The following is a 55,504-nucleotide window of genomic DNA, read 5'->3' on the forward strand; positions in this document are numbered from 1 at the left end:
GCGATTCCCGCTGCAGGCGCTCGCTCTCGGCCTGGACGCGCGCCGCCTCGAGCCGGGCCTGCTCGCGCTGCTCTTCCTGCTGGACCACGAGTTCGGCGAGCCGGACCTGAAGCTGTTGCTTGGCGACCGGGTCTGCCTCGATGACCGCCTTGGCCTTGTCCGGCTCGCTGGTGCCTGCGGTCTCGGTCACGGCCTTGACGACCCGTTCGGCGACGGCTGCGGCTTTCTCGCCGACCAGCGCCTTGAGGATTTCCGGGAGCACCCAGGCGGCGATGGAAACGAGCGGGTTCACGAGCGTGGTACCGATCTTGAAGGCGGCCGAGGCCGCCGCCATGGCCACGCCGGCGAGGTTGATGCCGAGTGCGCTCGCGGTCTGTGGCCCGACCTCGCCGTCGACCACGAGCCCCGCCGACTTCTGGAAGGCGGCGACCGCCTGCGCGAGCGCGGCATCGAACACGCCGCGCGGCGACGTCACCGCGACGGATTTCGCCTGCAGCGCGTCCTGGATGCGCTCGATCACGCCGCGTTCCATGTTCGCCTGGTTCTGCGCATAGATCAGGGGCGGCGGCGCGACCGGGACATCGTGCGCGGCGTCGTAGTCGATGCCGTCGATCAGCACGCCGGTGTCCCAGCGACGGCCTGTGACCTTGCCGCGTGCGACGCCTCGGGCGCGGTCCATCGCCTCGACCGTGCCGCCCTGGCCGTCCGACACGGCGATATGGCCCATCTCGTCTGGCCCTTCGGGCGGATAACGCAGCAGGAAGGCGCCCTTGATGCCGGCCGCCTGCGCGACAGGGATCATGTGGCCCACCGTCCGCGCGTCGCGCTTCCAGTAGCCGGTATAGGCGTCTGCGGTGGCAGGCGAGGCGGCGTTGTTCCGGCAGCCATAGAGCTTCTCGGCTTCCTGATAGACGAGCCAGGAGGCGAATTCGGCGCAATCCCACGGGCCTCGGTAGCCGGCCTCATCCTTGGGGACGACGGCATGCTCGTATCGTTCGCCGATATGCTGTTCGGCGCGCGCGAACAGGCTGCTGCCGGTCGGCATGGCTTCGTCCCCCCAAGAACGTTATGCACTCATAGGTTGCATATCCTGTTGCGCTACGTCAATCGCGAGCGTTCGCTTTGCCTCCGAGCTTGCACGCCGTACCGCCGGCGGCTCGGGGAGGGCGGGGGCGTGCCCGGCCGGAGAAGCGGCCGATCAGCGCGCGCGTCCAGCGCAGGGGCATGACCGCCCGGCATGCGCAGCCCCTTCCACGTGCTCCATAGGCTGCTATGGTCGGGTGCATTCAATCGGTTTAGCCGGCAGAAACTTACGAGGAACGCCATGCCTGCGCACAACAAGGTCGCCATCATCACCGGAGCCGGATCGGGCGTCGGACGGGCTGTCGCCATCGCCTTCCTGAAGGATGGCTATCGCACCGTGCTGGCCGGGCGCCGCGCCGATGCGCTGGAGGAGACGATCACGCTCTCCGGCGTCGACAAGGCCCGCGCGCTCGCCGTTTCCACCGACGTCACCGACAAGGCCTCGGTCGCGGCGCTGTTCGCCAAGACGAAGCAGGCTTTCGGCCGGCTCGACGTGCTGTTCAACAATGCCGGCGTCAACGCGCCCGGCGGCATCCTGCTGGAGGACCTCTCGCTGGAGGACTGGCAGAAGGTCGTCGACACGAACCTGACCGGCCCGTTCCTCTGCACGCAGGAAGCCTTCAAGCTGATGAAAGCGCAGGAGCCGCAGGGCGGGCGCATCATCAACAACGGCTCGATCTCGGCCCATGCGCCGCGCCCGAACTCGATCGCCTACACCGCGACCAAGCACGCCATCACCGGCCTGACCAAGACCGCGGCGCTCGACGGGCGCAAATACGACATCGCCGTCGGCCAGGTCGACATCGGCAATGCGCTGACCGAGATGGCCCGCAAGATGACGACCGGCGTGCCGCAGGCCGACGGTACGAACAAGATCGAGGCGGTGATGGATGTCGATAACGTCGCGACCACGGTGCTGCACATGGCCTCGCTGCCGCCGGAGGCGAACGTGCTGTTCGTGACGGTGATGGCCACCAAGGCGCCCTTCGTCGGGCGCGGGTGACCAACAGACTGTTGGCTGCAACATCCCCGCCGTCATCCCGGACGTAGCGAAGCGGAGATCCGGGATCCATCATAGGGCTCGGTGCTCTACGATGGATCCCAGATCTGCGCGGCTGACGCCGCTTGTCCGGGATGACGCGCGGAGATGGGAATGAGTCAGGACAGCGAGACCGCGATCGCCACAGAACCCGCGGTCGCCCGGGCCTATACCCGCACCATCTGGGGCATCGCGCTCGGCATCCTGATCCAGGCGGCGGCGACCGTCGCCTGGGCGCTCGCCATCGGCAATGTCCAGCTCCTCAAGGACGGTGTCGACTGGGTCTATGACGTCGTGCTCTACGGCATCGCCGCGCTGGTCTTCGGCCGCGATGGCCGGGCGGAGCGGCTGGCGGCGATGGCGATCGGTGCCGTGCTGGCGGTCGCCGGGCTGCACACGCTCTACGACCTCTGGGACAAGATCGTGAATCCGCGGCCGATCGAGGTCTGGACGCTCGGTTTCGCGGCGGCCAGCGCCATCGTCATCGCGCTCATCGTCATCGCAGTGCTCTGGCGCTTCCGGCATGAGGAGAACCCGGTCATCAAGGCGACCTGGCTGTCCAGCCGCAACGACGCGATCTCGACGACAGGCTTCGCGCTGGTCGGCCTTGCCGCCCGCGTCGCGCCGGTGCGCTGGCCGGAATATCTGTTCGACATCTTCGTGGCCGGGCTCTGCTTCCAGGCGACATGGGCGATCTGGCGTTCGCTGCGGCGGGAAGCGACCCAGCCGGGTTTGCGCAACAACCCGCAGACAGGGGCAGCGGGCGGGCTATAAAGGCGGCAAGCCGTTCGAGGACGCTTCCATGACGATCGCCGCCAAGCTGCCCTCCATTCTGATCGCCAATCGCGGCGAGATCGCCTGCCGCGTCATCCGCACCGCCAAGCGGCTCGGCCTGCGCACCATCGCGGTCTATTCGGACGCCGATGCCGAGGCGCTCTTCGTGCAGATGGCCGACGAGGCCTACCATATCGGCCCGGCGCCGGCGCGGGAGAGCTATCTCGACGCCGCCCAGATCCTGGCCGTCGCGCGGGAGGCCGGGGCCGCCTGCATCCATCCAGGCTATGGCTTCCTCTCCGAGAACGCCGATTTCGCCGAGGCCTGTGCCAAGGCCGGCATCGTCTTCGTTGGCCCGCCCGCTTCCGCCATTCGGGCGATGGGGTTGAAGGACGCCGCCAAGGCACTGGTCGAGAAGGCAAACGTGCCGGTCGTGCCGGGCTATCATGGCGCGGAGCAGGATGCGGATTTCCTGGCGGGCGAGGCCGAGCGCATCGGCTATCCGGTGCTGATCAAGGCGGTCGCCGGCGGCGGTGGCAAGGGCATGAAGAAGGTCGACAGGCCCGAGGATTTCGTCGATGCGCTGACGAGCGCCCAGCGCGAGGCTTCGAGCGCCTTCGGCGATGCGCGCGTGCTGGTCGAGAAATACGTGCTCTCGCCGCGCCATGTCGAAATCCAGGTGTTCGGCGACAGCCATGGCAACGTCGTCCATCTCTACGAGCGCGACTGCTCGCTGCAGCGCCGCCACCAGAAGGTGATCGAGGAAGCGCCGGCGCCGGGCATGACGCCTGAGGTTCGCGCCGCCATGGGCAAGGCCGCGACGGAAGCGGCGAGGGCGGTCGGCTATGTCGGGGCGGGCACGGTCGAGTTCATCGCCGATGGGCGCGAGGGGCTGCGCGCCGACCGCTTCTATTTCATGGAGATGAACACGCGGCTCCAGGTGGAGCACCCGGTGACGGAGGCGATCACCGGGCTCGATCTCGTCGAGCTGCAGCTCAAGGTCGCGGCGGGTGAACCGCTCGGCTTCACGCAGGACGACGTCAGGGCGAAGGGCCACGCCGTCGAGGCACGGCTCTATGCGGAGGACCCGGAGAAGGGCTTCCTGCCCTCGACCGGAAAGCTCTGGGCGCTGACCTTCCCTCATCGCGAAGGCATCCGCATCGATACCGGCGTCGAGGCCGGCGATACGGTGACGCCCTTCTACGATCCGATGATCGCCAAGGTGATCGCCCATGGTGCGACACGCGACGAGGCGCTGGATCGTCTTGGCGATGCGCTGGGCGAAACTCTCGTCGCCGGGCCGCGGACCAATCTCGCCTTCCTCAAGAAACTGACCGAGGCGCGGGGCTTCCGGGAGGGGCCGTTCGACACCGGCTTCATCGAGCGCAACATCACGGCGCTGGGCGCCGAGCCGCAGCCGCTCGATGCGGCCGCGGTCGCGGCGGCTGCGCTGCAACTGGAAGAGGAGCGCCAGTCGGCCGGCATTCTCGAGTCCGCAGGCCGGGCCGAGAGCGAGACGCGCTCGCCCTGGATGGACCCCGATTCCTTCTCGCTGATGCCGCGCCAGCCGCTCGGCCTGCCGCTGCTCGTCGATGGCGAACGGGTCGAGGCGCGGATCGAATGGCATGGCGCCGATGCGCACGTCACGCTGCCGGGCCACGAGATCGGTGAGGGCGAGCATGAGGTCGCGCTGGCCGAGGGCGAGGGCGGCATATGGTTCGCGCTGCATCGCGGCCGGCAGACCGCCGTCTCGCTGTTTGACCCCTTCAGCGTCGATCTCGATGCCGCGGCGGGCTCGGGCGGCGTGATCAAGGCGCCGATGCACGGCAAGCTCGTCGCCCTCTTCGTCGCGCCCGGTGAGACCGTGACCAAGGGCCAGCGGCTCGCCATCGTCGAGGCGATGAAGATGGAGCATGTGCTGACCGCCCCGCGCGACGGCACGGTCAGCGAAGTCGCCGGCGAGCCCGGCATGCAGGTCGCCGAAGGCGCGAAGGTCGTGGTGCTGGGGGAGTAGCCGCGATCAGGGCTTGAACGAGTAGCGCTGGCCCTGGCGGTTGACCAGGAAGTATTGGCTGCCATCCGACACGATGCTGTCGCAGCGCGAGCCGCCGGCGTCGAAGTTGATGCAGATCCTGCCGTTCTCGATCCGGTAATTGCCGAAATTGCCGTTGTTGTAGGTGTAGCGGCCGTCGGCGCCGTAAGAAAGATAGGCATTTCCGGAGGTTACGGTCTTGCCGACTATCAGCTTCTGGAGCTCCGCCTTGGGCACTGGCTTTTCGGCGGCATGGGCGCTGAAGGAAACGAGAGCCGCGGCAGCGGCGGCAAGAAGCAGGGGACGCATAGCGAGGTCAATTTCTCCTGACGTTTGGTCAGGCTCCACCCTAATGCTGCTTCTGCGAACGTCAATGTAGCTTTCGATGCGTCGGCAGAAGCTTGGCCGCTCCTGCTGCGCATTTGCATCAAAAGCGGGATGTCTCAGCCGCGCCCGATCACCGGGAATTGCTCGGCCTCGTAGATCTGCCCAGAGACGGGGGCGCTGTCGTCCGAGAGCCAGAAGGCGGTGTGGGCCGCGATCTCCTCGGGCTGCATGATCCGGCCGGTCGGGGCGTGCCTCAGCGGCACATGGTTCTGCCAGCCCGGCTTCTGGCCTTCGCGCTGCTGCGTCGCATCCTCGTTGGCGGTCCAGGTCCAGCCGACATTGAGCTGGTTGGCGCGGATGCGCTCGGGGCCGAGCGTGTTGGCGAGATTGCGCGTCATCGTCATCAGCGCGCCCTTCGACATCGAATAGACGGTGAGGTTCGACAGGCCGCAATAGGCGTTGATCGAGCCGACCGTGACGATGGAGCCACCGGATTTCTGCGCACGGAAGGCGCGGATCGCCGCCTCGGCACAGAGCAGGGGTGCGCGGGTGTTGATCGCGAAGATATGGTCGAAGAAAGCGGCTGTGGTCTCGCCGAGGATGCCGCGCGGATAGATGCCGGCATTGTTGACCAGCCCGTCGATGCGGCCGAAGCCTTCGACCGTCGCATCGACGATGGCCTGCGCGGTTTCCGGTTCGGCGAGATCACCGGTCCTGCCTTTCGTCGCGAGGCCGAGATTGGTGACGGCGGCGTCGACCTCGGCCGGATCGCGGCCATGGATCATCACCTTCGCGCCCTCGGCGACCAGCCGCTCGGCCATCGCCCTGCCGATGCCGGTCGAGGAGCCGGTGACGAGAACGACCTTGCCTGCCAATCCGCGCATGATGGGACCCTCCCTAGGAAGCGCTGAATTACTAGCGCGCTCGGCCAGCGCCGTCATGCTCGCCCTTTTGGCGAGCATCCACGTCTTGAACACGACCTATGGTCAGCGAAGACGTGGATGGTCGGGGCAAAGCCCGACCATGACGGGGGAGGCTTGTGGAGAACAGGGACCGCCTCTGGCTCTGCATGGCGCGGAGGATTAAGTTCCCGGCCATGGCCTTGCACCTGCTGAAGCTCTGTGTCGGCGCGGAATCGATCACCGATCTCGAAGAGTGGATCGAGGAGAACATGCTGCTGCGCCGTCGCTCAGGCCGGCCGCAGGAACAGACGCATACGACCCGCATGGTGCCGAAGAAGATCGAGGAGATCCTCGACGGCGGCTCGCTCTACTGGGTGATCAAGGGCCAGGTCTCGGCGCGCCAGCGGCTGACCGACATCCGCCCCTTCACCGATGCGGACGGCATCGGCCGCTGCCATCTGGTGATGGACCCGGCGGTGATCCCGGTCGAGCCGCGTCCGTTCCGGCCCTTCCAGGGCTGGCGCTACCTCCAGGCCAAGGACGCTCCGCGCGACCTCGCAGAGCATGGCGGGGACGTCGGCGAGATGCCGGAGGAGATGCGACGGGAACTGGCGGGGCTGGGACTGCTCTAACTCGACGTCACGGTCGGGCTCGACCCGACCGTCTCGGAAATCCGCGCCCGCCCGTAACGAGATTCTTGGGTCAAGCCCGAGAATGACGCCCCCTCAAACCGCGATATTATCGATCAACCTCGTGGCGCCGATGCGGGCGGCCAGCAGCAGGCGGATCGGGCCGTCGGCGAGCGACGTTACCGGCGCCAGCGTCTCGGCATGGCGCGCTTCCAGATAGTCGAGCTCGAAGCCCGCGGTGATGATCGCGTTCTGGGCGTCCGCGACCGCCTTGAACAGGTCGTCGCGATTGCGCAGCTTTGCTGCCAGCTCTTGCATCACGCGATGGAGCACCGGGGCGAGCGCGCGATGCTCGGGCGAGAGGTAGCGGTTGCGGGAGGACATGGCGAGGCCGTCATCCTCCCGCAGCGTGGCGAGCGGAACGATGGTGATGCCGAGATCGAGATCGGCCGCCATGCGGGTCACGACCTTGAGCTGCTGGTAGTCCTTCTCGCCGAAGACGGCGTAGTCCGCACGCGACTGCGTGAAGAGTTTGCAGCAGATCGTGGCCACGCCCTCGAAATGCGTCGGGCGGAAGCGGTCCTCGAGCCCGACCGCGGCGGGGCCGAGCAGCAGCACGCGGGTGGCGAATCCGGCCGGATACATCGCCTCGACCGGCGGGAAGAAGACGGCGTCGGCCTTCGCGGCGACCAGCTTGGCGCAATCGTCGTCGAAGGTGCGCGGGTATTTCTTGAAGTCCTCATGCGGCGCGAACTGTGTCGGGTTGACGAAGATCGAGACGATGACGCGCTGCGCATGGCGCTGCGCCTCCGTGACCAGCGCGATATGCCCCTCGTGAAGCGCGCCCATGGTCGGCACCAGCGCGACCTTCTCGCCGGCGGCATGCCAGCCGGCGACGGCCTCGCGCATCGCGGCGACCGACTCGAATACCGTTATCCCGGCCACTCTCGTTTCCTCCGTTTGGCGGACGGGTAGCAAATGCCGCCGCGATGGCCAATATCAGGACGCAAGTGAATGATTCAGCCGGACCGCAGGGAGCGATGAGCGAGAAGAACGACCGGGCCGTGGGCAAGGCCGCCGCATCTGTGCCGGCCGGGCAATCGCAGCCGGGCGAGATCGACCGCTTTTTGGGCGCGGCGAAGCGGCTCGTGCCGCTGGCGACGGGGCAGGCAGGACGGCTCGTCTTCGCGCTCGACGCCACGATGAGCCGGCAGCCGACATGGGATCTCGCCTGCTCGCTGCAGGCGCGCATGTTCGAGGTGGCCGGGCAGACCGGCGGCTCGGGAGGAGGGCTCGCGGTCCAGCTCGTCTATTTCCGGGGCTTGGGCGAATGCCGGGCCTCCGGTTGGGTCGGCGAGCCGGAGCGGCTGACCGGGCTGATGCGGCGCATCGCCTGCGAGGGCGGGCAGACGCAGATCGCCCGGGTGCTCCGCCATGTCCGCGACGAGGCGAAGACGGTGCCGATCCGCGCCTTCGTCTTCGTCGGTGATGCGGCGGAGGAGGAGGTCGACGCGCTCAGCGCCCTGGCGGGCGAGCTCGGCTTGCGCGGCATCCGCGGCTTCGTCTTCCAGGAAGGACATGATGCGGCGGCGAGCGCCGCCTTCGCCACGATCGCTCGGCTGACCGGCGGGGCGCATGCGCGCTTCGACGTCAATGCGCCGGCCTCGCTGCTGGAGTTGCTGCGCGGGGCGGCGGCCTATGCCGCCGGCGGGCGCGAGGCGATGCTGCGGCTGGCAGGGGCAAGCCCGGCGGTGAAGGGATTGATCGCCGCCATGGACGGAGGACGATAGTGGCCCTGCTCTACGGCGTTGCCGTGCTCATTCTGGTCTGGTGGCTGGCGAAGCTCTTCGCCGGTGCGAATCCGAAGGCGCTGGCCCGGCTGGCGAAGACGGTCGGCGGCGTCGCCTCGCTCGGCGTCGCCGGGCTCCTGATGGTGCGCGGGCGCCTCGACATGGCGATCTTCCTCGGCGGCATCGGCGCCTGGCTGCTCGGCTGGAGCGCGACCGGGCCGGGCGGCATCCGCTTCCCCTGGGCCGACCGTTCGGGGCCGACGCCGGGAGCAAGCTCGAAAGTCGAGTCCACGCTGCTGGAGATGACGCTCGACCATGACAGCGGCGCCATGGTGGGCCGCGTCAAAGCCGGAGCCTATGCCGGGCGCGAGCTCGACGGCCTGAGCATCGCCGAGCTCGGCCTGCTCATGGGCGAATGCCTGGGGCGGGACCCGGACGGAGCCCGGCTGCTAGAGGCATATCTCGACCGCCGGTCGCCCGGCTGGCGTGAAGACGCTCAGCGTAATGGCGACGCGGGGCAGCGCGGCGCGCCGGGCACGGGCGCGATGACGCAGCAGGAGGCCTACGAGATCCTGGGGCTTCAGCCGGGGGCGGGCGAGGACGCGGTCCGGGAAGCCCACCGAGCCCTGATGAAGCGGATCCATCCGGATGCCGGCGGCACCAGCGGTCTTGCCGCTCGCGTCAACCAGGCCAAGGACGTTCTTGTGAAGCGTTAGCGAAGCGCCGGGGAACTGGCTCTGCGACATGGCGTGAACTCCTTCCCTGACGGTCAGCTACGGGTGGCGAAGCAGGAGAAGCCGCCGCGCTTCAGCTGGGCGCAGGCGTTCTGCGCGTCCTTCGAGTCGTCGAAGCCGGCGAAGCGGGCGCGGAAGAGGGTGGAGCCACCCTTCTCGACCTTCTCGGTGAAGGGCGAGGCGCTGGCGAGCGGACCGGTGGCCTTGGCGCGGGCGCGGGCCAGGATTTCCTTGGCCTTGCCCTCGTCGTCGGTGGCGCCGAGCTGGATCACCCATTTGCCGGAGGCGACGATGGCGGCCTGATGCGACATGGCCGGAGCCGGCTCGGGAGCCTGGGCCCTGGCGGGCGCGGCGGGAGCGTCGAGTTTCGCTTCGATGACCTTGGCTTCCGCGAGCTTCACGGGAGCCTCGGCCGGCTCTGCGGCCTTCGCGATGGAGGACGTGACGTCGACATTCGCCGGCGGGCGCAGGACCTTGGCATCTGCCGGCTGGGCGCCGATCGACCAGCGCATGGCGGAGGGTGTCGTGGTCGCGGCGACCGGACGCATGCCGGAGAGCGAAACCGGCTGGCCGGCATGGGCGACCGGGCGCGGCGGCGCGATTGGTGTCGTCGTCGGCATCGGAGCATAGGCGCGGGCGGCAGCCGGCGGCAGCGGCGGCGCTTCGGCCAAAGCCTCGGGGCGCGGCACAGGGATCGGCGCAGGCTCGACGGCGGCGACGGCCGCCGGGCGGGCGCGCTCTTCCTGACGGGGCCGCTCTTCGGGACGCGGGCGCTCCTCCTCGCGCTCCTGGCTGGCGACCATCACCGAGGAACGGCCGCTGGTCGCGGCGCGCGGCAGGCTCGCCAGCACGAGATCGGTCATGATCTTGTCGCGCGAGGCGCCGGAACGGCCACCGAGCACGACGGAAACGATCTGCCGGCCTTCGGACTTGGCCGAGGTCATCAGATTGAAGCCGGAGGCGCGGGTATAACCCGTCTTGATGCCGTCGACGCCCTCGACCTTGCCGAGCAGGCGGTTATGGCCGCGGATGGTGCGGCTGCCATACTGGAAGGTGCGCGTCGAGAAGAGCGCGAAATACCTCGGGAAACGCTCCTGGATGGCGCGGGCGAGGATGGTGAGGTCGCGCGCCGTCGTCAGGTTGGGCGGCGAATGCGGCAGGCCGTGCGGGTTGTAGAATCGTGTCTGGCTCATGCCGAGCGAACGCGCCTTGCGCGTCATCTGGTCGGCGAAGGCCTCCTCGGAGCCGGCGATGTTTTCCGCCACGACGACCGAGACGTCATTGGCCGAAAGCGTGATCATGCTGCGGATCGCGTCATCAACCGCGATGGTCGAGCCGGCGCGGACGCCGAGCTTGGTCGGCGGCTGCGAGGCTGCGTAAGACGAGACACGCAGCTCGGAATCCATGGAGAAGCGGCCGCGCTCCATCTGCTCGAAGAGCATGTAGAGCGTCATGACCTTTGTCAGGGATGCCGGGATGCGTGGCGCATCCTCGTTCGCCGCATGCAAGGTGCGGCCGCTCTTCACGTCCACGACCATTGCGGCATAGGGCGGCGTATAGCCGCCGCCACCGGCATGCCGGCGGAGCTTGCGCGCCTCGGCAGGGGATGCAGCCATGGTGACCGCCACGGCGGCGACACCGATCAGCCCGATGGCGACGCGCAGACGCGGCCGCCAAAACCCAACGCAACCAGGAACCATGAACCGCCTCGAAAACTCGACTTTGACCCTTCCGTGCCGCGGCCGGCTCATCGTGGCGCGCGAGACACAGTGAGGGAGGTTAGGAGGATGCGGTTACGGAGCCGTTAAAACTTGATTGGTTGCATTCGAGACGATATGCGTGTGGTGCAACGCAGCGTCGCGCTTGACTTTTATGTTGCATTGCACAATATAGCGCCAGTCCCGGTGATGATCTCTGTCATACGACCTTGGGGCGATATAAAGAGCCGTCCAGGCTCCTCACCAAAGGCGGCACGACGGGTGCCAGGGAGACGACCAATGATCCAGCAGTTCGAGACGATCCAGAAGGCCTCCAAAGAGAACGTCGATGCGGCTCTGAAGGCCTTTGGCGCCACCTCCAAGGGCGTGCAGACCATCGCGGTCGAGACCACCGATTATGCCAAGAAGTCCTTCGAGGCCGGCACCGCCGCGCTCGAGAAGCTCGCTGGCGTGAAGACCCTCGACAAGGCCCTCGAGGTCCAGGCCGACTACCTCAAGACCTCGTTCGAGGGCGCGGTCGCCCAGCTGACCAAGATGGGCGAGCTCTACACCGCTCTCGCCAAGGACGCCTACAAGCCGTTCGAGGGCATCGTCTCCAAGGCCGTTCCGGCCGCCAAGTGAGGCGATAAGGCCGGCCGCCGCGAGGCGGCCCCGGCCCGGAGACACGATATTCGGGAAGCCCGGTCGCAAGGCCGGGCTTTTTTCTTGTGCGCCGGGAGCCGCTGTCAGCCGCACCCAGGCCGGCGTCCGTGCATGCCGAACATTGTTTTGAACCGATTGAAAACCGGAACGATTGGGCGCATCTCTTAGCGTAGCCCGCTGTCCTTGCGGCCAAGAGGTTTTCCGGTTCAAGCCATGCTCGACAAGTCCGCGCCGCCCCGCACCCTCAAGCTCAACGCCGCCGACAATGTCGTGGTCGCGGTCGATCCCGTCGATCTCGGCGTTACCGCCGCGGGAGTCGAGGCGCTGAAGCGCATTCCGCGCGGGCACAAGATGGCGATCGTGCCCATCGCCAAGGATCAGCCGATCCGCAAGTTCGGCCAGATCATCGGCTTCGCCACGGCCGAGATCCTGCCCGGCGAATGGGTCCATGAGCACAATACCGGCTTCCACTCCTTCGACCGCGACTACGCCTATGCCGCCGAGGCGAAGCCAGAATTCGTCCTGCCCGTCGAGCAGCAGGCGACCTTCGAGGGCTTCCGCCGCGCCAACGGCAAGGCCGGCACGCGCAACTATGTCGGCATCCTGACCTCGGTGAACTGCTCGGCCTCTGCCGCGCGCTTCATGGCCGAGGAGGTGAAGCGCTCCGGCCTGCTCGCCGACTATCCCAATGTCGACGGCGTCATCGCGCTGACGCACGGCACCGGTTGCGGCATCGACTACAACGGCGAGAGCTTCGAGGTGCTGAAGCGCACCACCTGGGGCTATGCCTGCAATCCGAACATGGCGGCGGTGCTGGTCGTCGGCCTCGGCTGCGAGGGCTTCCAGATCAGCCGCATGAAGGAAGCCTATGGCGTCACCGAGAGCGACGTCTTCCGCACGCTCACCATCCAGGAGACGGGAGGGACGAAGAAAGCGGTCGCCGCCGGCATCGAGGCGCTCAAGGTCATGCTGCCGATCGCCAACAAGGCGGTGCGCGAGACCGTGCCGGCCTCCGAACTGATGCTGGCGCTTCAGTGTGGCGGCTCGGACGGCTATTCGGGCATCACCGCGAACCCCGCGCTGGGCGCGGCCGTCGACATCCTCGTCGAGCATGGCGGCACGGCGATCCTCTCCGAGACGCCTGAGATTTATGGCGCCGAGCATCTGCTCACCCGGCGCGCGGCGACGCGCGAGGTCGGCGAGAAGCTCGTCGGCATCATCAAGTGGTGGGAGGACTACACCGAGCGCGCCCGGATGGACATGAACAACAACCCCTCGCCGGGCAACAAGGCGGGCGGGCTGACCACCATCCTGGAGAAGTCGCTGGGTGCGGCCGCCAAGGGCGGGACCAAGACGCTCTCTGCCGTCTATCACTATGCCGAGCCGGTGAAGAAGAAGGGCTTCGTCTATATGGACACGCCCGGCTACGATCCCGTCGCTGCGACGGGACAGGTGGCCGGCGGCGCCAATATCCTGGCCTTCACGACGGGCCGAGGCTCGGCCTATGGCTGCAAACCCACGCCGTCCTTCAAGCTCGCGACCAACACGCCGATCTACGAGAAGATGATCGACGACATGGACATCAACTGCGGCGACGTGCTCGACGGCGTCTCGCTGGAGCAGAAGGGCCGCGAGATCTTCGAGAAGGTCCTGAAGGTCGCCTCGGGCGAGCGGACGAAGTCCGAAGAGCTCGGCTATGGCGATGCCGAATACGTGCCCTGGCAGATCGGCGCGACGATGTGATGAGCGGGCAGGGTTGGTCTAGCCCTGCAGTAGTCTGACGCGCGTGCCCCAGGGATCGGCGCTCTCGAACCCGCCGGAAAAGGGCGTCGTCGCGACACCCGCCGTGGCGAAGCGCTCGGCCTGTGCGGTCATCAGGTCCGGTTTCTTCGTCATCAGCGTGAACCAGGAAAGCCCGGTGCTACCCTCGTTCCGGGGGCCGGCTCCGGCGCTGTTCCAGGTGTTCATCGCCAGATGGTGGTGATAGCCGCCGGATGACAGGAAGCTCGCGGTGTCGCGTCGGCTGGTCGATGCCAGCCCGAGCAGGTCGCGATAGAAGCGGTCGCCCGCATCGACATCGCCGACGCGCAGATGGACATGCCCGATGCGCAGGCCATCCGGGGCCTTGGCATAGTTGCTGGCCTGCGTGTCTGTCAGCGACAGGATGTCGTCGATATCGAGCCGATGCGTGCCCATGACGACGCGCCCACCTTCCCAGCGCCAGCGCTCGGCCGGGCGATCGGCATAGACCTCGATGCCGTTGCCTTCCGGGTCGTTCAGGTAGACCGCCTCGCTGACGCTGTGATCGGCGAAGCCGGTCAGCGGCGTGCGGTTGCGCGCGACATGGACGAGCCAGCGCGCCAGGTCCTGCCGGCTCGGCATCAGGAAAGCGATGTGGAACAGCCCGGCCGCCGTCGGGGGCTCGAGCGCCGCGCCCGGCTTCGGTTCCAGCGTGAGTAGGGCGCCCTCGGCCGTGCCGAGCGTGACCGAAGCGGAGCCCCGCGCCAGCACCGAAAGGCCGAGCACATCGCGGTAGTAGCTCGTCACGCGTTCGATATCGCGCACCTTGAGCGCGGCGGCGCCGATGCGGATCGGCGTCTTGCTCGCGAAACCCGGCCCCGCAGCCGGCGCCGCGACCGGGCCACCCTCGGCACGTACTGCGAAGGCGGCCGCCGTCGCCAGCGAGGAGGCGCCTGCCAGTCGAAGCAGGGTGCGGCGGGTCAGGGAATGGCGCATCGTTGGTGACTGTCTGAAAGGGTTGGTTTCCAGTCTCGATTTCAAGCCATGAAACCCGGCGGGACGCACGTCACAAGAGCGTGGGCCGCCCAAGACCGGGACTGTGCGCGATCGAACCTTGCGGAACATGCCCTAACGACAGGCCAGCGGTGGATAGCGCTCCGATTGTCCTTCATCTGTTGAACCCAATCGATCATCGTCGCGACCAAGGTTGGCTCGGCGTCGCTGCGAGCGAGCGGGCCTCTCTTCGTATCGGTTGGAATCCAGATGAAAAACGTTCTTCTCGTCACCGTCCCGCGCATCCTGCTCGGGCTGCTCTTCCTCGTCAGCGCCGTCGACGGATTCTGGTGGATGGCGACAGGCAACCACCTGATCCATCCGCCGACCAGCGAGCAGGGGCTCGCCTTCGAGGCCGCGCTGCAGGGTTCCTTCGTCTGGCCGATGGTCAAGGTCGTCAATCTGACGGGCGCGCTCAGCCTGCTCACCAATATCGCGCCGGCCTTCGGGCTCGCGCTGATCGCGCCGATCATGACCGTGATCGTGTTCTTCCACCTCGTGCTGAACCCGCAGGGCCTGCCGGTGGCGATCATCCTCGTCGTGCTGGGGCTGATGCTGGTCTTCGCCTATCGCGGGCGCTACGCCGCGCTGTTCCGGTAGGCTCTCCGGCCGCGTGTCATGGTCGGGCTTGTCCCGACCATCCACGTCTTCCTTGGTGAATCGCAGTGTTCAAAACGTGGATGCTCGCCACAAGGGCGAGCATGACGGCGGAGCCTTCAGAGCGCAAAACCCCTCAGCCGCTCGCCCAGCAGGCCGATCCGGTCCGCTGCGACGTTGGCTATGGCGATGCGCAGGTGGTTCTCCTGTCCGGGGCCGAAATAGGGGCCGGGCAGGGCGAGCACGCCGCGCTCCTCGACCAGCCGGCGCGCCACTTCGGCCGCCGGCACCCCTGCAAAGGGATGGGCCACATAGGCGAAATAGGCGCCGGCAGAGAGCACGCGCCAGCCATTCAGCGGCGCCATGGCCTCTCGAAATAGATCGGCGCGGGCGTTGATCTCGGCGCGGTTGCGCTCGCGCCAGTCCCGGATGCCCTCGATGCCCCAGGTGACGGCCGCCTGCCCGGCGCGGACGGGGCTGATCTGAACGCAGTCCAGAACCTTGCTGATCTCCGCGATGGCGGGCTCGCCCGCCGTGATCACACCGAGCCGCCAGCCGGGAACGGCATAGGCCTTTGAGAAACTGTAGAGGCCGATGACCGAATCCTGCCAGCGGGTTGCCGCGAAGACCTCATGCGGCCTGTTCGTACCGGCGGGCAGGAAGTCGCGATAGGTCTCGTCGAGAACGAGCCAGATGCCGCGCCGCGCACAGAGCGCGGCGAAGGCGGCGATGGTCTCAGGCGGATAGACCGCGCCTGTCGGGTTGTTGGGCGTGACCAGCACGATGGCCCGCGTGCGCGCGTCGATCAGCGGCTCGGCCGTGGCGACATCGGGCACGAAGCCGGCCTCCGGCGCGCAGGGCAGGGCGCGCGCCTCGATGCCGAGCATGGTCAGCGTCATCTCGTGGTTGAAGTACCAGGGCGTCGGCAGCAGCACGTTGTCGCCTGCCTGCGCCAACGCCATCATCGTCATGACATAGGCCTGGTTGCAGCCCGAGGTGACGGCGACCTCGCCCGGCTTGAAGCCCGTTCCGTAAATGCTTGAGATCTCGGCGGCATAGGCCTCGCGCAGGGGGGGATCGCCGGTGATGGCGCCATAGCGCGTGCTGGCCGGGTCGGCGGCGGCCTCGCCCAGCTTGTTGAGCAGGGCCTGCGGCGGCGGCGCGCCGGGGACCGCCTGCGACAGGTCGATCAGCGGGCCGAAGCGGCCGTCATAGGCGCGCGCCCAGCCCTGTGCCTCCGGGATGGGCGGCGTGCCGGTGTCGAGAAGGTCGGGATTCAGCGGTGCGGGCGCGGCGTCGTGCATGATGTTCTGCTTTGCGGCGCGCAGGGGTTTCCGTCAATTGCACGGAGCGCGTTGCTGCGGCTTGGAAGAGACATGGCGCAGGTCCATATCTGAAAGGCTTCCGGATCAGGGGACAAGCGGGCCGATGCAGGACGAGACCGAGGACGCGATCGCCGAACTCCACGCCATGCTGGACCGGGCCGATAGCATCGTCAGCTTCACCGGTGCGGGCATCTCGACGGAATCCGGTGTGCCCGATTTCCGCACGCCCGGTTCGCCCTGGATGGTCAACAAGCCGATCCCGTTCGAGGCCTTCGTGCAGAGCCGCGAGGCGCGGATCGAGGCCTGGCGACGGAAATTCGTGATGGACGATCATTATCGCGATGCGGCGCCGAATATCGGCCATCGCGCGCTGGCGCGGCTGGTGGCGGATGGGCGCTCGCCGGCCATCGTCACGCAAAACATCGACGGGCTGCACCAGGCCTCCGGCGTGCCGGAGGACAAGGTCATCGAGTTGCATGGCAACGGCACCTATGCCACCTGCCTAAGCTGCGGCTGGCGGCATGAGCTCGCCGCCATCCGCCCCGCCTTCGAGGCGAGCGGCGAGCCGCCGGCCTGCATCATGTGCGCCGGGCCGGTGAAATCGGCGACGATCTCTTTCGGCCAGGCCATGCCGCAGCAGCATATGATGCGTGCTCAGGAGCTGGCTCTGGAATGCGACCTCTTCCTCGTGGTCGGTTCTTCGCTCGTCGTCTATCCAGCGGCGACGCTGCCGATCATCGCCAGGCGGCAGGGCGCGAAGCTCGTGATCCTCAACCGCGAGCCGACCGATCTCGACCCGATCGCGGACCTCGTCATCCGCGCGGAGAGCGGGGCCGCTCTGGCAAGGCTGGCGTCGTAGCTAGTCGCGCGCGGAGAAGGCGAGGCGGAGCGCCAAGCCGCCGAATACCGCGCCCATCAGCCTCTGAGGCAGCCGTGCCAGCGCCGGCCGGCGGGACAGCGCCTGCCCGAGGCGGCTGGCGGCGAGGATCACGACGCCGTTGGTCAAAAGCCCCATCAGATTGAGAATTGTCGCGAGGACCATGACCTGCAGCGCGATGGACCCGGCTTCCGGCTTCAGGAACTGCGGCAGCAGGGCCAGCATGAACAGGGCCATCTTGGGATTGAGCAGGTTGGTCCACAGGCCCTGCAGGAAGATGCGACGCAGCGGCTGGGCCGGGACATGGCCAGGCGCCAGCAGTGGAGCCTTCGTCCTCAGCGTCGTCCAGGCGAGCCAGGTGAGATAGGCGGCGCCGATCCAGCGCAGCGCGTCATAGGCCCAGGGCACCAGCAGGAAGAGCTGCGAGAGCCCGAATGCAGCGGCGAAGGATTGCAGGTAACTGCCTACCGCGATGCCGATATATGTCAGAAATCCGGCGGCTCGGCCCTGGCTCATGCTGCGCGATGCGATCAGGAGCATGTCAGGCCCAGGCGTTGCGGTGAGGACCGCCGCAGCTCCGGCGAAGAGGGCGAGCGTTGCGAAGTCCGGCATCGTCAGCGAAGCCTCCGGTCGTGGCAGTGATCCTTCTATGCCACAGCAAAAAGAAAACCGGGATTGGGTTCGGATTTTCCTGCGTGTTCGCCGGTGGATGATGTGGACGACGAGGTCCGGGCTGTATCCCGAATCCGCAGCGATGCTATCGTGGCAAAACGAATCAGGTTTGCGTTGGGGGTGAGCGGCACATGTCCGACGAATTCGGTGAGAGCGGGCGGCCACCGATAGGTCCCATCCAATCCCTTAATCGGGTCGTGAGGCTCGATGGGGCGGCGAACAGCGCGTCGGAGATCCCTGTCGAGATCACCGGCTTCGTCAAATGGTTCGACGTGTCGAAGGGCTATGGCTTCGTCGTCCCGGAGGCGGGCGGCCAGGACATCCTGCTCCATGTCACCATCCTGAAGCGTGACGGATTCAATACGATAGCGGAAGGCGCTCGCATCGTGCTCGAGGTGATAGAGAAGTCGCGGGGCCGTCAGGCTGTGCGGGTGCTCTCGATCGACACCTCGTCCGGACGGCACCCGTCTGAGATGCCGATGGCGCGCACCAATGTCTCGGTCGCGCCGACCAGCGGCTTGGAGCGTATGGTGGTGAAGTGGTTCAACCGCCTGCGCGGGTTCGGATTCGTCTCAAAGGGCGAGGGCGCCCCGGACATCTTCGTCCATATGGAGACGCTGCGCCGTTACGGACTGGTCGAACTCATACCGGGCCAGACAGTGCTGGTGCGCTATGGACCCGGCCCCAAGGGGCTGATGGCGGCCGAGATCCGGCTCGAAGACGGCGGAGTGGCGAGCTCGCACTGAGCCTGCTTGAGGTGATTCGACACTGAACGCCGCGACCCCATGTCGCAATTTCGCTGGCACTTTCTTTGCCGGCGTTCACCTCGAAGCAATATGCGGCCTGCTAAAAGGAGCCGCTTGTTGCAACCGAGGGGCGCCATGCTTCTCATTACAGACCGTGCCGAACGCAGCCGTTCCCTCGAGCGCGTGCTTGCGTATTGGGGTTCCTGCGCAGTTGCGGACATCGCGAAGCAGCCATCCGGGCCCGGCTATCGGCCTTCGCGCTTGGTGCTGACCGACATCGATCTCTCCTGCAGCGAATCGGTTCTTGCCGCGCGACGGATACTCGCGGCCAGTCCGGCCCGTGGGCGACCGCATCTGTGCGTCCTGCGCGGCGCGCCCGCCCATGCCGAGGTGCAGGCGAATGCGATCGGCGCGACCGTCACGCTGTCTGCCGACATGCCGCCCGGGATGATACGGGCCAAGATCGCCGAGGTCCTGGGCGACCGCGATGCTCCTGACGAGGCTGCACATCTGCCGCAACGCCTGCAGCGGGACATCGCCACCGCGACGGCTGCGATGGCGGATCTGCTGGCGGCCGCGGCTCTGGACGGCCCGCTTCCCGTCGGCGCCATCGATGCAGGCGTGGCAGCGATCAACCGGGCGACCGAGGAGAGCGATCTCGGCGACTGGCTGTCGCTGGTCCGGCGGCATGACGACCTGACCTATCAGCATTGCCTGCTGGTCTCGGCCCTGGCGGCGGCCTTTGGACGGACGCTCGGCTTTTCCGAAAAGGACCGCGGGCTGCTGACTGCCGCCTCGGTGCTGCATGATATCGGCAAGGCGCGAATTCCCGTGGCGATCCTGCAGAAGGAAGGAGCGCTCACGGCCGAGGAGCGCGCGGTCATTTGCAGGCATACCGAATTCGGGCACGGGATGCTGGTGCGGCAGGGTGGTTTCGGCGGCGAGATTCTCGATGCCGTGCTCTCGCATCACGAGTATCTCGACGGCTCGGGCTATCCGCAGGGGCTGCAGGGCGCGCAGATATCCGATCTCGTGCGCATGGTGACGATCTGCGACATCTATGCCGCGCTGATCGAAAGACGCAGCTACAAGGCGCCAATGGCGCCGACGGAAGCCTATGGAGTCCTGACGGGGATGGCCGCCGATAAGCTCGACCGCGCCCTGCTGCGCGCCTTCGAGCGGGTCGCGTTCGCGGGAGCCGCCTCGGCTCGCAACAGCTGAGCCGGTCTCAGAGCGCGAACGACGTGCCGCAGCCGCAGGAACTCGTGGCGTTCGGATTGATGATGCGGAAGGACTGGCCGATCAGATCGTCGACGAAGTCGATGGTCGAGCCTTCCAGCAGCCCGAGCGAGGTCTCGTCGATCAGGACGGTGGCGCCGTCGCGTTCGATGACGAGATCGTCGGCAGCCTTCTCCCGGTCGACGTCGAAGACGTACTGGAAGCCCGAACAGCCGCCGCCCGAGACGCTGACGCGCAGCATCGAGCCGGGCGGCTCCTTCGCCATCACCGACAGAATTCGTTTAGCGGCGTTCTCCGTCACCGCGACGCCGTGCTGATTGACCGCGAGTTCGGTCGTCATAGTCAGATGCTCCTTGCACCCTGCTTGCCCCGGAAGGTAATGCCCCGGCAGCGCCTCTACAAGCCGAGTGCGTCCGCGGGGCCGCCATGCCGAATCCAGCCAGCCCGTTTCCACCAGCCGGTATCGAGCCCGGCGAGCGCTGGCGCGCGCCTTATGCCTGCCGCTCTTCCTTGAGCCGCGGGCGGCTCATCGCAGAGCCGGTTTCGGCGACTCGCGGCGAATTCCAGCGCGACCGGGACCGCATCATCCATTCGACGGCCTTCCGCCGTCTCAAGCACAAGACCCAGGTGTTCGTCTCGCATGAGGGCGATCATTATCGCACGCGGCTGACGCATACGATCGAGGTGGCGCAGATTGCGCGGGCGCTCGCCCGCGCGCTCGGCCTCGACGAGGATCTGGCGGAGGCGCTGGCGCTGGCGCATGACCTCGGCCACACGCCCTTCGGCCATACCGGCGAGGATGCGCTCGACGAATGCATGGCGGGCTTCGGCGGCTTCGACCACAATGCCCAGACGCTCAGGATCGTGACGCGGCTGGAGCGACGCTATGCCGATTTCGACGGGCTCAACCTGAGCTGGGAGACGCTGGAGGGGCTGGTCAAGCACAATGGCCCGCTGCTCGATGCCGCGGGTCGACCGACGGCTCGCTATGCGAAGACCGGCATTCCGGCCGCGATCCTCGAATATCAGGAGAAGCAGGACCTCTGGCTCGACAGCTATGCCTCGGCGGAGGCGCAGGTCGCGGCGCTGGCCGACGACATCGCCTACAACGCCCATGACATCGATGACGGGCTGAGGGCCGGGCTGTTCGGCACCGCCGAGCTGCGGGCCGTGCCGTTCCTGGCGGGGCTGCTCGACGAGGTCGAGCGGCTGCACCCCGGTCTCGACGGCTCCCGACAGGCCAATGAGCTGGTGCGGCGTGTCATCACGCGCTTCGTCGAGGATGTGATCGGGGAGGCTCAGGCGCGGCTCGCGGCCTTGGCGCCGGCCGACGCGGACGCTATCCGCCGGGCGCAGATGCCGGTCGTCGCCTTCTCGGCCGCGATCACGGCGGCGGACCGCGACATCAAGGGCTTCCTCTATCCCAGCATGTATCGCCATCCCCGCATCGTGCCGATCCGGACGAGGGCCGCGCAGGTGGTGCGCGATCTCTTCGCGCGCTTCAGCGAGCAACCGGGGCTGATGCCGGACGAATGGGCCGCGGGCTGCGAAGGCCTCGACCAGCATCGCCGGATGCGGCGCATTGCCGACTATATCGCCGGCATGACCGACTGGTACGCGCTCGACGAGCATCGCCGCCTGTTTGACGCCACCCCCTCGCTGCGATAGGGCCGGGCGGCCTTACCAGATGTTCGAGCCTGAATGAGCCCTCATCCTGAGGAGCGCTTCATGGAAGCGCGTCTCGAAGGATGGTCCAGGAGGCTCCGGAACAATCTGGAGCATCCTTCGAGACGCAAGCTTCGCTTGCTCCTCAGGATGAGGGCTCTGTAGCATCGGACCGAAAAGTGGAATCCACTTTTCGGAAAAATCCGATGCGAGAACAACGAGATAGATCATCGTGATCACGTCCTTTAGGACGCGCGATGATCTAGGGCTTTCAACGGACAAGATGTGACCGCGATGAACCTGTTCGAGATCTATTCCGCCCGTCTCCATGCCGCACTCTCGGCGCTCGCCGGGCGAGGCGCGCTGCCCGAGGGGCTCAATCTCGCGCGTGTCGTGGTCGAGCCAACCAAGGACCCGGCCCATGGCGACCTCGCCACCAATGCGGCGATGGTGCTGGCCAAGGATGCCGGCACGAACCCGCGCGCGTTGGCGGCCCTGCTGGTCGAGGAGCTCTCGAAGGATCCCGAGATCGCGAAGGCCGAGATCGCGGGCCCGGGCTTCATCAACCTGACCCTGCAGCCGGCGGTGTTCACTGCCGTGCTGAAATCTGCCATCGCGGCGGGGCTGGACTATGGGCGCGGGCCGGCGAAGGCCGAGCCGAAGGTCAATGTCGAGTATGTCTCGGCCAATCCGACCGGCCCGATGCATGTCGGCCATGGCCGCGGGGCGGTTTTCGGCGATGCGCTGGCGAGCCTGCTCGCCTTCGCCGGCCACAACGTCACCCGCGAGTATTACATCAACGACGCCGGCGCGCAGGTCGACGTGCTCGCCCGCTCAGCCTTCCTGCGCTATCGCGAGGCGCTCGGCGAGGACATCGGCCCGATCCCGGAGGGGCTCTACCCCGGCGACTACCTGAAGTCCGTCGGCGAGACGCTGGCGAAGGCCCATGGCCCGGCGCTGAAGGACAAGGCTGAAGCCGAGTGGCTGCCGCTGGTCCGCAGTGCCGCGATCGACGGCATGATGGCGATGATCCGGGACGATCTGGCGGCGCTCGGGGTCGTCCATGAGGTCTTCTTCTCCGAACGCTCGCTGCAGAAGGTCGACGGCAACAAGGACGCCGTAGGCGAGACCATCGCGGATCTGCGCTCGCGCGATCTCGTCTACGAGGGCCGGCTGCCGCCGCCCAAGGGCCAGAAGGACGAGGATTGGGAGGATCGCGAGCAGACGCTTTTCCGCGCCACCGCGTTCGGCGACGATGTCGACCGGCCGCTGCTGAAGTCGGATGGCAGCTACACCTATTTCGCCAACGACATCGCCTATCACCGCTCGAAGTTCACCCGCGGCTTCCCCGAGATGATCGACGTCTGGGGCGCTGATCATGGCGGCTACGTCAAGCGCATGCAGGCGGCGGTCAAGGCGGTGACGAACGGGCAGGGGGCGCTCGACGTCAAGCTCTGCCAGCTCGTGCGCCTGCTGCGGAACGGCGAGCAGGTGCGCATGTCGAAGCGCTCCGGCGACTTCGTGACGCTGCGCGAGGTCATCGACGAGGTCGGCCGCGATGCGGTGCGCTTCATGATGATCTTCCGCAAGAACGATGCGACGCTGGATTTCGACCTCGCCAAGGTGGTCGAGCAGTCGAAGGACAACCCGGTGTTCTACGTCCAGTACGCGCATGCGCGCTGCGCCTCGATCTTCCGGCAGGCGCGCGAGGCCTTTCCGGATCTCGACTTGTCCCCGGCAGCGCTCGCCGGGGCCGACCTTTCGATTCTGACCGACGAGTCGGAAGTCGGGGTCATCAAGTCGATCGCGGCCTATCCGCGGGTGATCGAAGCGGCCGCCGCAGCCCATGAACCGCACCGCGTGGCATTTTTTGTGCATGAACTGGCGAGCGCTTTCCACTCATTGTGGAACAAGGGCAAAGACTCGCCGCAATTACGGTTCGTTAATCAAACTGATCGAAAGTCGACCTTGGCGAGATTGGCGTTCGTGCACGCAGTGCGCAGCGTCCTTGCTTCCGGTCTGGCTGTCGCCGGAGTTGCGGCGCCGGAAGAGATGCGCTGACGGCCGCTTGCCGCCAGCGCGCACAAGGTCAGTTGACCGCGCGAGCCCGGCGATCTTCCATAGGAGGAAGCGGCTTGTGCTGGATTGGATCGTGCCATGAGTGAGCCAGCTAGGAACCGTTTCGCGCTCGACCTGGAAGAACTCGAGCGTCAGCTGCGTGCGGCAGGCCAGGAGTCGCGTCCGGGCCAGTCGTCGGATCCGCTTGCGGAGTTGACCCGCATCGTCGGGCAGGACGATCCGCTCAAGGATATTTTCAACGAGCGCCGGCCGCAGGGCCAGCGGTCGCAACTGCGGCAGGAGCCGAGCTTCGACAGCGCGCCGAGCTTCGAGCCGGTGCCGCTGCGGCCCGTCCCGGCGCCTGCTGCCGCACCGGCCGTGCCGCCCCTGGCGAATGTGCCGCCCGAGGAGCTTCGCGGGGCGCTCGACGAATTCGAGGCACTGCTGCGCCGCACCGATCCGCGGCGGCCTGCGTCGGACCCCGCGCCGGCCCCGATGGCGGCTGCCGCGCTGCAGCCGGTGGCGCGTCGTGACGATTTCGACCTGCCCGAGCCGCTGCCCTATGCACGGTCGGCGCCGATGCAGCCGGTGGTCCAGGCGCGCGATCTCGATGAGAGCATGGAGGCATACGCTCCTCCGCCGGCCTTCGTCGCGCCGCCGGCCTTCGTCGCGCCGGCTGCCTACGCCGCGCCCGGCAACTATGCCGCGTCTGGCAACACGCCCAGAAACTATGCTGCGGACCGCAATTATGCCGAGGCCGACTATGACGAGGCCCCGGCCTATCACTATGCGCCCGCCGGCGCGAACCCGCATGGCTATGAAGACGAGATGCCCGATCTGGAGCCGCGCCGTTCGCGCAAGGGGCTCTGGGCGGCCGCCGCGGTCATCGCCATTGGTCTGGTCGGCGCTGGCGCGGCTTTCACGATGCGCGGCGGTTCCGCCATCAAGGACGGCCAGCCGCCGGTGATCGCGGCCGATCGCGGGCCGGTCAAGGTCGAGCCGGCCAATCCGGGCGGCACCGAGATCCCGAATCAGAACAAGCAGATCTACGAGCGCAGCGCCGAGGCCGTTCAGGGCAAGAGCAAGGTCGTGGCCAGCGAAGAGCAGCCGGTCGACCTGCAGCAGATGGCGCGCTCGACCCCGGCTCGTGTTGTCCTGCCGGGCCCAGGCACCGCCAACAACGGGGCAGCGCCGATGGCTCAGCCTGCCGCGGCATCCTCCAGCTCCGTCGGTGTCGGCACCGCACTCGCCGCCGCGCCCAGCCAGCCCCAGCGCAGCATCACCCCGCCGGAACCGGCCCTGACGCCGATGCCGCCGGTGCCGGGCCTTGGCGAGCCGCGCCGCGTGCGCACCGTCTCGATCCGTCCGGACGGCACGCCCGCGCAGAACCCCATCGCCGTCGAAAGCCAGCCGCTCGCGACCGGCTCGGCTCCCAGTCGCTCCATTCCCGCGCCGGCCGAGGCGCCCCTGCGGATTGCCGCCGCGTCGCCGGCTGCCGTGGCATCCCCGGCCCCCGCGCCGATCGCGCCGCCTGTTGCCCCGAAGGTGCAGGAGCGGGCGACGACCCCGGCCGCCGCTACGACGCCCGTGGCGCCGACCCGCCTCGTCAGCGCTCCTCCGGCCGCCGCCGCGCCGCCGCCGGCTCCGGCCACTGCGGCCGTCCGGGCCGGCACCGGCGATTTCGTGGTGCAGCTCGGCGCGCCGGGCAGCGAGGCCGAGGCGCGTGCGACCTTCGCCGCCCTCCAGCGCAAGTATCCGCAGCAGCTTGACGGCCAGGCGCCGATCATCCGCAAGACCGAGCTCGCTGGTGGCAAGACCGTGTTCCGCCTGCGCGTCGGGCCCTATTCCCGCGACGATGCGACCTCGATGTGCTCGCAGCTCCAGTCGGCCGGCGGGCAGTGCTTCATCGCCAAGAACTGACGCCTGATCGATAGAACCGAATGAATGAGCGGCGGCGCCTGGCAAGGCGCCGCCGCTCTGCATTTCGGCCATATCGGATGGGCGCCGGAGGGCTTGTACGGCGGGTATCCGCGTGCGATCAGGGCGCCAACAACAAGATCGGGCCGCATCGAAGGTCGCGGCTGCCGAATCAGGAGGACACACAATGGATCGCCGTCAATTCGTGAAAGTCGCCGGCGCCGGCGCTGCCGGCAGCGCCGCGATCGCCGCTCCTGCCATCGCCCAGTCGCAGCCGAAGGTCAGCTGGCGCCTGACTTCGAGCTATCCTAAGAGCCTGGATACGCTCTTCGGCCTCTCGACCCAGGTCGCGAAGCGCGTCGCCGAGGCGACCGACGGCAACTTCCAGATTCAGGTCTTCGCGCCCGGCGAGATCGTGCCCGGCCTGCAGGCGCTCGATGCCGTGCAGAACGGCACGGTCGAGTGCAGCCACACCCTGTCGAGCTTCTATATCGGCAAGGACCCCGCCTTCGCTTTCGAAACCTCGCTGCCCTTCGGCTTCAACGCCCGCCAGCAGAACGCCTGGCTCTATCAGGGCGGCGGTCTCGAGCTCTGCCGCAATTTCATGAAGGGCTACAATCTCTTCACGATCCCCTCCGGCAATACCGGCGCGCAGATGGGCGGCTGGTTCCGCAAGGAGATCAAGACGCTCGAGGACCTGAAGGGCCTCAAGATGCGCATCGCCGGCATGGGCGGGACGATCATGTCGAAGCTCGGCGTCGTGCCGCAGCAGATCGCTGGCGGCGACATCTACCCGGCGCTGGAGCGCGGCACCCTCGATGCCGTCGAGTTCTCCGGTCCCCTCGACGACGAGAAGCTCGGCTTCCAGCGTGTTGCGAAATACTACTACTACCCCGGTTTCTGGGAGGGGAACGCGAATGTCAGCTTCCTCGTGAACCTCGAGAAGTGGAACGCCCTGCCGGCGTCCTACCGGGCGATCGTCGAAGCGGCCTGCGCCGAGGCCAATGCGCTCTGCCTCGCGAAATACGATCACGGCAATCCGGATGCGATGATCCGCCTCGCCGGCTCGGGCGCGGAACTGCGGCCCTTCCCGCAGGAGGTCATGCAGGCCGCGTTCAAGGAGGCTTTCGCGATGTATGCCGAGCTCGCGGCCTCGAACGCCAACTTCAAGACGTTCTACGATTCCTTCCTGCCTTACTGGAAGAAGGAGCAGCTCTGGTTCCGCATCGCCGAACTGCCTTTCGACGCGTTCAACGCCCAGATGTCGGCGCAGATGAAGTAAGTCGGCGCTGCGAGCATCGTTTTCGCAAGCCAGGCAACAGGGGCGGCCCGCAAAAGGCCGCCCCGATTTTCTTTTCGGCTCGGCCGGATCGCTTGACGCCCGGCACGCCGCTTCCTAACCCGATGGCATGACATCGCGCGCCTTCATCGCCGGTTGCCTCGGCACGAGCCTCAACCCGGACGAGCGCGCCTTCTTCCGCGATGCGCAGCCCTGGGGCTTCATCCTCTTCAAGCGCAATACGCAGTCGCCCGAGCAGGTCGCGGCCCTGACCGCCGAGATGCGCGAGAGCGTCGGCCGGCATGCGCCGATCCTGATCGACCAGGAGGGCGGGCGCGTCCAGCGGATGGGGCCGCCGAGCTGGCCGAAATATCCGCCGGCCCGCGCCTTCCTCGGCATCAACGATCCTATCCGCCAGCGCGAGATCGTCCGCCTCTCGGCGCGGCTGATGGCGCATGACCTGAAAGCCGCGGGCGTGGATGTCGATTGCCTGCCGGTGCTCGACGTGCCGGTCGCCGGCAGCCATGACGTGATCGGGGACCGTGCCTATGCCCATGATCCGGATCAGGTGGCGCGGCTCGGCCGTGCGGCGGCGGAGGGGCTGATCGCCGGCGGCGTGCTGCCGGTCGTCAAGCACATGCCCGGCCATGGCCGCGCGCGGGCCGACAGCCATCACGACTTGCCAGTGGTCGATGCGACGCTGGAGGAACTCAGGGCGCATGACTTCCGCCCGTTCCGGCACCTCGCCGACATGCCTTTGGCCATGACGGCGCATGTCGTGTTCACGGCCCTCGACCCCAAGAACCCCGCCACCGTCTCGCGCAGGATCGTGCGCGACGTCATGCGTGGCGAGATCGGCTTCGACGGGCTGATCATGACCGACGACATCTCGATGAAGGCGCTGTCCGGTTCCTTCGAGGCCAAAACGCGGGCGGCCATCCGCGCCGGGGTCGACGTGATCCTGCATTGCCACGGCATCATGGAGGAAATGGTCGCGATCGCGGGCGCCGTCCCGGAGATGACCGGGGCGCGGGCACGCCGCGCCGCGGCCGCACTCGGCCGCATCCGCCATGAGCCGGAGCCTCTCGACATCGAAGCCGCGCGCGCAGAACTTGGCGCCGCTCTTGCGTCGGGCGCTTGAAGGGCCGAACCTGTCGCCGGGCTTGATCGCAGTTTCAGTCGATAGTCCGGGTCTCGCGTCAGGCGACTGGGATCATTGCGGAACTGCAGGGAAGGGCGAGGGCCAAGGCCAGCATGACGGCCGAACTGCCATTCGAGGAGGATGCCGGCCGGCGCGCAGACGAACCTGCGCTCGTCGTCGATGTCGACGGCTATGAAGGGCCGCTCGACCTGCTGCTCGATCTCGCACGACGGCAGAAGGTCGATCTACATCGCATCTCGATCCTGGCTCTGGCCGAGCAGTATCTCGTCTTCGTCGAGCAGGCGCGGGCGCTGAGACTTGAACTTGCGGCCGACTATCTCGTCATGGCGGCCTGGCTCGCCTATCTGAAATCGCGCCTGCTCCTGCCGGAACCGCCCAAGGGCGAGGAGCCGAGTGCGGCCGATCTCGCTGCCGCGCTGGCGCTGCGCCTGCGCCGGCTGGAAGCGATCCGTGCCGCCGCCAATAAGCTCACCGGCCGCGAGCGGCTGGGGCAGGACGTCTTCGCGCGCGGCGCGCCGGAGGAGATCGCTGCCGCGGCGAGGCCGGTCTGGGAAGCGGAGCTCTACGACCTGCTCGCGGCCTATGCGCATCAGCGGCAGAAGCGGGTCCAGGGGCACATCTCCGTCGGCCATCGTGTCGTCTGGTCGCTGGTCGAGGCGCGCGAGGCGCTGCAGCGGCTGGTCGGCGAGGCCGGGGACTGGACCGAGATCGACGGCTATCTCACCCGCTACATGGCCTCGCATGGCCTGCCGCCGCGGGAGATGAAGGCCACGGTCAAGGCCTCGGCGCTGTCGGCCATGCTGGAGATGGCGCGGGAAGGGGTGCTCGACCTGCGCCAGGACGAGGCCTTCGCGCCGATCTATGTGCGCCGTCGTTCGGCGCGGCCGGCCGCGCTGCCCTTCGCCGACAAGCGGGATGCGCCATGACGGGCGCGGCGGCCGAGGCGATCGAGGAGGATGACGACCGCAGCGGGGCAGAGGCCTTCGCGCGGGCGCTGCGCATCGTCGAGGCGCTGCTCTTCGCCTCCGCCGTGCCGCTCTCGGCCGAGGCGCTGGAGCGCTCCGTGCCGGCGGGCATCGCCGTGGAACAGGTGCTGGCGCGGCTGACGGAGGTCTATGCCTCGCGCGGCGTCAATCTGCGGCCGGTCGCGGGCGGCTTCGCCTTCCGCACGGCGCCGGATCTCGGCTATCTGCTTGCCGCCGAAGCCGAGCCGCCGCGCAAGCTCTCTCGCGCCGCGCTCGAGGTGCTTTCGATCATCGCCTATCACCAGCCGGTGACACGGGCCGAGATCGAGGAGATCCGCGGCGTCGCCACCGCCCGCGGCACGCTCGACATCCTGCTGGAAGCGGGCTGGGTTCGCCTGCGCGGCCGGCGCCGTTCGCCAGGCCGGCCGGTGACCTATGGCACGACGCCGGGCTTCCTCGACCATTTCGGGCTCGACCGCATCGACGACCTGCCCGGCCTCGACGAATTGAAGGGCGCCGGCTTCATCGAGGGCCGGCTGACGCGGGACCTGACCGTGCCCGTGCCCGACGACGATCCCGACCTGCGCGACGACGAGGATCCGCTTGGCGATCTGTTCTCCCCGCTTGACGACGGCGAGGGCGGCCCGCAACAGGGCGAGTGAACGATCGGCTTCGTCTTTCCCACCTCTCTGAGGAGCAGCCTCCCGGCTGCTCAGGATGAGGGCTGGGGAAACGGGCTTTCAAGGAGCGATCTTTGGCACGCAGCGAGATCAAGGCCGGTTGGCTCGGCTGGGGCCGGCGTGGCACGGCCGGCGCGGCGATCCCGATGGCGCTCGGCTTCGAGGGCGTGACGCAGCGCTTCGGCGATGTGACGGCCTTGTCCGGCGTCTCGCTCTCGGTCGAGCCGGGCGAGATCGTCGCGCTCCTCGGCCAGTCGGGCTGCGGCAAGACGACGCTGCTCAGGCTCGCCGCCGGCGTTGAGCGGCCGAGCGAGGGCCGTGTCCTGCTCGAAGGGCGGGACGTATCGTCGCCTTCGGCCTTCGTGGAGCCGGAGCATCGCGGCGTCGGCTTCGTCTTCCAGGACTATGCGCTGTTTCCGCATCTGACTCTGAGCGAGAATGTCCGCTTCGGCCTGCGCGGGCAGGGTGGGGCGGCGACCGAGGCCACCGCGCTCAAGGCGCTGGCGCGTGTCGGCCTTGCCGAACTGGCCGCCTCCTATCCGCATATGCTCTCGGGCGGGGAGCAGCAGCGCGTCGCACTGGCGCGCGCGATCGCGCCGCGCCCGGGCATCCTGCTGATGGACGAGCCCTTCTCAAATCTCGACCGGCGGCTGCGCGACGTGGTGCGCGACGAGACCGCGGCGCTGCTGGAGGAAACCGGCGCGACCTCGGTCATCGTCACGCATGATCCCGAGGATGCGATGCGGATCGCGGACCGGATCGTGCTGATGCAGGCCGGCCGCATCGTCCAGACGGGGACGGGCGAGGAGCTCTACCGGAACCCGGTCAGCCTCTTTGCTGCCCGCTTCTTCTGCGATCTTACCGAGGTCGAGGGACGCGTCTCCGGCGGGGCGGTCGATACGCCGCTAGGGCGCTTCGCCGCTCCGGGGCTGGCGGAAGGGACGGAGGCCGTCGTCTGCATCCGGCCGCACCGGGTCCGCATCGTGCCGAAGGGTTACTACCTGCCGGGCCGGCTCGTCGCGCGGCGCTTCCTCGGGGAGGTCGACCACCTGCAGGTGGCAGTGGCGGGCTTCGACCGGCCGCTCACGGTGCGGGCCGCGCTGTCGGACGAGATCGCGGTGGGCGACGAGGTCGGCGTCGAGATTCCGTCCGACGAAGTCCTTGTGTTTCCGGCGGCAGATCAATAGGTTCCGCCGCCGAGTGATCGACCGGGTAGGGATCGGGTTGGGAATTTTCCCCCCGGTTGAGGCAATTTCGGAGGAGTTCGCCATGGGTGGCGTGAGCATTTGGCACTGGATCGTCGTCGGCGTCATCGTGATGCTGCTGTTTGGGCGCGGCAAGGTGTCCGAGCTGATGGGCGATGTCGCCAAGGGCATCAAATCGTTCAAGAAGGGCATGGCCGAGGACGAGGAGTCCGCGCCGAGCGCCAGCACCGTCGATCCCAAGGTGATCGACCATACGCAGGCCGCCAACACGGCTGCCCAGGCTCAGGCCAAGGCCGAGAACAAGGCCTGAAGCCCGGCGCGTGAACCGCGCCGCTCCGAGCATGCCCCGCATGCTCGGGACTTTGATTTTGCGCGAATTCCTGTCGTTCGGCTGAAGCAGCAGAGCGACAGGCGCGCTAAGAGGACAAGCCGTCGATGTTCGACATCGCCTGGAGCGAAATGGTGCTGATCGGGGCGGTCGCGCTTGTCGTGATCGGCCCCAAGGACCTGCCCAAAGCCCTGCGCACGATCGGTCAGGCGATCGGCAAGGTCCGGCGCATGGCGTCGGAGTTCCAGGGGCAGTTCAACGAGGCGATGCGCGAAGCCGAACTCGCCGACCTGAAGAAGCAGGTCGAGGATGTCGGCGGCTCGGTGTCGAGCGCGCTCAACAACGACTTCAAGCCGATCGATCCGATCAAGGAGTTCGAGGCTCCGAAGTCGGAAGACGCTGCCAAGACCGAGGCGGCGATGAAGGAGGCCGAGGCCAAGCTCGCCGCGCTGCCGCTTCCGGAACCGCTGCCGCCGGTCGCGATCGGCACCGAGGCTGCCAAGCCCGCCGAGAAGCCGAAGCGCGCCCGCAAGGCCAAGGCGGAAGAGGCGGTTCCCGCCGTCGAGGCTGCTGCTGTGCCTGCGCCGGTCGAGGCGCCCGCTCCAGCCAAGCCTGTGCGCACTCGCGCGGCGAAGACAGCCAAGGCGCCTGTTGAGGCAAAACCTGTCGTGGAAGCCGCCAAGCCTGCCCGCAAGCGCAAGCAGGCCGCCGCCAAGACCGCTGGCGCCAAGACTGCGGGCGAGGAGACTTCGGCATGAGCGTCGCCAATCCTCGCGAGGGCGAGGACGACATCGAGGCCTCGCGCGCGCCGCTGATGGAGCATCTGGTTGAGCTGCGCTCGCGCCTGATCAAGTCGCTGATCGCCTTCCTCGTCATGTTCTTCATCTGCTTCGCGCTGGCCAAGCAGATCTACAACATCCTCGTGCAGCCCTATCTCTGGGCGGCAGGGCCGGGCGCCAATGTCCAGCTCATCTATACGGCGCCGCTCGAATACCTCTTCACCCAGATCAAGATCGCGGCCTTCGGCGCCGGCTTCCTCGCCTTTCCGGTGATCGCGACACAGATCTACAAATTCGTCGCCCCGGGCCTCTACAAGAACGAGAAGCAGGCCTTCGCGCCCTATCTGGTGGCGACGCCGGTATTCTTCCTGCTGGGCGCGGCGATGGTGTTCTTCTTCGCCATGCCGGTGCTGATGCAGTTCTCCATCGGCATGCAGCAGGAGGCGACCGACGGCCAGGCCGGCATCGCGCTCCTGCCCAAGGTCAGTGAGTATCTCGCGCTGATCATGACGCTGATCTTCGCCTTCGGTATCGCCTTCCAGCTGCCGGTGATCCTGACCCTGCTCGGGCAGGCGGGGATCATCGATTCGCAGTTCCTGAAGGACAAGCGCCGCTACGCGATCGTCTTCGTCTTCGTGGTCGCCGCGGTGCTGACCCCGCCGGACGTGATCTCGCAGCTCATGCTCGCCGTGCCGATGCTGATTCTCTACGAGCTGTCGATCTTCTCCGTGCGTCGTGTCGAGAAGAAGAGCGAGGCTGCGAAGGCGGCGGAAGAGGCTGCGGAGTAAGGCGTTTCCGCCTTCCGGCGTCATTGCGAGGAGCTTGAGCGACGAAGCAATCCAGGGGCGGCCGTGCTCTACGATGCTGGATTGCTTCGCTGCGCTCGCAATGACGTGGAGCTCCGCCGTCAGGAACCCTGTTCCCTCCCGCGCGATCCCGGTCTAGAGCATGCTGCGCTGCATTCCGCAGCGATGCATGGCCAGACGACGATGTACGACATCAGATGGATTCGCGAGAACGCCGCGGCGTTCGACAAGGGCTTGGCGCGACGGGGGCTGGAGCCGCTGTCGTCGTCGCTGCTCGCGCTCGACGATACCCGCCGTTCCGCCATCGCCAAGGCCCAGGCTACGCAGGAGCGCCGCAATGCCCTCTCCAAGGAGATCGGCAAGGCGATGGGCGCCAAGGACGTCGCTCTCGCCGAGAAGCTCAAGGCCGAGGTCGCGGCGCTGAAGGAAGAGCAGCCGGCGCTGGAGGCGCAGGAGAAGGCCGCCAAGGACGCGCTCGACGAGACGCTGGCTGCTATTCCGAATGTGCCCTTCGACGACGTGCCGGACGGCGCCGACGAGCACGGCAACGTGCTGCTGCATGCCCATGGCGCGAAGCCGGATGAGCGTGGGCTGCTCAAGGGCGTCAACGATCCCAAGCAGCATTTCGAGCTGGGCGAAGCGCTCGGGCAGATGGATTTCGAGAAGGCCGCGAAGCTCTCGGGCGCGCGCTTCGTCGTGCTGGAGAAGCAGATCGCGCGGCTCTCGCGGGCGCTCGGGCAGTTCATGCTCGACACCCACACCGAGGAGCACGGCTATACCGAGGTGATGCCTCCGCTGATCGTGAACCGCGACGTGATGTACGGCACGGCACAACTGCCCAAGTTTGAAGACGATCAGTTCTGGGCTTTGTCCGGGGACTTTTTCGAGCATGGAAGTTTAGCCGAACTGTTTATTTCGGGCGACTTGAGCGCGGGCGACACCGCGAGGCTGGTTCGAGAATCGCTTCTGAAGAATGCGAAGGGGCTCATCCCCACAGCCGAGGTGCCGCTGACCAACCTCGCGCGGGAATCCATCCTCTCGGAGGAAGAGCTGCCGCTGCGATATTCCGCGCTCACGCCCTGCTTCCGGGCGGAAGCGGGCTCGGCCGGGCGCGATACGCGTGGCATGCTGCGGCAGCACCAGTTCGAGAAGGTCGAGCTCGTCTCGATCACCGCGCCGGAAAAGTCCCGCGAGGAGCATGAGCGCATGCTCGCCTGCGCCGAGAACGTGCTGAAGAAGCTCGACCTGCATTATCGCGTGATGACGCTGTGCACCGGCGACATGGGCTTCGCCTCGCAGAAGACCTGGGACATCGAGGTCTGGCTGCCGGGGCAGAAGACCTATCGCGAGATCTCGTCCTGCTCGGTCTGCGGCGATTTCCAGGCGCGGCGCATGAACGCCCGCTACAAGACCAAGGACGGCAAGGGGCCGTTCTTCGTCCATACGCTCAACGGCTCGGGCACGGCGGTGGGCCGGGCGCTGATCGCGGTGATGGAGAACTACCAGAACGCCGACGGCTCGATCACGGTGCCGGAGGTGCTGGTGCCGTATATGCGCGGCGTGACCAAGATCGAGAAGGCGGCCTGAGCATGCGGATCCTCGTGACGAATGACGACGGCATCCACGCCGAGGGGCTGTCGGTGCTGGAGCGGATCGCGCTCCAGCTCTCGGACGATGTCTGGGTCGTGGCGCCGGAAAGCGACCAGTCGGGCGTGGCGCATTCGCTGTCGCTGTCGAACCCGCTGCGCCTGCGCCAGATCAGCGAGAAGCGCTTCGCCGTCGCCGGCACGCCGACCGACTGCGTCATCATGGCGGTCCGCTCGATCCTGGCGGAGGCGAAGCCCGACCTCGTGCTCTCCGGCGTCAATCGCGGCCAGAACGTCGCGGAGGACGTGACCTATTCCGGCACCATCGCCGCGGCGATGGAAGGCACGCTGCTCGGCATTCCCTCGATCGCCGTCAGCCAGGCCTATATGCCCGGCAACCGCGACCAGGTCCGCTGGGACTGCGCCGAGCACCATGCGCCCGGCATCATCCGCCGGCTGCTGGAGGAGGGCATTCCCGAGGGCGTGCTCTTCAACCTCAACTTCCCCAATGCGGGCCCCAGCGAGGTGCAGGGCGTCTCGGTGACGGTGCAGGGCCGGCGCGACCAGGAGCTGGTGAGGCTTGAGCCGCGCAAGGACGGACGCGGCAACCCGTATTACTGGATCGCCTTCCAGCGCAGCGGCAAGGAGCCGGCCAACGGCACCGACCTGCGGGCCATGGCCGAGAACCGCATCTCGATCACGCCGCTCGAGCTCGACCTGACCCATGAGCCGACACTGACGCGCTTCGCGCGGGTCTTCGCGTGACGAGGCGCCGCTCGCTTCGTGATGGTCGGGCTTGCCTCGACCATCCACGTCTTCCCTCGTCGAGGGCGGTGTTCAAGGCGTGGATGCTCGCCACAAGGGCGAGCATGACGGCGGTGCGATGAACGGCTGCCGGGCAGCATGAGCGAAGAGGCGCCTGCCAGCGAGGGCGAGCGCACCGTCGCCTTCCTGCTGTCGCTGCGGGCTCGCGGCGTGCGCGACCTCGCGCTGCTGCGCGCCATGGAGCGGGTGCCGCGGGACCGTTTCGCCCCCGCCCGCTTCGCCGATCTCGCGCGCGAGGACGTCTCGGTGCCGCTGCCCTGCGGCCAGACCATGACCGCGCCGCACACCGTGGCCAACCTGCTCGGCGCCCTCGACATGCAGATCGGCGCGCGCGTCCTCGAGGTCGGGACCGGTTCCGGCTATGTCTCGGCGCTGCTTGCGGCCCTGGGCGGGGAGGTGGTCTCGCTGGAGCGCTACCGCTCGTTGGCGCTGGCGGCGCATGAGCGGGTCAGCGCCAGCGGCTTCGGCGAAGCGATCGACCTGCGCCATGCCGATGGCTTCCAGCCCGACCGCACGCTCGGGCGCTTCGACCGCATCCTCGTCAATGGCGTCACCCATGCCGTGCCGGAGGCGTTGCTGATGCGGCTGGCGCCGGGCGGGCGGTTGGTCGGGGCGCTGAGGGTCGAGGGCATGGCGCGGCGCGTCGTGGTCACGCGGCTGGACGAGGGGCAGTTCGACCACACCACGGGGCCCGCGCTGCGGCTGCCGCCGCTGGTGCCGGGCATCTCGCGTGCGCTCTAGAGCCGGATCCGATCCGGTTGAAACAACCTGATCGGATCCGGCTCTAGACGATCGCTCTAGCGTCGCAGGATCACCGACCCATCGATGCCCTCGCCGGTGAGGTGCAACTCGTCGCGTTCGAACAGGCCGATATAGCGCCGGTTGCCGATGTCGAAGACGACCATCTGCCCGGCGATGTTGCGCAGCCGCAATGGGTCGCGCTGGAATGGCTTATGCGGCTCGACATTGCCCAGCATGCGCTCGGTGTCGATCAGGACGAAGCGATCGTCGCCCCGCCAGGTGCCCTGCATGAGCTTCAGCACCGGCTCGGCCGAAGAGGCCGGGCTTGCGAGCGCGATCAGGATCGCTGCTGAGGTGAAAAGGCGCATTCCCAAAGGTTAGCTTTCACTCCGCCCCGCGCCAAGAGCGGAAACTCGGGCGGCTTTACCGATAATTAAGCTCAACGGGATTTTAATGACGGTCATCGAGTTGCGTCGTTCGCGAGTGCTCAGTTCATGCATCGTCAAGCCGGATCGTTCCATTCCCGCGCCCTTCGCCGTCTGTCGACGGTGTGCCTGCTTGCTATCGGTGTCAGCGCCTGCTCCTCCGATACGCTGCGCTTCACCGACACACCCTTCGACAATCCTTTCAGGACGGCCCAGTCGACCGCTCCGGCGCGTGACCCGGCGACCACCGGCTCGATCGGCGGCGTGGCCAGTGCGCCGCTGCAGCCGGTTCCGTCCGCGCCCGTCGTCCGTGCGCAGCCCCTGCCGCCGCCGCAATCTGCAGTCGCGCTGAGCACGCCTGCGCCGCAGGCCGTTCCCGGCAACGCTTCCGGCTGGTCAGCCCAAGGTGGCACGCCTGTCGTGGTCGCTCAGGGCGAAAGCCTCGACATGATCTCGTCACGCTACGGCGTGCCGCGCGCGGCGATCATTTCCGCCAACGGCCTGAGCAACCCCAATGTGGCGCCCGGCTCGCGCATCGTCATTCCTGTCTACAACGCCGGCGGCGCCGCAGCGCAGGCTCCTGCCCGCGCCGAGACGCAGCGCTTCGTCGCTGGTGCGGCTCCTGCCCGCCAGGCCGCGCCAGTCGCCGAGGTGAAGTCGAAGGCGCAGGCCGCTGCCGATTCCCGCAAGGCCGCCGCCGAGGCCAGGGCCACCGCCGCTGCGGAAGCCAAGGCCAAAGTCGATGCGGACGCCCAGGCGATGCGCGAATCCCGCGCCCGTTTCGCCGCCGAAGCCAAGGCGAAGGCCGATGCCCGCAAGGCGAGCGCCGCCGCTGCTCCCGCTGCCAAGCCCGTCGCCGAAGCAAAGCCCGCCCCGGCCCAGCAGCCCGTGAGGGTTGCCGCCGCTCCTGCGACACAGCCGGCGAAGTCGACCGTGGTCGCGAGCGCGCCGGCCGTCGAGCCGAAGCCGGTCGCGGCTCAGAAGGCCGCGCCTGCGGCCGAGCCCAAGACCACCGCCAGCCTTCCGAAGCAGGAAGAGGAGGCGGCCGCTTCGTCCGAGAAGGCCGATTTCCGCTGGCCCGCCCGCGGCCGCGTTATCTCCGGCTACAGCAAGGGCGGCAATGAGGGCATCAACATCGCGGTTCCCGAAGGCACGCCGGTCAAGGCGGCCGAGGGCGGCACCGTCGCCTATGCCGGCAGCGAGCTCAAAGGCTACGGCAACCTCGTCCTGATCCGCCATCCCAACGGATATGTCTCGGCTTACGCCCATAATGGCGAGCTCAAGGTGAAGCGCGGCGACACGGTCAAGCGCGGCCAGGTGGTGGCGAATTCCGGCCAGACCGGCAATGTCGCCTCGCCGCAGCTGCATTTCGAACTGCGCAAGGGCTCGACCCCGGTCGACCCGACGCCTTATCTCAACAACTGATCCGCCGAGCGGCGGCAAGAGTTCCCAAGTTCCAGTTTCGGCCGGTTCGCGAGACCCTCCTGGCCGGAAACGGAAACGGGGCGACCCTAGGAAGGGTCGCCCCGTTTTTTTGTTTGGGAACGTCGTTCTGCTCGGGCGGGTCTTACCGCGTCATGGTCGGGCTTGTCCCGACCATCCACGTCTTCGCCGGTCGAATGTCGTGTTCAGGGCGCGGATGTTCGCCACAAGGGCGAGCATGACGGCGAGGTTGTGAGACCCTTAGAGCCTCACCCCTCCAGCTTCTTCCCCATGCGGCCGGCGAGGTCCTGGATGTATTGCCAGGCCGTGCGGCCGGAGCGGGAGCCGCGGGTCGTCGCCCATTCCAGTGCGTCGCGGCGCAGCTCTTCGGGCTCCACCTTCAGGCCGAAATGGCCGACATAGCCGTCGATCATCTCCAGATATTCGTCCTGGCTGCATTTGTGGAAGCCGAGCCAGAGGCCGAAGCGGTCCGAGAGCGAGACCTTCTCCTCGATCGCCTCGCCCGGATTGATCGAGGTCGAGCGCTCGTTGTCCATCATGTCGCGCGGCAGCAGGTGGCGGCGATTCGAGGTGGCGTAGAACACGACATTGTCCGGCCGGCCCTCGACGCCGCCGTCGAGCACGGCCTTCAGCGATTTGTAGGACGTGTCGTCGCTGTCGAAGGAGAGGTCGTCGCAGAAGACGATGGCGCGATGCGGATCGGCGCGCAGCTGCCCCATCAGCGCGGGCAGGCTCTCGATGTCCTCGCGATGGATCTCGATCAGCTTCAGCGGCAATTCGCCCTTGGGCAGTTGCTGGTTGGTGTCGGCATGGACGGCCTTGACCAGCGACGATTTGCCCATGCCGCGCGCGCCCCAGAGCAGTACGTTGTTGGCTGGCAGGCCCTTGGCGAAGCGCTCGGTGTTCTCGGCCAGCGTGTCGCGGACCCGGTCGACGCCGCGCAGCAGCGAGAGCGCCACGCGATTGACCTTCGGCACCGGAACGAGCTCCGAGCCCGCCGCCTGCCAGACGAAGGCGTCGGCGGCCTTGAGGTCGGCGGCCCTGCGCGGCGGGGGCGCGATGCGCTCCAGCGCTTCGGCGATCCGCAGCAGGGTCGCGAGGGTGTGGTCCGGGCCGGTTTCGGTGGTGGTCATGGCAAGCGCCTTGCTCGTAATCTTTCCGGAACCGTGCCGTACCGAACGGTACGGTTCGCGCCGCTACCTAAACCGCGTCGTGGGAGAAAGCGCAAGGGGCATTGCGTGAAGGACGCCAAGCCCATAGGTGAGGGCGGTATCCGGACGACCGGATGCGTCCGATTGATTTCGCGGCGTTGCTGGCTATAGTCCGCGCGATTTTCCGGCCAGCATATGCTTTTGCCGTTTCATGCGGCAGGCGGCGTGCTGCGCCGCTGCGATAGAGGAGTCCTTTCGTGATAACCCCCGCTTTCGCCCAGGCGACCGGAGCCGGTGGCGGCACCGACATGCTGATCCAGCTCGTGCCGTTCCTGCTGATCTTCGTCATCATGTGGTTCCTGATCATCCGGCCGCAGCAGCGCCGGGCCAAGACCCATCAGGAGATGATCAAGAACGTGCGCCGCGGCGACACGATCGTGACCTCGGGCGGGCTGATCGCAAAGGTCTCGAAGGTCGTCGACGACGCCGAACTCGAAGCCGAGATCGCCGACGGCGTGCGCGTGCGGATCGTGCGCGGCATGATCCAGGACGTCCGCTCCAAGAGCGAGCCGGTCAAGAACTAAGAAGGCGGCGGCCCTCAGGCCCCCATGCGGGCCCGAGGGCGACAACAAGGCTGTTCACGCAAGATGCTTCGTCTCCAGGCCCGCAAGGTCATCCTCGTCCTGCTCGTGCTCATCGTCGGCTGCGGGCTCGCCGTGCCGAACCTGTTCTCGGCGGAGACGCGCAAGGCTATCGAGCAGAACGCACCCTCCTGGATTCCGCGCGCCTTCCTGCCGATCCATGCGGTGGTGCTGGGGCTCGATCTGCAGGGCGGGTCCCACGTCCTGCTCGAAATCGACCGTGCCGAGCTGGTGCGCGGCCAGGTCGTCCAGCTTCGCGACGACGTGCGCCGTATCCTGCGCGAGGAGAACGCCACGCCGCAGGGCGGCATCCAGACCACGGCGCGCGGTGTGCAGGTCCGCATTCCCGATGCGGCCGGGCGTGCGCGCGTCCTGCCGAAGCTGCGTGAGCTCTCCCAGCCGATCGGCACGCTCGGCGCCTTCGGCCCCTCGGGCAACCAGTCGATCAACGTCACTGAGCAGCCGGACGGGCTCATCCAGCTCGCGGTGACGGAGGCCGGCTCGAACGAGCGCATCCGCCGCGCCGTCGAGCAGGCGATGGAGGTGCTGCGCCGCCGCGTCGACGCACTCGGCACCACCGAGCCGAACATCCAGCGCCAGGGCCTCGACCGCATCCTGGTGCAGGTGCCGGGCCTGCAGAATCCGCAGCTCCTGAAGGATATCCTGGGGCAGACCGCGAAGCTGGAGTTCCGCCTCGTCGGCGACGCCAACAGCAGCGATGTCGATATGCTGCCCTCGCAGGATGCCGGCGGCCAGCCGGTGCCGGTGCTGCGCCAGCCCTCGGTCGATGGCGGCGACCTGATCGACGCGCAGCCGGCCTTCGATTCGCGCACGAGCCAGCCGATCGTGAACTTCCGTTTCAATATCCGCGGCGCCCAGCGCTTCGGACAGATCACCACGGAGCATCTCGGCCGGCCGCTCGCCATCGTGCTCGACAACAAGGTGATCTCCTCGCCCGTCATCCAGTCGCCGATCACCGGCGGCTCGGGCCAGATCTCCGGCAACTTCACGGTCGAGCAGGTCAACAATCTTGCCATCCTGCTGCGCGCCGGCGCATTGCCGGCCAAGATGACCATCGTCGAGGAGCGCACGGTCGGCCCCGGCCTCGGCGCCGACTCGATCCAGGCGGGCAAGATGGCGACGCTGATCGCGACCGTGCTGGTGGTTATCTACATGCTGGCCACCTATGGCATCTTCGGCATGATCGCGAGCATCGCGCTCCTAGTCCATGTCGGCCTGATCTTTGGCCTGATGTCCTTCCTCGGCGCGACGATGACGCTGCCCGGTATCGCCGGCATCGTGCTGACCATCGGCACGGCGGTCGATTCGAACGTGCTGATCTACGAGCGCATGCGCGAGGAGGAGCATCAGGGGCGCAGCCTCGTCTCGGCGCTCGAGGCCGGCTTCCAGCGCGCCTTCGCGACGATCATCGACTCGAACGTGACCATGCTGATCGCGGCGGTGGCGCTGTTCTCGCTCGGCTCCGGCCCGGTGCGCGGCTTCGCGGTGGTCTTCATCCTCGGCATCCTCACCACCGTCATCACGGCGGTGACGCTGACCCGGATGCTGATCGCGCTCTGGTATCGCTGGGCCAAGCCCAAGCATCTCCCGTTCTGACGCTGCCAACCCCTCAGGAGATTGGCCATGCGCATGCGCCTGCTTCGTATCGTTCCCGACAACACCAAGTTCAAATTCGTCTGGTTCCGCCGGTTCAGCTATCCGATCTCGGCGGCCTACTCGATCCTGGTTCTCGTCCTCTTCCTGACGGTCGGCCTGAATTTCGGCATCGACTTCAAGGGCGGCACCCTGATCGAGATGCAGTCCAAGGGCGGCACGATCGACATCGCGCAGATCCGCCAGACCGCAAACGGGCTCGGCTTCGGCGAGGCCGAGGTCCAGGAGTTCGGCAGCGGCGGCGAGGTCTCGATGCGCTTCGGCATGCAGCCGGGCGGCGAGACGGCCCAGCAGGCCGTCGTCGTCAAGGCGCGCGATGCCTTTGCAGCGACCTATGATTTCCGGCGTGTCGAGACGGTCGGCCCGCGCGTCTCGGGCGAGCTGGTGCAGGCCGGCACGCTCGGCGTCGTGCTCGCGATCGTGGGCGTGCTGATCTATCTCTGGTTCCGCTTCGAGATGCCGCTGGCGATCGGCGCGATCCTCGGCACGCTGCACGACATCGTGCTGACCATCGGCTTCTTCCTGATCACCCAGCTCGAATTCAACCTGACGTCGATCGCGGCGATCCTGACCATCGTCGGCTATTCGCTGAACGAGACGGTCGTGGTGTTCGACCGCACGCGCGAGCTGTTGCGCCGCTACAAGACCATGCCGGTCGCCGAGCTGCTCGATCTCTCGGTGAACTCGACGCTGTCGCGCACGGCGATGACGGCGACGACGACCTTCCTGTCGCTGCTGGCGCTCGTGCTATTCGGCGGCACGGCCATCGAAGGCTTCGCGCTCGTCATGCTGTTCGGCGTCGTGGTCTGCACCTATTCGGCGATGTTCGTCTCGACGCCGGTGCTGCTCTACATGGACGTCCGCTCGGCCGGCGCCCGCGAGGAGGCGCAGGAAGCGGCGCGTGCCGCCAAGGCTCCTGCCACCAAGGCCTGAGGGGCAGGCCCGGGATGCCGCGCTTCGACGGCTTCGTTCCGGGCCGCTTCTTGCTCGACGCGATCGGGGCGGGGGGCTTCCGCTTCGCCGAGATGAGCCACAAGGGTTCGATCATCGCGACGCCAGCGGGCATCCGCATCTGGCCGGTGACGCGCTTCTCCGAGATCACCGTCGAGAGCCTGCAGCCGGTGCTGGACGAGGCGGAGAGCATCGATTTCCTGCTGATCGGCACCGGAGCCGACATCGCCTTCGTTCCGCCTGCGCTGCGCGACCCGCTGAGAGAGGCGGGAATCACCGTGGAAGGCATGGCAACCGGCGCGGCGGCCCGGACCTATAACGTCCTCGTCGCCGAGGACCGGCGCGTGGCGGCGGCGCTGATCGCCATCGAATGAGGCGAAGGCCTGTCGCCCCTGTGAGACGCGCGTAGCAGCCGCGCCGCTCTTGGCCTACACTGATGAGAAGCAGAGCCGGGCGATGATGGGCCGGGACGGAACGATGCCCCATACCGAGACCGACAACCGCAGGGAGATCGCGCCGGCAAGGTTGCCGGAGGCCTATCTCCATTGCGCCACGCTGATCCGCGATCAGGACCACGACCGCTATATCGCGACGCTCTACGCGCCCGAGGCGCTCCGGCCGCCGCTCTTCGCGCTCTATGCCTTCAGCCACGAGATTGCGCGCGTCAGGGCCGTCGTCAGCGAGCCGCTGCCCGGTGAGGTGCGGCTGCAATGGTGGCGCGACCTGCTCGAAGGCCAGCCGCCCGGAGAGGCGCAGGCCCATCCGGTGGCGGCTGCGCTGCTCGACACGATCCGGCGCTACCGGCTGCCGGTCTCACCGCTGACCGCCTTGATCGATGCGCGCATCTTCGATCTCTACGACGACCCGATGCCTTCGCTCCGGGACCTCGAAGGCTATGCCGGCGAGACCTCGAGCGCGCTGATCCGGCTGGCCTGCCTCGTGCTGGCGGGAGGCCGCGATCCGGGCGGGGCCGTCGCCTGCGGCCATGCCGGCGTCGCCTATGCCTATGCCGGGCTGATGCGCGCCTTTCCCTGGCATGCGGCCGAGGGGCAGGTCTATCTGCCGGCCGATATCCTCTCGCGCAACGGCGTGACGCGGGACGACATCGTGCGCGGGCGCGGCGGGCCGGGCGTGCTCTATACGTTGAAGGAAATGCGCGAGATCACGCGCAAGCATCTGAAGCAGCTCGCGAGCCTCTCCGAGACGATTCCGCCGGCGCTGCAAGCCGCTTTCCTGCCGGTCGCGCTGGTCGAGCCCTATCTGCGCCGCATGGAGGGCAGGGGCTACGACCCCTACCGGACCATCGTCACCCTGCCGGCCTGGCGTCGGCAGTGGATTTTGTGGCGGGCGGCGCGGAAGGCTTAGGGCTCACTCCGCCGCCTCCTTCGCGACGCCGTCGGCCCAGCTATCCATCTCGCTCTTGGCGCGGGCCGTCAGAGCCTGCTTGCGGGCAACGCTCTTGGCCGGGCCTTTCAGGCGCTTGCCGTCGGGGCCGGTGGTCGCAACGCCTTCGATCGGCGGGAACAGCCCGAAATTGATGTTCATCGGCTGGAAGGAGCGGGGACCCTCGTCGATGGTGACGATGTGGCCGCCCGTGATGTGGTTGACCAGCGCGCCCAGCGCCGTCGTGGCGGGCGGCAGGGTAAGCTCGCGGCCCAGTCGCTCGGCGGCGGCCATGCGACCGGCGAGCAGGCCGGTGGCGGCGCTCTCGACATAGCCCTCGCAGCCGGTGATCTGCCCGGCGAAGCGCAGGCGCTGGTCGGCCTTCAGCCTCAGCCGCTCGTCGAGCAGCTTCGGCGAGTTGAGGTAGGTATTGCGGTGGATGCCGCCGAGCCGCGCGAACTCGGCGTTCTGCAAGCCGGGGATCATCCGGAAGATCGCAGCCTGCTCGCCATATTTCAGCTTGGTCTGGAAGCCGGTCATGTTGAAGAGCGTGCCGAGCGCATTGTCCTGGCGAAGCTGGACCACCGCATATGCCTTCACCGTCGGGTTGTGCTTGTTGGTCAGCCCGACCGGCTTCATCGGCCCCCAGCGCAGCGTTTCGCGGCCGCGCTCGGCCATGACCTCGATGGGCAGGCAGCCATCGAAATAGGGCGTGCCTTCCCATTCCTTGAACTCTGTCTTCTCGGCCGCGAGCAGCGCGTCGATGAAGGCTTCATACTGGTCGCGGTCGAGCGGGCAGTTGATGTAGTCCGCCCCGGTGCCGCCCGGCCCCGCCTTGTCGTAGCGGGACTGGAACCAGGCCTGATCCATGTCGACCGAATCGAAATGGACGATGGGGGCAATGGCGTCGAAGAAGGCGAGCGAATCCTCGCCGGTCAGCGATTGCAGGCCCTGCGCCAGCGCCGGCGAGGTCAGCGGGCCGGTGGCGATGACGACATTGTCCCAGTCGCTCGGCGGCAGGCCCGCGATCTCGCCGCGTGCGATGGTGACGAGCGGATGCGATTCGAGCGCCGCGGTGACGGCCTGCGAGAAGCCGTCGCGATCGACGGCGAGCGCGCCGCCCGCCGGGACCTGATGGGCATCGCCCTTGGCCATGATGAGGGAACCGAGTCGGCGCATCTCCCAATGGAGCTGGCCGACTGCGTTGCTCGACGAATCATCCGAGCGGAAGGAATTCGAGCAGACGAGCTCGGCGAGCCCTTCGGTCTTGTGGGCGTCGGTGCCGCGGACGGGGCGCATCTCGTGCAGCACGACCGGGACGCCGGCCTCCGCGATCTGCCAGGCGGCTTCGGAGCCGGCGAGGCCGCCGCCAATGATGTGAACGGGTTCCATCGCTGCGATGTGTCCGCAGCGGGCCGTCAGGTCAAGGGCGGACTCAGCGAATCGCTGGCCCCGGAATGCAAAATGCCCGCCTTGCGGCGGGCATTCGCTCTTCGACCGGAATTCGAGGGGAGGGGATCACGAACCCGGGAGAAACTATGCGGAACGCGACGCGCCCGATGCGCGACGGTTCAGAACCGAGATCTTCAGGCCGCGTGCGAGCGGGCGATGAAGGCGATCTCCGAGCGCGACAGGCCGAGGTCGTCGAGCTCGCGGTCGGTCAGGCGGGACAGCTCGCGAACGGTCTCGCGGTAGCGGAGATAGGCGCGGATCTTGGCCGCAATCATGGTGACGAACATGTTGATCTTCCTTGCGTAATCCGGAGCGGGACGGTGCCCACAGCGAAAATTTCGTTGTGCAGTGCATATAAGTCAGGCGGCGTGCCTCAAACAGTGGCGCCGGATCAGTTCCGTTATGCTGTCGATGCATGACGAGTTAAGATAACCGTCACTTTCGCCGCTTCGCCCTGCGCAGGGGTAACGCTTGTGGGAAAGGCACCTTCAATTTCTGCTTAATTTTACGCCATTGAGTGGGGTGCGAAAGTTTCGTCTCGCAGAATTGCCCATCTGAAAGGCATATTGCGGGTGCTCAGTAGGGAGTTCGGGCTGCCGGTGTGTTTTGCGGCGCACGCTGACATCGGTCGCGCTCGGATTCGGCGGGGCGGAGAGGCCGTGGGCGGGCGATTTTGCCGGGTCGATTCTGCCTAGCAGGCCGCTGGATTCGCCAAAATGACCCGTTTGGGCGCCGTCAGACGATTGAAATATATGATAAAATTTGACCGCTGATCTTGGCTCGCCGCTTGCCTCGTCTTCGCGCGACCAGGAGAATGCCCATGTCGATCGACATTTCGAGCCGGCTGATCAACTTGCCTCTGTCGGTTTCCCTCAAGCCAGGCACGCAGGGCGTGTCATCGGGCGATACCGAGAAGCCCTCCACGGCCAATGCCGGTTCAGCCGAGGCCGAGTTCCTCAAATTCGCGCAGATGACGCCCGAGGAGCGTGTCCAGAAGGCGCTTCTCGACAAGCTGGGCATGACCGAGGAGGAATTCAACAAGCTCGACGCCAAGGCCAAGGCCGACGTGATGTCGAAGATCCGCGACGAGATGCTCGCGCAGATGAAGGCCAAGGGCGAGCAGCGCACGGGCGAACTCGCCGACATCCGGGTGTAGGGTTTACTCAGTTTCCACAAAGCCTCGACGTCATCCCGGACAAGCGGCGAAGCCGCGCCGATCGGGGATCCATCGTAGAGCGCTTAAGTCCTATGATGGATCCCGGCGCTCCGCTTCGCTGCGGCCGGGATGACGGCGTGGTTCCGTGCTCCCTCTGGTCGCTGACTTGGCGCAGGAGGCGGGCGTCTCGGAAGCTCGCTGCCCTCTATCCCGACTCAGTTCTTCCCCGCATTGAAGCGCAGCAGCCGCAGCGCATTGGCGGTGACGATCACGGTCGCGCCCGTATCGGCCAGAATCGCGATCCAGAGGCCGGTGTAGCCCAGCACGCTGGTGACCAGGAACACGGCCTTGAGGCCGAGCGCGATCGCGATGTTCGTGCGGATATTGCCCATCGCCGCCCGTGCCAGACGGATCAGCGCCGCGACATCGCGCACGCGGCTCTTGAGCACTGCGCCGTCCGCCGTTTCCAACGCGACGTCCGTCCCGGAGCCCATGGCGATGCCGACGCCGGCCGCGGCGAGCGCCGGGGCGTCGTTGATGCCGTCACCCACCATCATGACGGAGCCGTTTCCGGCGAAGCCCCGGATCGCGGCGACCTTGTCGTCCGGCATCAACTCGGCGCGGTGCTCCATGCCGAGCGCGCCAGCGATGGCCGCGCCGGTGCGGGCATTGTCTCCGGTCAGCATGACGGAGCGGATGCCCATGGCCTTGAGCTCCGCGACTGCGGCGGCGGCGTCCTCGCGCGGCTCGTCGCGCAGCGCGATCAACCCGGCCACTGTGCCGTCGACCAGCACGGCCGCGACGGTCTTGCCGGCTGCTTCGAGCGCGTCGGCGGCGGCCTGAGCCTTTCCGTCAAACGGCGCCCGGCTCGCCGCATGGCGCGGGGCGCCGACGAAGACGGCCCGGCCCTCGACCCTGCCGGTGACGCCCTGGCCTGCGAGCGCGGCGGCCTCGGCGGCCGGGGCGAAGGTCACGCCGTCTGCGCGCGCGCGTTCCAGCACGGCTTCGGCGAGGGGATGGGCGGAGCCGGCCTCCACCGCAGCGGCGAGCGCCAGCACCGTGCGCTCGTCATGGCCCAGCGCGATGATGTCGGTGACGCGGGGGGCTCCTTGAGTCAGCGTGCCCGTCTTGTCGAAGGCGACGAGGCCGGTCTTCGCGGCGGTCTCGATGACGACGCCGCCCTTCATGAGCAGGCCCTGACGGGCGCCGGCCGACAGGGCGGCTGCGATGGCGGCTGGCACGGAGATCACCAGCGCGCAGGGGCAGCCGATCAGCAGCAGCGCGAGCGCCCGGTAGATCCAGGTGGACCATTCGGCTCCCAGCAGCAGCGGCGGCACCAGCGCGACCAGCAGAGCGAGCCCGACGATGGCCGGCATGTACCAGCGCGAGAAGCGGTCGATGAAGCGCTCTGTCGGCGCGCGGGCCTCCTGCGCCTCCTCGACCAGGCGGATGATGCGGGCGATGGTGTTGTCCTGCGCCGCCTTCTCGACGCGCAGGCGCAGCGCCGCCTCGCGATTGACCGAGCCGGCAAAGACCGGCTCACCGACGCCCTTTGTCTTCGGCACGGATTCGCCGGTCACCGGGCTCTCGTCGATACCGGATGTGCCCTCGACGATCTCGCCATCGGCCGGGATTCGGTCGCCCGGCCGGACCAGCACGATCTGGCCGATCGCCAAGCTCGCGGCATCGACCTGCCGTGTGGTCCCGTTCTCTTCGACGAGAGCGGTCTTCGGCACGAGATCGCCCAGCGCGCGGATCGAGGCACGGGCGCGGTCCGCCGCGACACCCTCCAGCACCTCGCCGACGGCGAAGAGGAAGACGACCAGAGCTGCTTCCTCCGCCGCACCGATGAAGAGCGCGCCGATGGCGGCGATGGTCATCAGCATCTCGATGGTGAAGGGGATGCCGGCGCGCGCCGCCGCGAAAGCCCGCTTCGCGATTGGCGCGACGCCGATCAGGCAGGCGAGGATGAAGGCCCAGTGGCCCGCGACCGGCCAGAGCAGGCTCGCGCCATAGGCGGCGGCAAGCAGCAGGCCGGTTCCGACGACGAGATGGCCCTTGGCGGTCTGGTACCAGCTTACGCCTTCGGGCGTGGCCTCATGGACATGGCCGGGCAGGCCGTGGCCGTGGTCATGGCTCTTCGCGGCAGTCTTGGCCATGGCGGTCGGCTTGGGCGCACCGTGATCGTGGCCGGAATGATCGTGGTCGTGGCCGTGATCATGCTCGTGGCTGTGATCATGCCCGCCGCAGCACGCGTCGCCGTGCTCATGTCCATCGTGCTTGTGTTCTGACTTCTGAGCCTGCTGGGAGGCCAGCGCCGCAGCAGTGTAGCCGAGCCCGACGACGCGCTTCTCGATGGCCTCGCGCGTGGTCTGCGCCTCGTCGAGGGACAGCGTCAGCGTCTCGGACATGACCGACAGCCTGACGTCGCCGACGCCGGGCAGGCGCTCCACCGCGCCGCGAATCTTGGCGGCGCAGCCCGCGCAATCCATGCCGCCGACCTTCCAGGACAGGGTCTTGGTCTCGGTTTCCGGGTGCGCGGTCATAGTGTGTCCTTCGTCGCGTGGCGCTACGGGACTCTGCTTCTACAAGCTGTAGTGACTTCAGGTTCAAGAGGGAAAATGAAGGCCGGATTCAGTGCGTCATTGCGAGGAGCGCAGCGACGAAGCAGTCCAGGGGGACTGGGCTCGACGCTTCGACCCAGCCCCCCTGGATTGCTTCGCTTCGTTCGCAATGACTCCCCGCTTGAATGTCTAATCCAGCGGAAACACCGGTCGCCGCAGGTGCTTGTAGGGCAGGCCTGTGATCCGGCTGGTGCAGGGGCCGAGCGTCGCGACGGTGTAGCTGCCCTTGGCGATCGGATCATAGGCGCGCCGGTGTGCCACGGCCGCCTTCACGCCGATGGCCTTAAGCGTCTCGGGATGGATGCCCTGCGAGCGGAACTGGGCGAGGTCGAAGGGCGGCGTCTTGCGGCTGGTCAGCAGCACGGTGATGCCCTCGACCTGGACCACCACGCTCGGCCCCATGCCGAAGCGCGAGCCCTGCGAGGCCGCGAGGTGGCTGTTGAGGTCCTCCAGCGCGAATTCGCCGTCGCTGGCGCTGACGAAGACCGCTACCGCCTCGACCGGGCCTTCTGCGATGGCGCTGCCCTTGCCGCCGATGGCGAGCTTGCGGGTTTCGCCCGGCGACGCGCCGGCCATGGCGGAGACGGCGTAGGGGTCGGCGATGGCGACGACGCCGTTCTCGACGCCGTGGCGCAGGAAGGCGCGCAGCACCGACGTGCCGTCTCCCGGCGCGCCGCCGCCGATATTGTCGGCCGGCTCGACGACGAGATAAGGCCCTCCCGGCCGCTTCAGCAGATCGGTCACCGCCTCGTCGATGTCCCATTCCGCCGGCAGGCCGCGCTCGCGCAGTGAGATGGCGGTTTCGGTGAGCCGGGCGAGAGCGGCCATTGCCTCCTCATCCGATCCCGTGGTGGCGAGGGCGAAGGCGACGCCGGCCTCGGGAACGTCGGAAAATGAGAAACCGCCGACGACATTTGCGACCCAGATCGTCGGGTTCTCTTCCTCGATCCCCCGGGCGAGTGCTTCGAGGTCCCGCATCGGCGCATCTGCAGTGCCGGTGCCGGTCGGCGGCCAGACGACAGGAGCGTTGCAGGAGAGCATGCGCGGGGCCGCGTCCTCCTTTAGCGCACGCGCCAGCAACCGGGCGGAGCGGACGGCGGATTCGCGGGCATCGGTATGCGGGTTCTCGCGATAGGCGACCAGGACGTTGGCGTTTCTCGCCATGGCGGCGGTGAAATTCGCGTGGAGGTCGAAGACGCCGAAGACAGGCAGTGCCTCGCAGCCCGGCACCGAGCGGATATGGGCGAGCAGCGTGCCTTCCGGGTCGGGGCAGGCGGTTGTCACCATGGCGCCGTGCAGGGCGAGCCAGATGCCGTCGAGCGGGCCGGCCGCGAGTGCGGCTCTCAGCCCGGCATCGAGCCTGGCGAGGAAGCTCTCGAAGACCGCGTGATCGACAGTGCCGGAGGGCAGGGCGGTGTAGTCGACGGTGGGCAAGACCTCCCAGCCTTCCATCGCCGCGACTTCGAGGAAGCCGTCGACCGTGGAGCCGTCGCCACGCCGGGCAAGCAGCGCCTCGCCCTCGCGGATGGAAAAGTCTGAAAGTGGAGTCACTTCGTCGACGAAGCTGTGCGTCTCGTGGAAGAGCGAGCCTAGAAGTATCCGGCGGGGCTTCGGCATGCTGGGCGTGGGCATGATCGGCTCGGGCTCCCTTCTGGCATCGGACCGAAAAGTGGCATCCACTTTTCGGAACAATCCGATGCCATCACAACGCGGTCGATCATCGTGACCGCGTCCGATAGGACGCGCGATGATCGAGGCGAGGCGCCGGCATCTCGGCCGCCGGGGCATTCCGGATCAAGCAAGCATTGTTCCGCCTGAAGGAACATGGACGCTTTGACAGGGCGGCGACAGTCCCGGTTTCATGACGGAGGCCGGCGCTCCGGCAAGGACGGGCGCTGGCGGAGCGGGAAAGCAACCGGATGCGCGTCTTCACAGCTTCGCTGGCGACCGAAACCAACACCTTCGCGCCGCTCTTCGTCGACCGCAGCGCCTTCGAGAGCGCCTTCTACTGCCCGCCCGGCACCCATCCGGAGACGCCGACCCTGTGCTCGGCGCCGATCGTCGCGGCGCGCCGGCGCGCCGCCAGCGAAGGCTATGAGCTTGTCGAGGGCACGGCGACCTGGGCCGAACCCGCCGGGCTCGTCTCGCGGGAGGCTTATGAGAGCCTGCGCGACGAGATCCTCGGCCAGCTTCAAGCTGCGCTGCCCGTCGATATCGTGCTGCTTGGCCTGCATGGCTCGATGGTGGCGCGCGACTATGACGATTGCGAGGGCGACCTGATCGCGCGCATCCGGGCGCTGGCCGGGCCGGATTGCGTCATCGGAGCCGAGCTCGACATGCATTGCCATCTGACGGCGCAGATGGTCGAGAATGCCGATGCCATCGTCGCCTTCAAGGAGTTCCCGCATACGGATTTCCTGGCGCGGGCGGAGGATCTGCTGGAGCTCTGCCTCAAGGCAGCGCGCGGGCAGGTGAAGCCAGTGAGCGCCGTCTTCGACTGCCGGGGGCTCGCCGCCTTCATGACCAGCCGCGAGCCCGGCCGCAGCTTCGTCGACCGCCTCATGGCGATGGAGGGCCGCGACGGCATCCTCTCGATCTCGGTGGCGCATGGCTTCCAGGCGGCGGATGTCGCCGATGTCGGCACCAAGGTGCTGGTCATCGCTGATGGCGACGGTGAGAAGGCTGCAGCGCTGGCGAAGCAGCTCGGCCTCGAAATCCTGCGCTGGGGTGGCGGCGCAACGCCGAAACACTACAAGCCGGAAGAGGGGATCGCGGAAGCGGTGAAGCTGGCCGAGCCGGGCAGGCCGGTGGTGCTGGCCGACCGTTGGGACAATCCGGGTGGCGGCGTCGCGGGCGATTCCTCGGTGATGGTCGAGGCGCTGTTGAAGCACCCCGATGTGCCGGCGGCCATCGGCGCGATGTGGGACCCGGTGGCGGTGAGCCTGTGCCGGGCTGCCGGCGTCGGGGCGACGATCCCGCTGCGTTTCATCGGCAAGGCGGCGCCGTCCTCGGGCAGGCCCATCGATGCGGTGGTCGAGGTCGTCGGCGCGACCGGTGACCTCCTGATCCCCTTCGAGCAGAGCTGGGTCTCGCTCGGCCCGGCCGTGGCGATCCGCATCGGCAAGCTCGACATCGTGCTGGCCTCGACGCGGGCGCAGACCTTCAGCCCGCCGGTTTTCACCGATCTCGGTGTCGACCTTGCCTCAAAGACGGTCGTGGTCGTGAAGTCCTCCAACCATTTCCATGCCGCCTTCGCGCCGATCGCGGCCAGCGTGCTCTATCTCGACAGCGGCGGCCCCTATCCGCCTGACGCAAGCAAGATCCCCTACACCAAGGTGAAACGTCCCTTCTCGCCGCTGGACCCGAACCCATGGCTGTGACTGCTAACGCTGCCCCCCTGCCGCGCCTGTCATTGGAGGCGATCGAGGAGCAGATCGTCGACGATCTGGCAAAGGGCATCCCGCCCGGTGCCTCGCTGCGGCTCGGCGATGTCGGCCGGCAAGGCTGGCATGTGCTGGCCGGCGACATGCCGATGCCGCTCGCCGTGATCCGCGAGAGCGTGCTGAAGGCGAACAGCGCCTGGATGAGCGCCTTCACCGCTGCCAACGGGCTCAAGATCGCTCCGCATGGCAAGACGACCATGGCGCCGCAGCTCTTCGACCTGCAGGTCGCCGATGGCGCCTGGGCGATCACGGTCGCGACCGTGCAGCAGCTCGCCGTGGCCCGCCGCTTCGGCGTGAAGCGCGTCATCCTCGCCAACCAGCCGGTTGGAAAGCAGGAGATCGCGGCCTGCTTCGATGCCCTGAAGGAGCCGGGCTTCGAACTCTATTGCCTTGCCGACAGCCAGACGGGGGTCGAGCTTCTGGCGCAGAGCGCGAAGGTGCTGGGCGGCGGCAATCGGCTGCGCATCCTTGTCGAGATCGGCTTCATGGGCGGACGGACCGGCGCGCGCAGCAAGGCCGAGGCGCTGGCGGTGGCGCGCGCGGTCGCTGGTGCCGCTGGTCTGCAACTCGCCGGCTTTGAATGCTTCGAGGGACTGTACAGCGCGCCCGGTGACGCCGACAGGCTGCTCGACGAGGTGGTGGCGACCGCCGTGGCCGCGGAGAGCGAAGGGCTGCTCGGACCGGAGCCGATGGTGCTCTCGGCGGGTGGGACGTCGCTCTTCGACCGTGTTGGCGAGACCTTCAACGCCGCCGCCTTCTCGCGGCCGATCGTCAAGGTGCTGCGCTCCGGCTGCTACCTGACACATGATTCCACTGTCTATGCCGCCGCATTCCAGCGCATCGCCATGGAGACCAACCTGACGATGCCGCCGGGCGGGCTGGAGGCGGCGCTGGAGGTCTGGGCTTACGTCCAGTCGCGGCCGGAGCGCGGGCGCAGCCTGCTCACAGTGGGCAAGCGCGACATCAGCTACGATTCCGGGCTGCCGGTGCCGTTGCGCTGGTTCCGCCCGGGCGGGACGATGGCGCGGCCGGAGCCGATGCCGGCCGGCCATACCGTCCTCGCGCTCAACGACCAGCACTGCCATCTCGGTACGCCGGAGGAGAGCCCGCTGCAGGTCGGCGACATGGTTGCCTTCGGCATCGGCCATCCCTGCACGACCTTCGACAAATGGGCGCTGCTGATGCTGGTCGACGACGACTGGCGCGTGACGGGAGCGATCCGCACATTCTTCTAGGGAACGGGATGTTCCTTCTCATGGAACATGCGATCCTTGACGCGAAATGCCTGCGGCAACTACGCTTTTGACGTTGCCGCCGTGCCTAGATCGCCGCGTCCTACCGGACGCAAAGTGGCGATCTAGCTCTTTGTTCAGCATCGGATCCTTCCGAAAAGTGGATCCCACTTTTCGGTCCGATGCCTAGGAGGTCGATGTGCGTCTTGCCTTGATCCACATTGTTCAGGAGACGAACGACTTCAATCCGGTGCTAACGACGCTCGCCGACTTCGAGGCATTCGGCCTCGTCGAGGGGGAGGAGATCGCCAGCCAATTCGGTGAGATCGGGCAGATCGGCGGGCACTACGCGGCGGTTCGCGAATCCGGCCTCGCTATCGAGACGGTGCCGATCATCCGGGCCTGGAGCGTGGCGGGCGGGCGCATCTCGCGGGAGGCCTTCGACTTCTTCCAGGCGAAGATCCGGGCGGGGCTGGAAACTGCCGGGCCGATCGATGCGCTGGTGCTGCATCTGCACGGCGCCTGCGCTGCGGAGGGCATCGACGATGTCGAGGGCGAGCAGGCGGAACTCTGTCGCAGAATCCTCGGGCCGGATGTGCCGATCCTGCTCGGGCTCGATCACCACGCCAACATCACCCAGAAGATCATCGACAATTGCACGGCCATCGTCGGGCATCGCACCCAGCCGCATGACGTCTTCGACACCGGCAAGATCGGCACCGAGGTTCTGCTGCGCATCCTGACCGGAAAACTGAATCCGGTCATGGCCTGGCGCAAGATTCCTCTCCTGTCACATCAGGAGCAGTTCCTGACCTCCAAAGGCCCGATGAAGACCTGGTTCGACCAGGCTCGCGCCATCGAGGCGGACAGCCGCGTGCTGCAGGCCTCGAACTATCCGATGCAGCCCTGGCTCGATGTCGCCGAAGGCGGCTGGTCGACCATCGTGGTCACGGATGGCGACCAGTCGCTGGCCGAGACGCTGGCCGATGAACTTGCCGATCTCGCCTGGTCGATGAGGGACGATTTCCAGGTGCGGGCCGCCGTGACGGTCGATGAGGCGGTGCTGGAGGCGGACGCCTTCGCACGTGGCGTCGTCGTGCTGAGCGACACCGGCGACACGGTTTTCGGCGGCGCGGCGGGGGACAGCAATGTGCTGCTGGAGGCGATGCTGCGGCTCGGCATCAAGGGCCGCGCGCTGATGCCGCTGATCTCGGCTGAGGCGGTCGCGACGCTGACCGCAGCCGGCGAGGGCGCGGAAGTCACGCTGCCGCTTGGTGGCGACGCCGCGCCGGCCTTCTTCAAGCCGCTGACGGTGACCGGCACCGTGCGCAAGCTCGGGAGCGGAGCCGTCGCGCTGAATTTCAATCACCAGCCGGAGGTCGATATGGGCCGCGTCGCGGTCTTCGATATCGGGCCAGTGACGCTGCTGATCTCGGAGCTGCGCGGCGTCGCGGGCAATGTGCCGGGCGTCTACGAAGCCTTTGGCGTCAAGCCCACGGACTACAAGATGGCCGTGCTCAAGACGGCCTCGAACTTCCAGTATTTCGACGAGATCGCCTCCGGGCTCGTCCGCGCAGATACGCGCGGGCCTGGGCAGTCCGACGTGTTCACGCTGCCCTGGCAGCGGATTCCACGGCCGGTCTACCCGTTGGAGACAATAAGCGACTGGCGGGCGCATTCGTCCCAGCCGGGAGCGGGGAAGGGCTGAAATCGAATTCTACAAACAGAGAGGGGAAAGCGATGACAAAGCTGTCGCGACGTCAATTCTGCATGACCGGCCTGGCTTTGGGCGGCGCCCTGTCGCTGGTGGGAGGGCTGCCCGCGGGCGCCCAGCAGCTCAAGGGCGGCACGCTCCGGGTGGCCGTGCTGTCGGAGCTTGCGAACTATGATCCGCAGCAGCTCTCGACGGTGAACTTCCACGTCATCAAGAACCTCTATGACAGCCTGATCGAGTATACCCCGGAGGGTAAGCCGGAACCGAGCCTGGCGACGGCTTGGACGATTTCGCCGGACA

At 67.5% G+C, this 55,504-nt stretch carries 52 protein-coding genes (2 of these 52 only partly in view); 37 read left to right on the top strand and 15 right to left on the bottom strand.

What is annotated here, in order from left to right; genetic code table 11:
• Positions 1-1,045, bottom strand: partial view of a glycosyl hydrolase 108 family protein gene (locus tag BoBH3_RS22700; RefSeq protein ID WP_262333138.1) — the 5' portion only. 971 nt of this gene lie to the left of the window's left edge; the window shows 1,045 of its 2,016 coding nt (coding positions 1-1,045); the start codon lies at positions 1,043-1,045; the stop codon falls past the left edge of the window.
• 279 nt (positions 1,046-1,324) lie between these two features.
• Here BoBH3_RS22700 and BoBH3_RS22705 point away from each other — a divergent pair, with 279 nt between their 5' ends.
• The 3 genes from BoBH3_RS22705 to BoBH3_RS22715 all read left to right on the top strand — a co-directional run bounded on the left by BoBH3_RS22705 (position 1,325) and on the right by BoBH3_RS22715 (position 4,910).
• A complete protein-coding gene (locus BoBH3_RS22705; RefSeq protein WP_262333139.1) occupies positions 1,325-2,086 on the top strand; it encodes an SDR family oxidoreductase in 762 nt (253 codons plus the stop codon).
• 150 nt (positions 2,087-2,236) lie between these two features.
• Complete coding sequence (locus BoBH3_RS22710) at positions 2,237-2,896, top strand: cation efflux transmembrane domain-containing protein (protein ID WP_262333140.1); 660 nt, start codon at positions 2,237-2,239, stop codon at positions 2,894-2,896.
• Positions 2,897-2,924: 28 nt separating this feature from the next.
• Complete coding sequence (locus BoBH3_RS22715) at positions 2,925-4,910, top strand: acetyl/propionyl/methylcrotonyl-CoA carboxylase subunit alpha (RefSeq protein WP_262333141.1); 1,986 nt, start codon at positions 2,925-2,927, stop codon at positions 4,908-4,910.
• Between the two features lie 6 nt (positions 4,911-4,916).
• Here the strand turns inward: BoBH3_RS22715 and BoBH3_RS22720 are convergent, their stop codons facing one another.
• Both BoBH3_RS22720 and BoBH3_RS22725 read right to left on the bottom strand, forming a co-directional pair.
• Complete coding sequence (locus BoBH3_RS22720) at positions 4,917-5,237, bottom strand: hypothetical protein (RefSeq protein WP_262333142.1); 321 nt, start codon at positions 5,235-5,237, stop codon at positions 4,917-4,919.
• Between the two features lie 134 nt (positions 5,238-5,371).
• Entirely contained in the window at positions 5,372-6,139 is a 768-nt protein-coding gene (locus BoBH3_RS22725; RefSeq protein ID WP_262333143.1) for an SDR family NAD(P)-dependent oxidoreductase, read from the bottom strand.
• Positions 6,140-6,351: 212 nt separating this feature from the next.
• Between BoBH3_RS22725 and BoBH3_RS22730 the strand changes: the two genes are divergently transcribed.
• Entirely contained in the window at positions 6,352-6,789 is a 438-nt protein-coding gene (locus tag BoBH3_RS22730; RefSeq protein ID WP_262333144.1) for a DUF1489 family protein, read from the top strand.
• Positions 6,790-6,882: 93 nt separating this feature from the next.
• Here the strand turns inward: BoBH3_RS22730 and panC are convergent, their stop codons facing one another.
• Positions 6,883-7,731, bottom strand: a complete 849-nt coding sequence (gene panC, locus BoBH3_RS22735; protein ID WP_262333145.1) for a pantoate--beta-alanine ligase — start codon at positions 7,729-7,731, stop codon at positions 6,883-6,885.
• 95 nt (positions 7,732-7,826) lie between these two features.
• Here panC and BoBH3_RS22740 point away from each other — a divergent pair, with 95 nt between their 5' ends.
• Positions 7,827-8,576 (top strand): VWA domain-containing protein, encoded by a 750-nt coding sequence (locus tag BoBH3_RS22740; protein ID WP_262333146.1) that lies wholly within the window; start codon positions 7,827-7,829, stop codon positions 8,574-8,576.
• Positions 8,576-9,292, top strand: a complete 717-nt coding sequence (locus BoBH3_RS22745; RefSeq protein ID WP_316045125.1) for a DnaJ domain-containing protein — start codon at positions 8,576-8,578, stop codon at positions 9,290-9,292. Before BoBH3_RS22740 ends, BoBH3_RS22745 begins: the two co-directional genes overlap by 1 nt.
• 53 nt (positions 9,293-9,345) lie before the next feature.
• On the opposite strand, the gene BoBH3_RS22750 is transcribed toward BoBH3_RS22745, so the two are convergent.
• Positions 9,346-10,926, bottom strand: a complete 1,581-nt coding sequence (locus tag BoBH3_RS22750; RefSeq protein WP_262333147.1) for a D-alanyl-D-alanine carboxypeptidase — start codon at positions 10,924-10,926, stop codon at positions 9,346-9,348.
• 381 nt (positions 10,927-11,307) lie between these two features.
• Between BoBH3_RS22750 and BoBH3_RS22755 the strand changes: the two genes are divergently transcribed.
• Together BoBH3_RS22755 and BoBH3_RS22760 are read left to right on the top strand one after the other, a co-directional pair.
• On the top strand, positions 11,308-11,649 hold the full coding sequence (locus tag BoBH3_RS22755; RefSeq protein ID WP_262333148.1) for a phasin family protein: 342 nt from the start codon (positions 11,308-11,310) through the stop codon (positions 11,647-11,649).
• A 234-nt stretch (positions 11,650-11,883) separates the two neighbouring features.
• Positions 11,884-13,413 (top strand): UxaA family hydrolase, encoded by a 1,530-nt coding sequence (locus tag BoBH3_RS22760; protein ID WP_262333149.1) that lies wholly within the window; start codon positions 11,884-11,886, stop codon positions 13,411-13,413.
• Positions 13,414-13,431: 18 nt separating this feature from the next.
• Here the strand turns inward: BoBH3_RS22760 and BoBH3_RS22765 are convergent, their stop codons facing one another.
• Positions 13,432-14,406 (bottom strand): VOC family protein, encoded by a 975-nt coding sequence (locus tag BoBH3_RS22765; RefSeq protein ID WP_262333150.1) that lies wholly within the window; start codon positions 14,404-14,406, stop codon positions 13,432-13,434.
• A 267-nt stretch (positions 14,407-14,673) separates the two neighbouring features.
• On the opposite strand from BoBH3_RS22765, the gene BoBH3_RS22770 reads away from it, so the two are divergent.
• Entirely contained in the window at positions 14,674-15,063 is a 390-nt protein-coding gene (locus BoBH3_RS22770; RefSeq protein WP_262333151.1) for a hypothetical protein, read from the top strand.
• A 116-nt stretch (positions 15,064-15,179) separates the two neighbouring features.
• Here BoBH3_RS22770 and BoBH3_RS22775 read toward each other — a convergent pair whose 3' ends face one another.
• Positions 15,180-16,364 carry an aminotransferase gene (locus tag BoBH3_RS22775; RefSeq protein ID WP_262333152.1) on the bottom strand — a complete coding sequence of 395 codons (1,185 nt, stop codon included), beginning with the start codon at positions 16,362-16,364 and terminating at the stop codon, positions 15,180-15,182.
• A 124-nt stretch (positions 16,365-16,488) separates the two neighbouring features.
• Between BoBH3_RS22775 and BoBH3_RS22780 the strand changes: the two genes are divergently transcribed.
• Positions 16,489-17,244: an SIR2 family NAD-dependent protein deacylase gene (locus BoBH3_RS22780; RefSeq protein WP_262333153.1), complete on the top strand. Its 756-nt coding sequence runs from the start codon at positions 16,489-16,491 to the stop codon at positions 17,242-17,244.
• On the opposite strand, the gene BoBH3_RS22785 is transcribed toward BoBH3_RS22780, so the two are convergent.
• Positions 17,245-17,874, bottom strand: a complete 630-nt coding sequence (locus tag BoBH3_RS22785) for a LysE family translocator (protein ID WP_262333154.1) — start codon at positions 17,872-17,874, stop codon at positions 17,245-17,247.
• 191 nt (positions 17,875-18,065) lie between these two features.
• Between BoBH3_RS22785 and BoBH3_RS22790 the strand changes: the two genes are divergently transcribed.
• Both BoBH3_RS22790 and BoBH3_RS22795 read left to right on the top strand, forming a co-directional pair.
• Complete coding sequence (locus BoBH3_RS22790) at positions 18,066-18,680, top strand: cold-shock protein (RefSeq protein WP_262333155.1); 615 nt, start codon at positions 18,066-18,068, stop codon at positions 18,678-18,680.
• A 135-nt stretch (positions 18,681-18,815) separates the two neighbouring features.
• Complete coding sequence (locus BoBH3_RS22795) at positions 18,816-19,901, top strand: HD-GYP domain-containing protein (protein WP_262333156.1); 1,086 nt, start codon at positions 18,816-18,818, stop codon at positions 19,899-19,901.
• Between the two features lie 7 nt (positions 19,902-19,908).
• On the opposite strand, the gene BoBH3_RS22800 is transcribed toward BoBH3_RS22795, so the two are convergent.
• On the bottom strand, positions 19,909-20,259 hold the full coding sequence (locus tag BoBH3_RS22800; RefSeq protein ID WP_262333157.1) for a HesB/IscA family protein: 351 nt from the start codon (positions 20,257-20,259) through the stop codon (positions 19,909-19,911).
• Positions 20,260-20,345: 86 nt separating this feature from the next.
• Here BoBH3_RS22800 and BoBH3_RS22805 point away from each other — a divergent pair, with 86 nt between their 5' ends.
• The 14 genes from BoBH3_RS22805 (at position 20,346) to BoBH3_RS22870 (ending at position 35,915) form a co-directional block, all read left to right on the top strand.
• On the top strand, positions 20,346-21,587 hold the full coding sequence (locus BoBH3_RS22805; protein WP_262333158.1) for a deoxyguanosinetriphosphate triphosphohydrolase: 1,242 nt from the start codon (positions 20,346-20,348) through the stop codon (positions 21,585-21,587).
• Between the two features lie 291 nt (positions 21,588-21,878).
• Positions 21,879-23,645 carry an arginine--tRNA ligase gene (gene argS, locus BoBH3_RS22810; protein ID WP_262333270.1) on the top strand — a complete coding sequence of 589 codons (1,767 nt, stop codon included), beginning with the start codon at positions 21,879-21,881 and terminating at the stop codon, positions 23,643-23,645.
• 96 nt (positions 23,646-23,741) lie between these two features.
• Positions 23,742-25,562: an SPOR domain-containing protein gene (locus BoBH3_RS22815; RefSeq protein ID WP_262333159.1), complete on the top strand. Its 1,821-nt coding sequence runs from the start codon at positions 23,742-23,744 to the stop codon at positions 25,560-25,562.
• 184 nt (positions 25,563-25,746) lie between these two features.
• A complete protein-coding gene (locus tag BoBH3_RS22820; protein WP_262333160.1) occupies positions 25,747-26,841 on the top strand; it encodes a TRAP transporter substrate-binding protein in 1,095 nt (364 codons plus the stop codon).
• 127 nt (positions 26,842-26,968) lie between these two features.
• Complete coding sequence (nagZ, locus tag BoBH3_RS22825) at positions 26,969-27,979, top strand: beta-N-acetylhexosaminidase (protein WP_262333161.1); 1,011 nt, start codon at positions 26,969-26,971, stop codon at positions 27,977-27,979.
• Between the two features lie 113 nt (positions 27,980-28,092).
• Positions 28,093-28,926: a segregation and condensation protein A gene (locus BoBH3_RS22830; protein WP_262333162.1), complete on the top strand. Its 834-nt coding sequence runs from the start codon at positions 28,093-28,095 to the stop codon at positions 28,924-28,926.
• Positions 28,923-29,627 carry an SMC-Scp complex subunit ScpB gene (gene scpB / locus BoBH3_RS22835; RefSeq protein WP_262333163.1) on the top strand — a complete coding sequence of 235 codons (705 nt, stop codon included), beginning with the start codon at positions 28,923-28,925 and terminating at the stop codon, positions 29,625-29,627. Before BoBH3_RS22830 ends, scpB begins: the two co-directional genes overlap by 4 nt.
• A 164-nt stretch (positions 29,628-29,791) precedes the next feature.
• Positions 29,792-30,832, top strand: coding sequence for an ABC transporter ATP-binding protein (locus BoBH3_RS22840; RefSeq protein WP_410050645.1), 1,041 nt, complete (start codon positions 29,792-29,794; stop codon positions 30,830-30,832).
• Between the two features lie 82 nt (positions 30,833-30,914).
• Positions 30,915-31,160 carry a twin-arginine translocase TatA/TatE family subunit gene (locus tag BoBH3_RS22845; protein ID WP_262333165.1) on the top strand — a complete coding sequence of 82 codons (246 nt, stop codon included), beginning with the start codon at positions 30,915-30,917 and terminating at the stop codon, positions 31,158-31,160.
• A gap of 125 nt (positions 31,161-31,285) precedes the next feature.
• Positions 31,286-31,936, top strand: coding sequence for a Sec-independent protein translocase protein TatB (gene tatB / locus BoBH3_RS22850; RefSeq protein ID WP_262333166.1), 651 nt, complete (start codon positions 31,286-31,288; stop codon positions 31,934-31,936).
• Complete coding sequence (tatC, locus tag BoBH3_RS22855) at positions 31,933-32,745, top strand: twin-arginine translocase subunit TatC (RefSeq protein ID WP_262333167.1); 813 nt, start codon at positions 31,933-31,935, stop codon at positions 32,743-32,745. Before tatB ends, tatC begins: the two co-directional genes overlap by 4 nt.
• 201 nt (positions 32,746-32,946) lie before the next feature.
• Complete coding sequence (serS, locus tag BoBH3_RS22860) at positions 32,947-34,350, top strand: serine--tRNA ligase (protein ID WP_262333168.1); 1,404 nt, start codon at positions 32,947-32,949, stop codon at positions 34,348-34,350.
• Positions 34,351-34,352: 2 nt separating this feature from the next.
• The gene (gene surE, locus BoBH3_RS22865; RefSeq protein ID WP_262333169.1) at positions 34,353-35,114 is read left to right on the top strand and encodes a 5'/3'-nucleotidase SurE; all 762 of its coding nucleotides are present in this window, start codon (positions 34,353-34,355) and stop codon (positions 35,112-35,114) included.
• Positions 35,115-35,252: 138 nt separating this feature from the next.
• Entirely contained in the window at positions 35,253-35,915 is a 663-nt protein-coding gene (locus tag BoBH3_RS22870; RefSeq protein ID WP_262333170.1) for a protein-L-isoaspartate O-methyltransferase family protein, read from the top strand.
• Between the two features lie 56 nt (positions 35,916-35,971).
• Here the strand turns inward: BoBH3_RS22870 and BoBH3_RS22875 are convergent, their stop codons facing one another.
• Positions 35,972-36,283 (bottom strand): hypothetical protein, encoded by a 312-nt coding sequence (locus BoBH3_RS22875; protein WP_262333171.1) that lies wholly within the window; start codon positions 36,281-36,283, stop codon positions 35,972-35,974.
• Between the two features lie 126 nt (positions 36,284-36,409).
• Here BoBH3_RS22875 and BoBH3_RS22880 point away from each other — a divergent pair, with 126 nt between their 5' ends.
• On the top strand, positions 36,410-37,765 hold the full coding sequence (locus tag BoBH3_RS22880) for a LysM peptidoglycan-binding domain-containing M23 family metallopeptidase (protein ID WP_262333172.1): 1,356 nt from the start codon (positions 36,410-36,412) through the stop codon (positions 37,763-37,765).
• Positions 37,766-38,031: 266 nt separating this feature from the next.
• On the opposite strand, the gene BoBH3_RS22885 is transcribed toward BoBH3_RS22880, so the two are convergent.
• Entirely contained in the window at positions 38,032-38,916 is an 885-nt protein-coding gene (locus BoBH3_RS22885) for an ATP-binding protein (RefSeq protein WP_262333173.1), read from the bottom strand.
• A gap of 275 nt (positions 38,917-39,191) precedes the next feature.
• Between BoBH3_RS22885 and yajC the strand changes: the two genes are divergently transcribed.
• From yajC to BoBH3_RS22910, 5 genes are all read left to right on the top strand, one after another.
• Positions 39,192-39,518 carry a preprotein translocase subunit YajC gene (gene yajC / locus BoBH3_RS22890; RefSeq protein ID WP_262333174.1) on the top strand — a complete coding sequence of 109 codons (327 nt, stop codon included), beginning with the start codon at positions 39,192-39,194 and terminating at the stop codon, positions 39,516-39,518.
• Positions 39,519-39,581: 63 nt separating this feature from the next.
• The gene (gene secD / locus BoBH3_RS22895; RefSeq protein WP_262333175.1) at positions 39,582-41,192 is read left to right on the top strand and encodes a protein translocase subunit SecD; all 1,611 of its coding nucleotides are present in this window, start codon (positions 39,582-39,584) and stop codon (positions 41,190-41,192) included.
• Between the two features lie 33 nt (positions 41,193-41,225).
• Complete coding sequence (secF, locus tag BoBH3_RS22900) at positions 41,226-42,182, top strand: protein translocase subunit SecF (RefSeq protein WP_262333271.1); 957 nt, start codon at positions 41,226-41,228, stop codon at positions 42,180-42,182.
• A 14-nt stretch (positions 42,183-42,196) separates the two neighbouring features.
• On the top strand, positions 42,197-42,574 hold the full coding sequence (locus BoBH3_RS22905) for an Mth938-like domain-containing protein (RefSeq protein WP_262333176.1): 378 nt from the start codon (positions 42,197-42,199) through the stop codon (positions 42,572-42,574).
• 103 nt (positions 42,575-42,677) lie between these two features.
• On the top strand, positions 42,678-43,565 hold the full coding sequence (locus BoBH3_RS22910) for a phytoene/squalene synthase family protein (RefSeq protein ID WP_262333272.1): 888 nt from the start codon (positions 42,678-42,680) through the stop codon (positions 43,563-43,565).
• A gap of 3 nt (positions 43,566-43,568) precedes the next feature.
• Here the strand turns inward: BoBH3_RS22910 and trmFO are convergent, their stop codons facing one another.
• Both trmFO and BoBH3_RS22920 read right to left on the bottom strand, forming a co-directional pair.
• Positions 43,569-44,975: a methylenetetrahydrofolate--tRNA-(uracil(54)-C(5))-methyltransferase (FADH(2)-oxidizing) TrmFO gene (gene trmFO / locus BoBH3_RS22915; protein ID WP_262333177.1), complete on the bottom strand. Its 1,407-nt coding sequence runs from the start codon at positions 44,973-44,975 to the stop codon at positions 43,569-43,571.
• Between the two features lie 194 nt (positions 44,976-45,169).
• Positions 45,170-45,322 (bottom strand): DUF1127 domain-containing protein, encoded by a 153-nt coding sequence (locus BoBH3_RS22920; protein ID WP_262333178.1) that lies wholly within the window; start codon positions 45,320-45,322, stop codon positions 45,170-45,172.
• A 533-nt stretch (positions 45,323-45,855) separates the two neighbouring features.
• Between BoBH3_RS22920 and BoBH3_RS22925 the strand changes: the two genes are divergently transcribed.
• Entirely contained in the window at positions 45,856-46,191 is a 336-nt protein-coding gene (locus tag BoBH3_RS22925; protein WP_262333179.1) for a hypothetical protein, read from the top strand.
• Between the two features lie 215 nt (positions 46,192-46,406).
• Here the strand turns inward: BoBH3_RS22925 and BoBH3_RS22930 are convergent, their stop codons facing one another.
• On the bottom strand, positions 46,407-48,737 hold the full coding sequence (locus BoBH3_RS22930) for a heavy metal translocating P-type ATPase (protein WP_262333180.1): 2,331 nt from the start codon (positions 48,735-48,737) through the stop codon (positions 46,407-46,409).
• A gap of 207 nt (positions 48,738-48,944) precedes the next feature.
• Positions 48,945-50,447 carry a M81 family metallopeptidase gene (locus BoBH3_RS22935; RefSeq protein ID WP_262333181.1) on the bottom strand — a complete coding sequence of 501 codons (1,503 nt, stop codon included), beginning with the start codon at positions 50,445-50,447 and terminating at the stop codon, positions 48,945-48,947.
• A 287-nt stretch (positions 50,448-50,734) separates the two neighbouring features.
• Here BoBH3_RS22935 and BoBH3_RS22940 point away from each other — a divergent pair, with 287 nt between their 5' ends.
• The 4 genes from BoBH3_RS22940 to BoBH3_RS22955 all read left to right on the top strand — a co-directional run.
• Positions 50,735-52,195, top strand: coding sequence for a M81 family metallopeptidase (locus BoBH3_RS22940; RefSeq protein WP_262333182.1), 1,461 nt, complete (start codon positions 50,735-50,737; stop codon positions 52,193-52,195).
• Entirely contained in the window at positions 52,186-53,493 is a 1,308-nt protein-coding gene (locus BoBH3_RS22945) for an alanine racemase (RefSeq protein ID WP_262333183.1), read from the top strand. Before BoBH3_RS22940 ends, BoBH3_RS22945 begins: the two co-directional genes overlap by 10 nt.
• A gap of 196 nt (positions 53,494-53,689) precedes the next feature.
• The gene (locus BoBH3_RS22950) at positions 53,690-55,198 is read left to right on the top strand and encodes a M81 family metallopeptidase (protein WP_262333184.1); all 1,509 of its coding nucleotides are present in this window, start codon (positions 53,690-53,692) and stop codon (positions 55,196-55,198) included.
• Between the two features lie 32 nt (positions 55,199-55,230).
• On the top strand, positions 55,231-55,504 hold the beginning of the coding sequence (locus BoBH3_RS22955; RefSeq protein WP_262333185.1) for an ABC transporter substrate-binding protein. Its footprint extends 1,268 nt past the window's final position; the window shows 274 of its 1,542 coding nt (coding positions 1-274); the start codon lies at positions 55,231-55,233; its stop codon lies off the right edge, out of view.

This window comes from Allobosea sp. BH3, assembly GCF_025499465.1.
Taxonomy (GTDB): Bacteria; Pseudomonadota; Alphaproteobacteria; order Rhizobiales; family Beijerinckiaceae; genus Allobosea.

Excerpts from the sequence above, each read along its gene's own strand:
- BoBH3_RS22705 (WP_262333139.1), top strand. The coding sequence starts at position 1,325 with ATGCCTGCGCACAACAAGGTCGCCATCATCACCGGAGCCGGATCGGGC.
- BoBH3_RS22710 (WP_262333140.1), top strand. The coding sequence starts at position 2,237 with ATGAGTCAGGACAGCGAGACCGCGATCGCCACAGAACCCGCGGTCGCC.
- BoBH3_RS22715 (WP_262333141.1), top strand. The coding sequence starts at position 2,925 with ATGACGATCGCCGCCAAGCTGCCCTCCATTCTGATCGCCAATCGCGGC.
- BoBH3_RS22720 (WP_262333142.1), bottom strand. The coding sequence starts at position 5,237 with ATGCGTCCCCTGCTTCTTGCCGCCGCTGCCGCGGCTCTCGTTTCCTTC.
- BoBH3_RS22725 (WP_262333143.1), bottom strand. The coding sequence starts at position 6,139 with ATGCGCGGATTGGCAGGCAAGGTCGTTCTCGTCACCGGCTCCTCGACC.
- BoBH3_RS22730 (WP_262333144.1), top strand. The coding sequence starts at position 6,352 with ATGGCCTTGCACCTGCTGAAGCTCTGTGTCGGCGCGGAATCGATCACC.
- BoBH3_RS22740 (WP_262333146.1), top strand. The coding sequence starts at position 7,827 with ATGAGCGAGAAGAACGACCGGGCCGTGGGCAAGGCCGCCGCATCTGTG.
- BoBH3_RS22750 (WP_262333147.1), bottom strand. The coding sequence starts at position 10,926 with ATGGCTGCATCCCCTGCCGAGGCGCGCAAGCTCCGCCGGCATGCCGGT.
- BoBH3_RS22755 (WP_262333148.1), top strand. The coding sequence starts at position 11,308 with ATGATCCAGCAGTTCGAGACGATCCAGAAGGCCTCCAAAGAGAACGTC.
- BoBH3_RS22760 (WP_262333149.1), top strand. The coding sequence starts at position 11,884 with ATGCTCGACAAGTCCGCGCCGCCCCGCACCCTCAAGCTCAACGCCGCC.
- BoBH3_RS22765 (WP_262333150.1), bottom strand. The coding sequence starts at position 14,406 with ATGCGCCATTCCCTGACCCGCCGCACCCTGCTTCGACTGGCAGGCGCC.
- BoBH3_RS22770 (WP_262333151.1), top strand. The coding sequence starts at position 14,674 with ATGAAAAACGTTCTTCTCGTCACCGTCCCGCGCATCCTGCTCGGGCTG.
- BoBH3_RS22775 (WP_262333152.1), bottom strand. The coding sequence starts at position 16,364 with ATGCACGACGCCGCGCCCGCACCGCTGAATCCCGACCTTCTCGACACC.
- BoBH3_RS22780 (WP_262333153.1), top strand. The coding sequence starts at position 16,489 with ATGCAGGACGAGACCGAGGACGCGATCGCCGAACTCCACGCCATGCTG.
- BoBH3_RS22785 (WP_262333154.1), bottom strand. The coding sequence starts at position 17,874 with ATGCCGGACTTCGCAACGCTCGCCCTCTTCGCCGGAGCTGCGGCGGTC.
- BoBH3_RS22790 (WP_262333155.1), top strand. The coding sequence starts at position 18,066 with ATGTCCGACGAATTCGGTGAGAGCGGGCGGCCACCGATAGGTCCCATC.
- BoBH3_RS22795 (WP_262333156.1), top strand. The coding sequence starts at position 18,816 with ATGCTTCTCATTACAGACCGTGCCGAACGCAGCCGTTCCCTCGAGCGC.
- BoBH3_RS22800 (WP_262333157.1), bottom strand. The coding sequence starts at position 20,259 with ATGACGACCGAACTCGCGGTCAATCAGCACGGCGTCGCGGTGACGGAG.
- BoBH3_RS22805 (WP_262333158.1), top strand. The coding sequence starts at position 20,346 with ATGCCGAATCCAGCCAGCCCGTTTCCACCAGCCGGTATCGAGCCCGGC.
- argS (WP_262333270.1), top strand. The coding sequence starts at position 21,879 with ATGAACCTGTTCGAGATCTATTCCGCCCGTCTCCATGCCGCACTCTCG.
- BoBH3_RS22815 (WP_262333159.1), top strand. The coding sequence starts at position 23,742 with ATGAGTGAGCCAGCTAGGAACCGTTTCGCGCTCGACCTGGAAGAACTC.
- BoBH3_RS22820 (WP_262333160.1), top strand. The coding sequence starts at position 25,747 with ATGGATCGCCGTCAATTCGTGAAAGTCGCCGGCGCCGGCGCTGCCGGC.
- nagZ (WP_262333161.1), top strand. The coding sequence starts at position 26,969 with ATGACATCGCGCGCCTTCATCGCCGGTTGCCTCGGCACGAGCCTCAAC.
- BoBH3_RS22830 (WP_262333162.1), top strand. The coding sequence starts at position 28,093 with ATGACGGCCGAACTGCCATTCGAGGAGGATGCCGGCCGGCGCGCAGAC.
- scpB (WP_262333163.1), top strand. The coding sequence starts at position 28,923 with ATGACGGGCGCGGCGGCCGAGGCGATCGAGGAGGATGACGACCGCAGC.
- BoBH3_RS22840 (WP_410050645.1), top strand. The coding sequence starts at position 29,792 with ATGGCGCTCGGCTTCGAGGGCGTGACGCAGCGCTTCGGCGATGTGACG.
- BoBH3_RS22845 (WP_262333165.1), top strand. The coding sequence starts at position 30,915 with ATGGGTGGCGTGAGCATTTGGCACTGGATCGTCGTCGGCGTCATCGTG.
- tatB (WP_262333166.1), top strand. The coding sequence starts at position 31,286 with ATGTTCGACATCGCCTGGAGCGAAATGGTGCTGATCGGGGCGGTCGCG.
- tatC (WP_262333167.1), top strand. The coding sequence starts at position 31,933 with ATGAGCGTCGCCAATCCTCGCGAGGGCGAGGACGACATCGAGGCCTCG.
- serS (WP_262333168.1), top strand. The coding sequence starts at position 32,947 with ATGTACGACATCAGATGGATTCGCGAGAACGCCGCGGCGTTCGACAAG.
- surE (WP_262333169.1), top strand. The coding sequence starts at position 34,353 with ATGCGGATCCTCGTGACGAATGACGACGGCATCCACGCCGAGGGGCTG.
- BoBH3_RS22870 (WP_262333170.1), top strand. The coding sequence starts at position 35,253 with ATGAGCGAAGAGGCGCCTGCCAGCGAGGGCGAGCGCACCGTCGCCTTC.
- BoBH3_RS22875 (WP_262333171.1), bottom strand. The coding sequence starts at position 36,283 with ATGCGCCTTTTCACCTCAGCAGCGATCCTGATCGCGCTCGCAAGCCCG.
- BoBH3_RS22880 (WP_262333172.1), top strand. The coding sequence starts at position 36,410 with ATGCATCGTCAAGCCGGATCGTTCCATTCCCGCGCCCTTCGCCGTCTG.
- BoBH3_RS22885 (WP_262333173.1), bottom strand. The coding sequence starts at position 38,916 with ATGACCACCACCGAAACCGGCCCGGACCACACCCTCGCGACCCTGCTG.
- secD (WP_262333175.1), top strand. The coding sequence starts at position 39,582 with ATGCTTCGTCTCCAGGCCCGCAAGGTCATCCTCGTCCTGCTCGTGCTC.
- secF (WP_262333271.1), top strand. The coding sequence starts at position 41,226 with ATGCGCCTGCTTCGTATCGTTCCCGACAACACCAAGTTCAAATTCGTC.
- BoBH3_RS22905 (WP_262333176.1), top strand. The coding sequence starts at position 42,197 with ATGCCGCGCTTCGACGGCTTCGTTCCGGGCCGCTTCTTGCTCGACGCG.
- BoBH3_RS22910 (WP_262333272.1), top strand. The coding sequence starts at position 42,678 with ATGCCCCATACCGAGACCGACAACCGCAGGGAGATCGCGCCGGCAAGG.
- trmFO (WP_262333177.1), bottom strand. The coding sequence starts at position 44,975 with ATGGAACCCGTTCACATCATTGGCGGCGGCCTCGCCGGCTCCGAAGCC.
- BoBH3_RS22920 (WP_262333178.1), bottom strand. The coding sequence starts at position 45,322 with ATGTTCGTCACCATGATTGCGGCCAAGATCCGCGCCTATCTCCGCTAC.
- BoBH3_RS22925 (WP_262333179.1), top strand. The coding sequence starts at position 45,856 with ATGTCGATCGACATTTCGAGCCGGCTGATCAACTTGCCTCTGTCGGTT.
- BoBH3_RS22930 (WP_262333180.1), bottom strand. The coding sequence starts at position 48,737 with ATGACCGCGCACCCGGAAACCGAGACCAAGACCCTGTCCTGGAAGGTC.
- BoBH3_RS22935 (WP_262333181.1), bottom strand. The coding sequence starts at position 50,447 with ATGCCCACGCCCAGCATGCCGAAGCCCCGCCGGATACTTCTAGGCTCG.
- BoBH3_RS22940 (WP_262333182.1), top strand. The coding sequence starts at position 50,735 with ATGCGCGTCTTCACAGCTTCGCTGGCGACCGAAACCAACACCTTCGCG.
- BoBH3_RS22945 (WP_262333183.1), top strand. The coding sequence starts at position 52,186 with ATGGCTGTGACTGCTAACGCTGCCCCCCTGCCGCGCCTGTCATTGGAG.